The 49,137-nt window shown below is 69.5% G+C and carries 33 protein-coding genes and 1 pseudogene; 15 read left to right on the forward strand and 19 right to left on the reverse strand.

Annotation, left to right across the window (positions count from 1 at the left end; all coding sequences use genetic code 11):
* Nucleotides 1–149: 149 nt before the first annotated feature.
* Both ACFW9D_RS16040 and ACFW9D_RS16045 read right to left on the reverse strand, forming a co-directional pair.
* Nucleotides 150–965: a PaaX family transcriptional regulator C-terminal domain-containing protein gene (locus tag ACFW9D_RS16040; RefSeq protein ID WP_384622393.1), complete on the reverse strand. Its 816-nt coding sequence runs from the start codon at nucleotides 963–965 to the stop codon at nucleotides 150–152.
* Nucleotides 966–1,005: 40 nt separating this feature from the next.
* On the reverse strand, nucleotides 1,006–2,694 hold the full coding sequence (locus ACFW9D_RS16045; protein WP_384622396.1) for an AMP-binding protein: 1,689 nt from the start codon (nucleotides 2,692–2,694) through the stop codon (nucleotides 1,006–1,008).
* A gap of 191 nt (nucleotides 2,695–2,885) precedes the next feature.
* On the opposite strand from ACFW9D_RS16045, the gene ACFW9D_RS16050 reads away from it, so the two are divergent.
* Entirely contained in the window at nucleotides 2,886–4,019 is a 1,134-nt protein-coding gene (locus ACFW9D_RS16050; RefSeq protein ID WP_188336360.1) for an acyl-CoA dehydrogenase family protein, read from the forward strand.
* Nucleotides 4,016–4,429 carry a RidA family protein gene (locus ACFW9D_RS16055; RefSeq protein WP_384622398.1) on the forward strand — a complete coding sequence of 138 codons (414 nt, stop codon included), beginning with the start codon at nucleotides 4,016–4,018 and terminating at the stop codon, nucleotides 4,427–4,429. The genes ACFW9D_RS16050 and ACFW9D_RS16055 overlap by 4 nt, the downstream gene beginning before the upstream one ends.
* A 5-nt stretch (nucleotides 4,430–4,434) precedes the next feature.
* On the opposite strand, the gene ACFW9D_RS16060 is transcribed toward ACFW9D_RS16055, so the two are convergent.
* Nucleotides 4,435–5,079 (reverse strand): hypothetical protein, encoded by a 645-nt coding sequence (locus ACFW9D_RS16060; RefSeq protein WP_384622401.1) that lies wholly within the window; start codon nucleotides 5,077–5,079, stop codon nucleotides 4,435–4,437.
* 127 nt (nucleotides 5,080–5,206) lie between these two features.
* Here ACFW9D_RS16060 and ACFW9D_RS16065 point away from each other — a divergent pair, with 127 nt between their 5' ends.
* Nucleotides 5,207–6,172, forward strand: coding sequence for a hypothetical protein (locus ACFW9D_RS16065; RefSeq protein ID WP_384622403.1), 966 nt, complete (start codon nucleotides 5,207–5,209; stop codon nucleotides 6,170–6,172).
* 119 nt (nucleotides 6,173–6,291) lie between these two features.
* Nucleotides 6,292–7,842 carry an MFS transporter gene (locus tag ACFW9D_RS16070; protein ID WP_188336358.1) on the forward strand — a complete coding sequence of 517 codons (1,551 nt, stop codon included), beginning with the start codon at nucleotides 6,292–6,294 and terminating at the stop codon, nucleotides 7,840–7,842.
* Here ACFW9D_RS16070 and ACFW9D_RS16075 read toward each other — a convergent pair.
* The 3 genes from ACFW9D_RS16075 to ACFW9D_RS16085 form a co-directional block, all read right to left on the reverse strand.
* Nucleotides 7,808–8,179, reverse strand: coding sequence for a hypothetical protein (locus tag ACFW9D_RS16075; protein WP_384622407.1), 372 nt, complete (start codon nucleotides 8,177–8,179; stop codon nucleotides 7,808–7,810). The two genes, ACFW9D_RS16070 and ACFW9D_RS16075, sit on opposite strands and share 35 nt — an antisense overlap.
* Nucleotides 8,180–8,699: 520 nt before the next feature.
* Nucleotides 8,700–10,850, reverse strand: coding sequence for a UvrD-helicase domain-containing protein (locus ACFW9D_RS16080; protein WP_384622409.1), 2,151 nt, complete (start codon nucleotides 10,848–10,850; stop codon nucleotides 8,700–8,702).
* 39 nt (nucleotides 10,851–10,889) lie between these two features.
* The gene (locus ACFW9D_RS16085) at nucleotides 10,890–12,425 is read right to left on the reverse strand and encodes a protein kinase (protein ID WP_384622459.1); all 1,536 of its coding nucleotides are present in this window, start codon (nucleotides 12,423–12,425) and stop codon (nucleotides 10,890–10,892) included.
* A gap of 364 nt (nucleotides 12,426–12,789) precedes the next feature.
* Here ACFW9D_RS16085 and ACFW9D_RS16090 point away from each other — a divergent pair.
* The 3 genes and pseudogenes from ACFW9D_RS16090 to ACFW9D_RS16100 all read left to right on the forward strand — a co-directional run.
* Nucleotides 12,790–12,969 (forward strand): annotated as a pseudogene (locus ACFW9D_RS16090) (RHS repeat-associated core domain-containing protein); the annotation flags it as partial.
* A gap of 1,198 nt (nucleotides 12,970–14,167) precedes the next feature.
* A complete protein-coding gene (locus ACFW9D_RS16095; protein WP_384622412.1) occupies nucleotides 14,168–14,701 on the forward strand; it encodes a hypothetical protein in 534 nt (177 codons plus the stop codon).
* Between the two features lie 90 nt (nucleotides 14,702–14,791).
* A complete protein-coding gene (locus tag ACFW9D_RS16100; RefSeq protein WP_384622414.1) occupies nucleotides 14,792–15,226 on the forward strand; it encodes a hypothetical protein in 435 nt (144 codons plus the stop codon).
* 39 nt (nucleotides 15,227–15,265) lie between these two features.
* Here the strand turns inward: ACFW9D_RS16100 and ACFW9D_RS16105 are convergent, their stop codons facing one another.
* Nucleotides 15,266–15,739 carry an ATP-binding protein gene (locus ACFW9D_RS16105; RefSeq protein ID WP_384622415.1) on the reverse strand — a complete coding sequence of 158 codons (474 nt, stop codon included), beginning with the start codon at nucleotides 15,737–15,739 and terminating at the stop codon, nucleotides 15,266–15,268.
* 114 nt (nucleotides 15,740–15,853) lie between these two features.
* Between ACFW9D_RS16105 and ACFW9D_RS16110 the strand changes: the two genes are divergently transcribed.
* The gene (locus tag ACFW9D_RS16110) at nucleotides 15,854–16,696 is read left to right on the forward strand and encodes a helix-turn-helix domain-containing protein (protein ID WP_384622417.1); all 843 of its coding nucleotides are present in this window, start codon (nucleotides 15,854–15,856) and stop codon (nucleotides 16,694–16,696) included.
* Nucleotides 16,693–16,899, forward strand: a complete 207-nt coding sequence (locus ACFW9D_RS16115) for a DUF397 domain-containing protein (RefSeq protein ID WP_384622420.1) — start codon at nucleotides 16,693–16,695, stop codon at nucleotides 16,897–16,899. Before ACFW9D_RS16110 ends, ACFW9D_RS16115 begins: the two co-directional genes overlap by 4 nt.
* 71 nt (nucleotides 16,900–16,970) lie before the next feature.
* On the opposite strand, the gene ACFW9D_RS16120 is transcribed toward ACFW9D_RS16115, so the two are convergent.
* The 4 genes from ACFW9D_RS16120 to ACFW9D_RS16135 all read right to left on the reverse strand — a co-directional run bounded on the left by ACFW9D_RS16120 (nucleotide 16,971) and on the right by ACFW9D_RS16135 (nucleotide 25,728).
* Entirely contained in the window at nucleotides 16,971–20,147 is a 3,177-nt protein-coding gene (locus ACFW9D_RS16120; RefSeq protein WP_384622422.1) for a type I restriction endonuclease subunit R, read from the reverse strand.
* A gap of 2 nt (nucleotides 20,148–20,149) precedes the next feature.
* Nucleotides 20,150–21,427, reverse strand: coding sequence for a restriction endonuclease subunit S (locus tag ACFW9D_RS16125; protein ID WP_384622425.1), 1,278 nt, complete (start codon nucleotides 21,425–21,427; stop codon nucleotides 20,150–20,152).
* Nucleotides 21,424–23,415, reverse strand: coding sequence for an N-6 DNA methylase (locus ACFW9D_RS16130; protein WP_384622427.1), 1,992 nt, complete (start codon nucleotides 23,413–23,415; stop codon nucleotides 21,424–21,426). The genes ACFW9D_RS16125 and ACFW9D_RS16130 overlap by 4 nt, the downstream gene beginning before the upstream one ends.
* Nucleotides 23,416–23,562: 147 nt before the next feature.
* A complete protein-coding gene (locus ACFW9D_RS16135; protein WP_384622430.1) occupies nucleotides 23,563–25,728 on the reverse strand; it encodes an N-6 DNA methylase in 2,166 nt (721 codons plus the stop codon).
* Nucleotides 25,729–25,884: 156 nt separating this feature from the next.
* Here ACFW9D_RS16135 and ACFW9D_RS16140 point away from each other — a divergent pair, with 156 nt between their 5' ends.
* Together ACFW9D_RS16140 and ACFW9D_RS16145 are read left to right on the forward strand one after the other, a co-directional pair.
* Nucleotides 25,885–26,496 carry a hypothetical protein gene (locus ACFW9D_RS16140; RefSeq protein ID WP_384622432.1) on the forward strand — a complete coding sequence of 204 codons (612 nt, stop codon included), beginning with the start codon at nucleotides 25,885–25,887 and terminating at the stop codon, nucleotides 26,494–26,496.
* Between the two features lie 167 nt (nucleotides 26,497–26,663).
* The gene (locus ACFW9D_RS16145; RefSeq protein ID WP_384622434.1) at nucleotides 26,664–30,023 is read left to right on the forward strand and encodes a HelD family protein; all 3,360 of its coding nucleotides are present in this window, start codon (nucleotides 26,664–26,666) and stop codon (nucleotides 30,021–30,023) included.
* A gap of 21 nt (nucleotides 30,024–30,044) precedes the next feature.
* Here ACFW9D_RS16145 and ACFW9D_RS16150 read toward each other — a convergent pair whose 3' ends face one another.
* The 5 genes from ACFW9D_RS16150 to ACFW9D_RS16170 all read right to left on the reverse strand — a co-directional run bounded on the left by ACFW9D_RS16150 (nucleotide 30,045) and on the right by ACFW9D_RS16170 (nucleotide 36,655).
* A complete protein-coding gene (locus tag ACFW9D_RS16150; protein WP_384622436.1) occupies nucleotides 30,045–32,111 on the reverse strand; it encodes an Hsp70 family protein in 2,067 nt (688 codons plus the stop codon).
* Nucleotides 32,108–32,530: a hypothetical protein gene (locus tag ACFW9D_RS16155; RefSeq protein ID WP_384622438.1), complete on the reverse strand. Its 423-nt coding sequence runs from the start codon at nucleotides 32,528–32,530 to the stop codon at nucleotides 32,108–32,110. The genes ACFW9D_RS16150 and ACFW9D_RS16155 overlap by 4 nt, the downstream gene beginning before the upstream one ends.
* 264 nt (nucleotides 32,531–32,794) lie before the next feature.
* Entirely contained in the window at nucleotides 32,795–34,483 is a 1,689-nt protein-coding gene (locus ACFW9D_RS16160) for a hypothetical protein (RefSeq protein WP_384622462.1), read from the reverse strand.
* A gap of 108 nt (nucleotides 34,484–34,591) precedes the next feature.
* Complete coding sequence (locus ACFW9D_RS16165) at nucleotides 34,592–36,121, reverse strand: helix-turn-helix domain-containing protein (RefSeq protein ID WP_384622442.1); 1,530 nt, start codon at nucleotides 36,119–36,121, stop codon at nucleotides 34,592–34,594.
* A 186-nt stretch (nucleotides 36,122–36,307) separates the two neighbouring features.
* Entirely contained in the window at nucleotides 36,308–36,655 is a 348-nt protein-coding gene (locus ACFW9D_RS16170; protein ID WP_384622445.1) for a hypothetical protein, read from the reverse strand.
* Nucleotides 36,656–36,966: 311 nt separating this feature from the next.
* On the opposite strand from ACFW9D_RS16170, the gene acnA reads away from it, so the two are divergent.
* Nucleotides 36,967–39,696 carry an aconitate hydratase AcnA gene (gene acnA, locus ACFW9D_RS16175; RefSeq protein WP_384622447.1) on the forward strand — a complete coding sequence of 910 codons (2,730 nt, stop codon included), beginning with the start codon at nucleotides 36,967–36,969 and terminating at the stop codon, nucleotides 39,694–39,696.
* Nucleotides 39,697–39,771: 75 nt separating this feature from the next.
* Here the strand turns inward: acnA and infA are convergent, their stop codons facing one another.
* The 3 genes from infA to ACFW9D_RS16190 form a co-directional block, all read right to left on the reverse strand.
* Nucleotides 39,772–39,993 carry a translation initiation factor IF-1 gene (infA, locus tag ACFW9D_RS16180; protein ID WP_188336352.1) on the reverse strand — a complete coding sequence of 74 codons (222 nt, stop codon included), beginning with the start codon at nucleotides 39,991–39,993 and terminating at the stop codon, nucleotides 39,772–39,774.
* Nucleotides 39,993–40,775 carry a GNAT family N-acetyltransferase gene (locus ACFW9D_RS16185; protein ID WP_384622450.1) on the reverse strand — a complete coding sequence of 261 codons (783 nt, stop codon included), beginning with the start codon at nucleotides 40,773–40,775 and terminating at the stop codon, nucleotides 39,993–39,995. Before ACFW9D_RS16185 ends, infA begins: the two co-directional genes overlap by 1 nt.
* 195 nt (nucleotides 40,776–40,970) lie before the next feature.
* Nucleotides 40,971–44,852, reverse strand: a complete 3,882-nt coding sequence (locus tag ACFW9D_RS16190) for a GH92 family glycosyl hydrolase (protein ID WP_384622453.1) — start codon at nucleotides 44,850–44,852, stop codon at nucleotides 40,971–40,973.
* A gap of 847 nt (nucleotides 44,853–45,699) precedes the next feature.
* On the opposite strand from ACFW9D_RS16190, the gene ngcE reads away from it, so the two are divergent.
* Genes ngcE through ACFW9D_RS16205 form a run of 3 tightly spaced genes read left to right on the forward strand, consistent with a single transcriptional unit; the run spans nucleotide 45,700 to nucleotide 49,077 of the window.
* Nucleotides 45,700–47,106 (forward strand): N-acetylglucosamine/diacetylchitobiose ABC transporter substrate-binding protein, encoded by a 1,407-nt coding sequence (gene ngcE, locus ACFW9D_RS16195; RefSeq protein ID WP_188336349.1) that lies wholly within the window; start codon nucleotides 45,700–45,702, stop codon nucleotides 47,104–47,106.
* A 7-nt stretch (nucleotides 47,107–47,113) separates the two neighbouring features.
* Nucleotides 47,114–48,172, forward strand: coding sequence for a carbohydrate ABC transporter permease (locus tag ACFW9D_RS16200; protein WP_384622456.1), 1,059 nt, complete (start codon nucleotides 47,114–47,116; stop codon nucleotides 48,170–48,172).
* A complete protein-coding gene (locus tag ACFW9D_RS16205; protein WP_188336347.1) occupies nucleotides 48,169–49,077 on the forward strand; it encodes a carbohydrate ABC transporter permease in 909 nt (302 codons plus the stop codon). The genes ACFW9D_RS16200 and ACFW9D_RS16205 overlap by 4 nt, the downstream gene beginning before the upstream one ends.
* Nucleotides 49,078–49,137 lie beyond the last annotated feature (60 nt).

Below are 49,137 nucleotides of genomic sequence, written 5' to 3' on the forward strand. Positions count from 1 at the left end.
CCCCTATGGAGATCGCGCACGCAGTGCGCATCTCCAGGGGCGCGGGGAACTGCGCGAGAAGCCCCACCGGCCGGTGGGCCGCGACGAGACGCAGATCGCCACGGCGCGTTCGGGCCCCGGCCGCACCGGCCCGCGGCCCGCGACGAGACCTAGGAACCGGCGGCGCGCACGTATCCCGCCGCCGCACCCCGCAGGAGCCCATCGAGTGCCCGGAAGACCTCGAACGCCCGGACCCCGGGCCAGTCCACCGGCAACAGTTCCCGCGGCAGCCCGGGATCCGCGTAGGGAAGATGCCGCCAGGAGTCCACGGCCAGCAGATGATCCCGGTAGGCGAGGCGCGGGTCGGCGACGGGCCGCCCCTCCCAGGCCCGCAGCACCCCTTCGTGCTCGTCCAGGAACGCCTCGTACAGCTTCGCGAGGGCCGGCAGGTCCCACCAGCGGGCCACCGCCTCGGCCGTCGCCGCGAACCCCAGATGCTCGCCCCGGAACAGGTCGACGTACCCGGCGCAGCCGATCCGTTCGAGCGTGTGCCGGGTCTCCTCGTACAGCCCGGCGGGGGCCAGCCACACGCCGGGCGCCGCCGTGCCGAACCCCAGCCCGCTGAGCGTCGACCGCAGCACGTGCCGCCGCGCCCGCTCGGACTCCGGCACGGAGAACACCGCCAGGACCCAGCCCTCGCCCGCGGCCGGCGCCCCGTAGACCCGCCGGTCGCCGTCGTCGAGGAGCTGGCGGGCGTCGCTGGACAGGGCGTACGCGGCGGCGCCCGCCTCGGTGCGGGCGGGCACGAGGAGCCCGCGCCGCTTGAGCCGGGAGACCGCCGAGCGGACCGACGGCGCGTCGACCCCGGCCGCGCCGAGCAGCCGGATCAGTTCGGCGACGGGCACGGGCCCGGGAAAGTCCCGCCCGTGCGCTCCGTAGAGCGTGACGATGAGGGACCGGGGGGTGTGGATGGGCTGCTCGGACACGTGATCACTGTACGGTCCGCCCTGCGCGCGCACCCCGGGATCACCCCGCGGCCGGGGCCGCCCCGCCGCCCGGCTCCCGCAGCCGGAACCGCTGCAGCTTCCCCGTCGCCGTACGCGGCAGCGCGTCCAGGAACTCGATGACGCGCGGGCACTTGTACGGCACCAGTTCCGCCTTCACGAACTCCCGCAGCGCCTCCGGATCCTGGCGCGCGCCCGGTCGCAGCACGACGTGCGCGACGGCGATCTGTCCGCGCGCCTCGTCGGGCCGCGCCACGACCGCCACCTCCGTGACGTCGGGATGCTTGAGCAGCGCGTCCTCGACCTCGGGGCCCGGGATGTTGTACCCCGCGGAGATGATCATGTCGTCGGCGCGGGCGAGATAGCGGAAGTAGCCGTCGGGTTCGCGGACATAGGTGTCCCCGGTGACGTTCCAGCCGTGCCGTACGTACGTGGTCTGCCGTTCGTCGGCGAGATAGCGGCAGCCGACCGGACCGCGCACGGCGAGCAACCCGGGCTCGCCGTCCGGGAGTTCGGCACCCGACTCGTCGACGATCCGGGCCTGCCAGCCAGGCACGGGCAGGCCCGTGGTGCCGGGCCGGATCGCCTCGTCGGCCGCCGAGATGAAGATGTGCAGGAGTTCGGTGGCGCCGATCCCGTTGATGATCCGCAGCCCGGTCGCCTCGTGCCAGGCCTCCCACGTGGCCGCCGGGAGGTTCTCCCCGGCGGAGACGCAGCGCCGCAGCGAGGACACGTCAAAGGCGCCGTCGGACATCTCGGCGAGCATCGCGCGGTACGCGGTCGGGGCGGTGAACAGCACGGACACCCGGTGCTCGGCGATCGCGGGCAACAGCTGGCGCGGGCCCGCCTGTTCGAGCAGCAGCGCGCTCGCGCCCGCCCGCAGCGGGAAGATCACGAGGCCGCCGAGTCCGAAGGTGAAGCCGAGCGGCGGGCTTCCCACGAACACGTCGTCGGGCGTCGGCCGCAGCACGTGCCGCGAGAACGTGTCCGCGATCGCGAGGACGTCCCGGTGGAAGTGCATGCAGCCCTTGGGCCGGCCAGTCGTCCCGGACGTGAACGCGATGAGCGCGACGTCGTCCGCCGCCGTCTCCACCGCCTCGTACGCGTCGGGCTTCCCGGCGGCCAGGCTCAGCAGGTCGTCGGGGCCGTCCCCGCCGAACGTCGCGATCCGCAGCCCCGGCACCCCGGCCTTGAGCAGGTCGTCCACCACGCGGGCGTCGCACAGCGCGTGGCCGACCCGCGCGATCTCGCACATCGTGGCCAGCTCGGCGGACCGCTGCTGCGCCAGCACCGTGACGGCCACCCCGCCCGCCTTCATCACGGCGAGCCAACAGGCCGCCAGATGACGGGTGGTGGGGCCGCGCAGCAGCACCCGGTTGCCCGGGACGACACCGAGGTCGTCGGTCAAGACGTGGGCGATCCGGTCGACGGTCGCCTTCAACTCCCCGTACGTCCACGGCGGTTCGCCGGGGGAGTGGAAGGCCGGCCGGTCCGCCCCGAACCGCTCCACCGTCGCGTCGAGCAGTTCGGCCCCGCAGTTCACGCGCTGCGGGTACCGGAGCTCGGGCAGTTCGAAGACGAGCCCCGGCCACAGCTCGGCCGCCGGCAGGTGGTCGCGGGCGAACGTGTCCGTGTGCGCCGAGGGCGACAGCGGGGGCGGAGCGGTGGACGGGCCGGACTGCGGATCGTGCGGTGCGGACGGTGAGGTCATCGCCGGGCGCCCCCTTGCCGTATGGGCCCGAGCGCCGGATGGGCGCGCCGGGCCGTCGCGTTCACGCGACTGCTGATGGCCGGATGTCGGTTGGTCGCACATCGAGCGTATCGTGATGGTGACGACAGTCAACGGGGCGCGATACGGTTCCCGGGAAGCCGAGGGTGCTCGACCGGGAGGAGCAAGGCCGTATGGGGTCATTCTCACTCGAACCGTCACAGGTCGCCTGGTGCGCCGAGATCCGCGAGCTGGCCGCGCGGCATCTCGTCCCGCTCGCGGAGAAGGCCGAACCGGGCCGCATCAACCGCCCGCTCGTCGCTGAACTGGGCCGCCTGGGTCTGCTGGACCGCCTCTTCACCTCCGGCGCGCTCGACCTGTGCCTGATGCGCGAGTCCCTGGCCCGGGTCTGTACGGAGGCCGAGACCGCCCTCGCCCTGCAGGGACTCGGCGCCCACCCCGTGCACGCCCACGGCAGCGCGGAGCTGCGCGAGCGGTGGCTGCCCGAGGTGACGGCGGGCCGCGCCGTCGCCGCCTTCGCGCTGAGCGAGCCCGGCGCCGGGTCGGACGCGGCCGCGCTCTCCCTCACCGCCGAACCGGACGGCCCGGACTCCTGGCGCCTGACCGGCGAGAAGTGCTGGATCTCGAACGCCCCGGAGGCCGACCTCTACACCGTCTTCGCCCGCACCACCCAGGGCGCCGGCGCCCGGGGCGTCACCGCGTTCCTCGTCCCCGCCGACCGCCCCGGCCTGACCGGCGAACCCCTCGACATGCTCTCCCCGCACCCGATCGGCGCCCTCGCCTTCGACGGCGTCCCCGTCACCCGCGCCGACCTGCTCGGCGAGGTCGACGCCGGATTCCGCGTCGCGATGGGCACCCTGAACCTCTTCCGCCCCAGCGTCGGCGCCTTCGCCGTCGGCATGGCCCAGGCCGCCCTGGACGCGACGCTTGCCCACACGGCCTCCCGCCAGGCCTTCGGCGGTACCCTCTCCGACCTCCAGACCGTCGCCCACCAGGTCGCCGACATGGCGCTGCGCGTCGAATCGGCCCGCCTGATGGTCTACGCGGCCGCTGCCTCCTACGACGAGGGCTCGCCCGACGTCCCCCGCACCGCCGCCATGGCCAAGCTCCTCGCCACGGACACGGCTCAGCACGTCGTCGACACGGCCGTCCAGCTCCACGGCGCCCGCGCCCTGCGCCGCGGCCACCTCCTCGAACACCTCTACCGCGAGGTCCGCGCCCCCCGCATCTACGAGGGTGCCTCCGAGGTCCAACGCGCCATCATCGCCAAGGAGTTGTACGCCCCTCTCCGAAAGGCCCGCCCATGACGGACGCCCGGCCGCACGTCGACCGCGTCAACCCGCCCACCCTCTCCCCGCCCACCGGCTTCTCCCACGCGGTCGTCGCCACCGGCACCCGCCTGGTCCTCCTCGCCGGCCAGACCGCCCTGGACACGGACGGCAAGATCGTCGGCGAAACCCTCCCCGCCCAGTTCACCCAGGCCCTCACCAACCTCCTCACCGCCCTCCACACCACCGGCGGCACCCCCGCCGACCTGGCCCGCGTCACCGTCTACACGACCGACGTAGCCGCCTACCGCACCCACGCCCGCGAACTGGGCCACATCTGGCGCGACCTGGCCGGCCGCGACTACCCGGCGATGGCCGTCATCGGCGTCGTCCGCCTCTGGGACGAGGAGGCACTGGTCGAGATCGACGGGATGGCGATGCTGCCCTGACGACGTCACCCCGGAACGCGGCCGTCCCCACCCAGGGCGACGAGGACGACCCCACGCCCCAAACCGCGGCGCGGCCCTCCGACCAAGATGACCCGCGCTCCGTGCGGCGGATCGAACATCTCGACGGGCCGTCCGTACCGGTCGATCCGCGACACGGCCCAACGGGCCTCACCGACCACCCCGTCGACCGCGAAGACGTCCCCGACCCGCACGACGCCCCCGACGCACCAGACGACACACACGACCTCGTCCTCATCCCCCTCTGCCTCCGACTCCGACTCCGCCTCGGCCTCGACGGAGACCAACTGAAGCCGAGGCGTCTCCACGCCGTCGTCCTCCAGAAGGTCGTGCAGGTATCCGAGCAGTTCCTCGGGCAGCTCGCGCGACCGAAGCCCTCCCAGCCGGGCGAGATGCCGCTGCCGCACGTACCCGGTCGACGTCAGCTCGAGGATCGCGTGCAGTTGGGACTCGAGCGCCGTGAGGTCCTCCTCCTCGGCCGCGCACGCGGCGAGTGCCGTGGCCAATGTCGCTGCCTCCTCCGGTGTGCAGGCGCTGATCCGATCGGTGACCCGATCAGCGCTCAGGGCCCGTTCCTCAGGGCGGGCCGACGTGATGTCCCGGAGCAGTGCGGCCAGGTGCGGTGACTCCATGAAACCCGATTGTCCGGCAGTAGGTGCGGTGCGACGATGCTGGGGTCTTCGGGGAGGAGCGGGAGGGGTATTGGCGCTGTTCGTCTGCGCGCGGTGCGGTGCCGAGCTCACCGTCGAGCTTTCTCGCGTGGCGCTGCCACCGCACGCACGGCAGAGCTTCGGGAACGCGGCGCAGTTGCCCGTGCTGATGGAGTCGGGCACGTACGCCGTGGACCCGGACCCGCGGTGGGCCGGCGGGATCGCCGGGGAGATCGTGATCGCGCCCGGTGACGTCCGCGGCACGCGCCTCGGCTCCGGCCCGGACGACGGCTATTGCTGCGGTCTCGACGGGCGCGACGGGCCCAACATGACGTGCGCGGCCTGCGGGTTGCCGGTGGCGACCCGGATCGACGACTGCACGCTCTGGCAGGCGGTCTGGCTCGTGCCGGACGCCGTGCGCCGCGTGCCCACACCCGTGGACGACGCCGAGCCGCTGACCTGGGAACAGGCCATGGCGGCAAGCTCGCCGGTACCTCCTTGCGAGCCGGTCACCGACTGGGGCGGGAAGTACGGCAACAGTTACTCCTGGACCTGGAGCCCGCGGTGGGAGGCGGCGGCGGGGCAGGCGCTCGCGCATCTGCTGGCCGCGTCCGAGGGGCGGCCGGTGACGGTCCCCGAGGGCCTGGCCGCCGAGGTCCTGCAACGGGACCTGGACGCCTTGCTGCCCGTCGGCCCCACCGCGCGCCGGGCCGCGCCGGCCGGACCGGGACGGCCCGTTCCGGACGCGGACATCCTCCTGGTCCCGGCGCACCCGCAGACCGGGGAGCCCTGGTCCCCGCGCCAGCCGGGCCCGCAGTATCGGGTACCGCTGCCCGTCGGCGTCTGGCTCTCTCTGGTCTCGCCCTCGCCGCAGGACGTCCCCGACCCCGTATCGGGGACCCTGCCCCCACTCGTCCGCTGCGACTACCCACTGCTCCCGTCCCCGTGCGGGCTGTTCCTCGTGGACTGGCGGGCGTTCCAGCGCACGGCGGCGCGACTGCCCGCGGCCGCCACGCCCTGGTTCCGCGAGAACCTCGCGCAGCGTGCCCCACACCTGTCTCTCGGCCCCGTATGACCGCCTGCCGAGTCCGCCCGCTCTCTTCTTGATCGACTGGTGACCCTCGGGCGGCGGGCATATTTTCGAGATGTGGACTGACCGGCCCACGGGATCCTCACCTGAGGGCGCGATGCGCGATGACACATCCCGAGCCCGCGACACCAGCAGCGACCGCCGCCCCACCGAAGGGCGACGGCAAGGCCATCACCCTGTTCGTGATCGCCTCCTGTCAGCTCATGGTCGTGCTCGACATCACGATCGTGAACATCGCGCTCCCGCACATCCAGGACGCGCTCGACTTCTCGACCACGAACCTGTCCTGGGTGGTCAACGCGTACACGCTGACCTTCGGCGGACTGCTGCTGCTCGGCGGCCGCACCGGTGACATCCTCGGGCGGCGCCGCGTCTTCATCTTCGGTGTTCTGCTGTTCGGGCTCGCCTCGCTGCTCTGCGGCGTCGCGCAGGCCGAGTGGCAACTGCTCGCCGCCCGCGCCTTGCAGGGGGTCGGCGGCGCCATCGCCTCGCCGACCTCGCTGTCGCTGATCACCACGAACTTCGACGAAGGGCCCGAACGCAACCGGGCCTTCGGTGTGTTCGCGGGTGTCTCGGCCGCCGGCGGGGCGATCGGCCTCCTCGCCGGCGGCATCCTCGTCGAATGGCTCGACTGGCGCTGGATCTTCTTCGTCAACGTGCCGATCGCCCTGCTCATCGCCTTCCTCACCCCGCGGCACGTCAAGGAGTCCGAGCGGCATCCCGGCCACTTCGACTTCCTGGGCGCGCTCACGTCCACCCTCGGCATGGTGGCACTGGTCTACGGCTTCATCCGTGCCGCGCAGGAGGGCTGGCGGGACGCGCTGACCCTCACGTCGTTCGGCGTCGCGGTGGTCCTGCTGATCGTGTTCATCCTGGTCGAGCGCAGATCGCGGCAGCCCATCACCCCGCTGCACATGTTCGCCGACCGCAACCGCGCGGGCACGTACGGCATCATGCTCTGCCTCGCCGCGGCGCTCTTCGGGATGTTCTTCTTCCTGACCCTGTTCGTGCAGAGCGTCCTCGACTTCAGTCCGCTCCAGGCCGGCCTGGCGTTCCTGCCGGTCAGCGCGGTGGTCGCGGTGGCGGCCGGGTTCACCTCGCAGGGGCTGCCCAAGTACGGGCCGAAACCGTTCATGGCGTTCGGCTCGCTGTTCCTGGCGGCCGGGCTGTCCTGGCTGACGTTCACCGACGTGCATTCGACGTACGCCGGCTCCATCCTCGGCCCGATGCTGGTGTTCAGCCTCGGCATGGGCCTGCTCTTCGTGTCGCTGACCCTGATGGCGCTGTCGAACGTCGCGCCGCAGGAGGTGGGCGCCGCGTCCGGACTCCTCAACGCGACCCAGCAGGTGGGCGGTTCGCTCGGCCTGTCCATCCTCGTCACGGTCTTCGGCACGGCGAGCAACAACGAGGCCCACACCCAGGTCCCCGCGTTCCTCGCGCAGGCGACCCCGCTGGAGAAGGCCCAGTTCGCCCGTACCGGCCGCCTGCCCTCACCCTGGGGCGACGAGGTCCTCACCGCGGGTGTTTCCGCCGGCTTCATCGTGGCCGCCGCGTTCGCCGTCGTGGCGCTGATCATCTCCCTCACGGCCATCCAGGTCCGGCCGTCCGACATCGAACGCCTCAAGGGAGGCGCGGGACCACCGGGGGCGGGCTGACCGACCCCGCACCCCAGTCGAACACCGGGGCGCCGCCGCCCTCCTTCGCGAACGACACCGAGGGCGCGGCGCCCCGGAGCCCGAGCGCCTCACGCAGAAAACCGCTCATCGCCAGGGCGGCGACCTCACACCGGTAGTCGGCCCCTGGGTACCGCAGTTCATGCACCTCCACGACCAGCCCGTCCGGGTGCAGCTCCACCATCTCGGAGGCGTGCAACGCCGCCCCGAAAGCCAGCCAGGCACAGTCCTCCCAGTACAGAGGCACGGCGGGCAGCGCGAGCGAGACCTTCCCGTACACGATCAGCCCGCCACCCTGCGCCGCCGCATCCCGAGGCACCACCTCACCCGTGAGATCAGCGGCAAACCCGAACCCACCCCGATGCGCCCGGAACCTGTACGTCCGCGCCATACGGCCTCGCCCCCCGCTAGCCTTCGCCCCTGCACAGTGGTCAACGAGCAAGCGAAGGAAGGCGGTTCCGGCCCATTTCGCTGTTCGCCCTCTTCGGCCCACCCGCCGTCACCCTCATTCTCCTGGTCATCGGCACGCTGCCGTACGCATGGTGGGTGACGAGGAAGAAGCCCTCGCAGCCGGCCCGCTGGGCCGTGCTCGGCGGCGTGGTCGCCCTCGCCGCCTACGGGGCCGGAACCGGCTACGGGCTGCGTTCTTCCGCCCGCTCGACCTCGGGAACTTCGACGCGTCCGCGTAGACGTGCCGCGAGTACCTCTCGGTGCAGGGGCGCAGGCTGGTGGATCGGAGATGTCGTACATGCAGTTCAGAGCCTTCGACCGGACCGGCCGGGGCATCCTGAAGGTGAACGGACCGGGACAGGCCTACTGACCTGCCTCGGGTGCGACCGTCACGCCGAGGCCGTACCGCCGGCACCGGCCTCGACCAGGAACGTGCTCGGAGCTCCTCGCCAGGACACGTACAGACTGTCCCGGGCGCGGGTGCAGGCGACGAAGAGGAGACAGCGTTCGGCCATGAGGTCGGCCTCGTGCTGTTTCCGGTCGACCGCCTCGTCGGTGACGGCACCGGCGTTCGGGACCATGCCGGCAGACACGTCGAGTACAGCTACGGCACGGAACTCCAGCCCCTTGAAGGCGTGCATGGTGCCGACGTTCACCGCTGCGTCGTCCACCGCGACATCGCCGCGCAGCCGTACCGCCGGTACACCGGCCTCCCGCAGACGAGCGACAACCTGGTCGCAGACCCGGTTGACTCGGGCTGTGGCGCCGATGTCGCCGGGCTGCATCCCCGCTTCCAGCCAGCCCTTCACCCGCGCGACCAGCGAGTCCAGCTCCGCGTCGCCGCTGTCCGACGGCTGGGCCTCGGGCCCGGAGCCGTGCAGCGCGGACCGGTAGCCGAGCAGGGTGTCCGGGCGGTCGGAGTCGGCCAGGGACTCGATGCGGCGGCCGATGAGCAGCCCGGTCGCCCAGGTGAGGATCTCGTGTGTGGAACGGTAGTTCTTCCGCATCTTCGTGGTCCGGCCGACGACATTGATGCCCACGGACCTCAGCGACACCCGTGAGTCGTAGATGCGCTGGTGAGGGTCGCCCGCGATGAAGAGGTCGTCCGGCCGCACCGGTGCTGCCGCGCGCAGCAGTCGCCACTGCGCCGGATGCAGGTCCTGGGCCTCGTCGACGACGATGTGCCGGTATCTCGGACCTTCCCCGGTCAGTCGGTCCGCCGCCTCGGCACAGGTGCCGATGTGCGTGCGCAGTCCGTCCCGCAGCAGTGCGGCTCCGAACTCCTCGATGGTCTGCCACACCTGGGGGCGAGCCGCGGCCGGCAGCCCGGTGCCGCGCCCGGGCCGGTCGCAGTCGACGTATGCCTGCTGCGTCCGCAGGTCCTGGGCGAGGACCACGTGCCGGTACTCCTGGGCCAGGAACTGCGGGCTGCCCGCGAACCCTGTGACGCGCGCCGCGTCCTCCCAACGTGTGGCCTCCTCCGCCCCGGACACCGGCCGGCGGGAGGTCGACAGGACCCGGGCGGCGAGCGCGTCGACGGTCATGATGTCGACACGCTCGAGGGCGGCCTCGTCGTCCACGAGCCGGACCAGTCCCGATCGGAGGGCGGCGACGAGCGTGTTGGTGTACGTGGTGAGCAGGATCCGGTCCCCGTCGCGCAGGAACCGCAGCAGGTGACGTACCCGGTGCAGTGCGACAACCGATTTTCCGGTGCCCGGACCGCCGGTGACCTGGGCGGGTCCGGCGTACGAGGGGCGGTAGGCGACCTTGCGCTGGGTCGGGTGGAGGAAGATCCGCCAGGCCGCGAACGGCTTGTCGAGGATGTCGCGCAGCTCGTCCGTGTCGGCGACCACCGCGATACGGCTGGACGTGGCCCGGATCGCCGTCGCGAAGTCCGTCGTGTCGACGCCTTCGGAGCTCGAAGTGTCGGCGAGTGCCAGGGACACCACGTCTCGCCACACTTCCTCCGGGGTGAAGCCCGCCGCCAGGTACTCGAGCACCTCACGCTGGTCCTGCGGGAAATACGGCGCGAACACCTCCAGCTGCTCAACGCTGGTCAGCGCCCGTGCCTGGCGCAGCGTGGTCGCGTCGATACCGAGAGCCGTGAGGTCACCGTCGGAGAACTTGGCGAAGAGCCGGTCCGGCGCATGGGTCGCGATCCGCTCGTACGCCGGGGTGAGCTCCTCCAGAGTCGCGATGTCCCGGATCTCGACGGACCGTGTGGCCGTGTTGATGCTGGCCTTCTGCTTGACCGCCCAGTCGATCGCCTTGTCGTGCGGCATGACGCGCAGCAGAACGAACGTGTCGCCGGTCTCGGGCGCGAGTACGACGCCACGGGTCGACTTGTCGATGCGGATGGTCCGGATGTGCGGATCGCGCGCCTGCTTGAGCCCCTCCAGGTTCAGCCCAGGGTCCGAGAACAGCTGCTTCAGCGAAAGCCGCTCGAACTTCTCCCAGGCGGCGAACACGCCTTCCCGCACGGACCCTTGGAGCTTGGGCAGCTGGGCGCAGAAGGCGATGTCGAAGGCGAGGTGGGGCATGAGTGCATTCCTGTTTCTCGGGGTGTGGGCGGAGCAGCGTCAGGTGGAGGCCGGTCCGTCGAGGTCGAGCCTGATGAGGGCCAGCGCCTCGGCTGTCTCGACGGCCGTCTCGTCCTCCGGACCGAACACCATGCACAGGTCCTGATACAGCGGCTCCAGCACCTCGCGGGCCTCTACCGTCCGCGCCTGGGCGAGCAGCAGCATGCCGATGTTGTGCCGGAGTTCGACTGCTTCCTCGCTGACGTCGCTGTCCACATTCCGCACCACGTTCAGTACGCCCTGTAGCTCGGCGAGCGCGTCCGTCACCTGGCCGAGCTCGGCCCGGCACCGGGCCGCCTGCGCCCGGCAGGCACGGGCCGGCTCGCTGGTGGGCCCGGAGATCCGGGCGTACGCGTCGGCCAGCGTCTCGAACTCTGGGAGTGCGGCCCGGTAGTCCCCGCCCAGGAGCTGGACGGCGGCACGGTTCCTGCGCAGCCCGAGGACCTTCCGGCTCTCGGAGCCGAATGCACGGGCGGCCGGTTCGATGGCCTCGGCGAGCACCTCGGCGGCCTGCGCGAAGCGCTCCTCCTCCAGCAGGGCCTCGGAGTGCTCGTACGCCTCCTCGATCCCGGCGTTCACCTCGGCGAGGACGGGCGGGACGAGCGGCGGGGCAGGCGCGTCGGCGCCGCTGCCGATGGCCGGGCCGCCCGACTGCGCGGTACGCGCCCGGGGAGCGTACGGCCGACGGAACAGCGCGGTCGGATCCGGAGCCCCCGCCGGCACGGCCTCACCCGGTTCCGGCGCGTGCCCGGGCGGCGGCAGGAACGGCAGCAGCCGCGCGTACACCTCCTGCGTGTCGGCGGGCCGCGACTCGGGAGCCTTGCGCAGCAGGTCGAGAACGAGTTCCTCAAGAGCGGCCGGCACATCCGCGCGCAGTTGCCGCAGGGGCGTCGGGGCGGCGTTGACGTGCTGGAACATGAGCAGGTACTCGCTCTCGGCCTCGAACAGCAGCTGCCCGCCGAGCAGTTCGTGCAGCACGCACCCGAGCGCGTACAGGTCGGCCTGCGGGGTGATCCGGCCGCCCCGCACCTGCTCCGGCGACATGTACTGGTAGGTGCCGATGGGGCTGCCGGTGGCGGTGAGCTTGGTGACGTCCGTCCGCAGGATCGCCGCGATCCCGAAGTCCAGGACCTTCACCGTCCCGTCGCGCGCCACGAGGATGTTGCTCGGCTTGAGGTCCCGGTGGATGACGGGGACGTCGTGCGCGTACGAGAGCACGGTCGCGACCTGCGCGGCGACGGCTGCGGCCCAGCTGACGGGGAGCGGCCGCTGCGGGGCGATGTACGAGGTGAGGGTGACACCGTCCACGAGCTCCATGACGAGGAACAGCCGCTCGTGGGAGTCCTCGTCGAGTACGGCGTCGTAGACCTGCGGCACACCTGGGTGCTGGATGCGTGCCGTGATGCGAGCCTCGCGCTGGAACCGCTTCGCGAACTCCTCGGCGAGAGCGGGGGAGGTGATGGCCTGCGGCCGGATCCGCTTCACGGCGACCGGCCGGTCGAGCACGGTGTCGTACGCCCGCCACACATCGCCCATGCCGCCGTGGCTGAGCTCCTCCAGGAGTTCGTACCGGCCGGCGATCACCTGCCGCGGCGACTTCTCCTCTGACACCTTGCCCCCGGTTCCGACCGATGGCCGTCTGGACGGCCCCTCGACGTGTCACTCCATGTGGTCAAGAGACAAGTCTGGCCTTGGGGTCGATCTTCCGTCCAGCGATGCGAGGGGCGGCCGGTTGCTATGGCCGGAAACCGGTGGTGTGTCGATGGCATATACCGCTCCCTGCCCTACCGGGGCCGCCGGTCGTGGGCGCCAGGTGACGCTCGGCGTCGGCGCTGCACGGGGGATGGGTTACACGATTCCGGGTTGGCTGGACGAGATCCTGGACTTCATCGGGATCAACTTCCCGAACCAGTACCTCGACCCCGAAACAGGTCTCCACTACAACTACTTTCGCCACTACGACCCGGAGACCGCCCGTTACGTCACGCCCGACCCTCTCGGGCTGGCCCCGGCACCCAACCCGGTCATCTATGTCGTCAACCCGAGCACCTGGACCGATGTGCTGGGGCTCACTCCGTGCCAGCCCGGGACCGAGGACGACGCTCGTCTCTCCCTCGACCGGGCCGAGGAGCTGCAGTCCCTGCGCAACGACTACTTCATGGCCGCCCGCAAGGGGACCACGGCCGTCATCGGGGTCTTCAATTCCGACACCAAGAAGTACGAGATCCGTATCGGCATCAACGGCGACGGAGACATGCCCGAGGACTGGACGCTGAGGCCCGGGGAGCGGTTCATCCAGGCACCCGGGCATGCCGAAGAGGGCATCCTGCGATCCCTGCGGCCGAACGAGCACGCGGTGTTCGGGGCGGCATCACGCAACTTCTGCCGCGACATATGCTTGCCCCTGCTCGATGCGCGAGGAAATGTCATCAGCGGTGAAGGTATACGCGGACATGCCTCGCAGAATTCTCGTTACGCATTGCGGAAGAAGATGTCAGGGAATCGTCGTCTCCCCGAACTGTTGGACGGTCTCTCTCCCGAAGCGCTGGGCGTGTTCTGCCTCACGTGCGCAGAACGCGGACGGCCGATGTACGCGTCCTTGGCCCCTGAGGAGGACGTGGCGTATCTCGACGAGCTGCTTGAGCTGGCATGGTCGTCGGCCACCGGCGCGTTGGACGAGGACGATGTCGTGAACGCGTTGGAGGAGGCCGAGGAGCGCCTTGTCTCCGATGACGACGACGAAGAGAGCACGGACGACGAGCGGTTCTACGTGGAGCAGTCCGGGTTGTTGGTCCTGAACGCCATCGCCACGCAGCTCAACCCCTCTGCACGGGCCGCGACGATGTCGTCGAACACCCTTGAGACTCTGACCGGCTCCCTGGACTACATCCTCGCGGGTTCCCCGGTACGCATCCGTGAGGCGGGTCAGCCCGACCCGCCTCTGGGGCCGGTGCAGCGTGCGGAGCGGGATGCACAGGAAGACGTGCTGGCCCGCTTGCGCAGCGAGGACGCGGTCGACCTGAGCGCGCTGAGGGACGCGTCCGGGGTGGCCGGCCGCCGCATCGCCGACGCGGTGGCCGCAGCGGCCGACCAGCAGGGGTGGGAAGCAGGTCCTTCCTCTGGTGATGTGGCTCTGAGGTAGATCGTGGGGCGCGCTGACGAGGGCGGAGTGCTGCGGGCTACGCTCGCCGTTTGCCGAGGGTGTAGGTGGACGCGGAGGAATGATGGGTGTGTGGGGCGGCGGTCGGTGGTTGGTGAGAACGCTCACGTTGATCGTCGTGGGGGCTCTGGTGGGGGCCGGGTTCGTGGCGTGGAGCACGGGCACGTTGCCGTTCTTCGGTGCGAAGCCTTGTTGGGACGCGGTGGCGGATCGGGACGTGGAAGCTCTCTTCGACGGCAAGGACGTCGAGGATAGTGAGATGCGCCCGGAGTGGGTGGACGGCGGGGAGCTGCAGGGAACCTGTCGTCTGCTGGCCGGCGACGGGCATGCCCGCTCGCAGCCGGTTCAGATCCGTGTCCATGACCTGAAGGGTGTGACGCGGGACAATCTTCCGTGGGCGGACGAGTTCCTGTCGACACGGATGACACCCCTGGGCGGTGGTCTGTTGGGGATGAGTTCCGACACTCGGGCGTGGGTGGCGCTCCCCGACGAGTGCCACGAGCCGGGTGATTTCAGTGGGCCTGCCGTCGTGGACGCGGCTGTGGGCGACGACGAGTTCAGCCGCAACCTCACGGACGCGGGAGTCCGCGCTCGCGACCGGCAGGCCCTCGCCCGTGTGGTCGTCGACGTCGCGAACCGCACGATGGAGTAACTCGACTGCCAGGGGGCGGACAGGCTTGCCGCACCCCGTCTACTCACCTCGGCGCCCGCGGAGTTCCAGCCCATGGGGAAGGACCGGGACATGTGCGGGTTGAGGAAGGTGACGCTGCGCGAGCCGTATCCGGACTCCCGTCCCAAGATGCGTGGCACCGTGACGGGTGGCGCGGACGCACCCGTGCGGGCCTGCGATGTCCGCTTCGGCTCCGCCGACCGTCCCCAGTTCCGCCTCAAGACCATCCAGGAGTCCGCGCTCGCCGGAGCGTTCGGTCAGACGGTCCTGAAGCAGGGAATCGAGATCAGGGACGGGCAAGGCCGCCCCATGGACGGTTCCTCGTCGCCGACCGTTGCGGCCCTGCGCGCCAAGTGCGCCGACGGGCCGGCCGTCTTCATCGCCGAGGACCGCGACCCCAACAGCAAGCACACTTTCGTCCGCCAGATCTTTGCGTCCTACGTGGAGGCGGAAGCCGAACGCCTGGACTGCGAACCCCTGCACTTCCGTATGGCCACCCGAATGTGACCGTCTCGAGCCCTCCCGGGCGGGCGGGTGCAGGGCAGATCAGCCCTCGTCGGACGTCCGGCCTAGGGCGTACACCGCCCACACGGTCTTGCCGGGGCCGCCGGTCCGCGGTCGCCAGCCCCAGGCGGACGCGAGCGCGGCGACGAGGATCAGACCGCGTCCGCCGTCCGTGAACGCTGAGCGGCGTGCGTCGGGCCGTCGTGGGATCCGCTCGCTGCGGGTGTCGGTCACCTCGGCCCGGACGACGGTCGGGGCGGCGGTCAGGTGGAGGTGGAAGTCCCGGCCCGGAACGCGCCCGTGCCGGATCGCGTTCGCGGCGAGCTCGCTGACGATGAGCGTGACGGCGTCGTGGTCGTCGCTGCCGTACGGGATGCCCCAAGCGGCCAGCCGTTCCGCGGAGAGCCGGCGGGCGAGGCGGGCACCGCGGGGCGTGGAGCTGAACTGCATCGTGAAGTGATGGGTGGGGGAGGGGAGTTGGGTGCGGTCGGTGGGGGTGGAGTTCGTGCTCGTCATGACCACAAGGTGGCCTTTGGTGGCGTAGCGTGACCAGTGGTGACGCGCCGTCGCGTCCGGTCTGTACGTGGCGGCGCCTGGGACGTACGCGGGGTGCGGAAGGTGGTGGGCCCGTTGCGCGACGAGGACGCGGACGCGGGGGCGAGGCCGGAGGACGAGCCGGGGAAAGGGGTCGTCGCGGCGTTCGGACGGCAGCTGAAGCTGCTGCGCATCCGGGCGGGCCTTGAGCGCGCGGAGTTCGGGAAGCGGGTGGGGTACGCGGCGGATTCCGTGGCCTCGTTCGAACAGGGCAGACGCATTCCGCCACCGCGGTTCATCGACCAGGCGGATGAGGCGCTGGGGGCGGAGGGGTTGCTGAAGGCGCTGAAGGAGGAGGTTGCACGGGCGCAGTATCCGGCGTTCTTTCGGGACATGGCGAGGCTGGAGGCTGAGGCGGTCGAGCTGTGCGTGTACGACACAGTGGTGGTGAATGGCCTCTTGCAGACGGAGGAGTACATGCGGGCGCTCCTCGCCATGCGGAGGCCGCTGCTGAACGAGGAGACGATCGAGCAGCGAGTCGCGGCCCGGCTGGCCAGGCAGGAGATCTTCGGCCGTTGGCCTGCGCCGTTGCTGAGCTTCGTCATGGACGAGTCGGTGCTGCGCAAGCCCTTCGGCGGGAAGGCAGTATTGCGGGGGCAGCTTGAGCAGCTCCTGCTCACGGGGCACAAGCGCAACGTGGAGATCCAGGTGATGCCGTTGGACCGGGAGGACAACGCGGGCCTCGATGGACCATTCACTGTCATCACGCGCAAGGGCGGCGAGCAGCTCGAGTACATGGAGGTGCAGGGGCGCAGCAGCCTGCTGACGGACCGAGAAGAGGTCCAACTGGCCGCGGCGCGCTATGGGATCATCCGTTCGCAGGCTCTCACGCCGCGAGAGACCCTGGGATTCGTTGAGAAGGTACTGGGAGAGCTATGAACGCCGCAGAGACCTCGGTAGCTGGACCGGAACTCGCCTGGCGCAAGAGCAGTTACAGCGGGGCTGAGGGCGGACAGTGCGTGGAGGTTGCCGCAGGTCCCGGAACCGTCCACATCCGGGACTCGAAGGTGACCGCCGGTCCCACCTTGGCCGTGTCGCCAGACGCCTGGGCCGGGTTCGTCGAGCTGGCCTCGGGGCGCTGAGCTTCAGGAATGCTCGGGGCCCGGGGCGTACAAGCGCAAGCTGTACACCCGGGCCCCGAAACCCGAACCCCCTACTCGTCCACGCCCTCCTCGCGGCGGATCATCCGCCACGCGGCCTTGCGCGCACTGCGGTCCAGGCTGGACTTGAAGCTCTTGTCCGGGCCGAAGTACTGGCGGCCGAGGCCGGTGATGGTGTCGATGTGGTCGGCCATCTTGTCCTCGAAGACGTCGTCGAAGACGATCCCGAAGTTGTTCTCGTCGTTGATGACGGCGGCCGCCCGCACCTTCGGATCGGCCTTGGCCTCTTCGAAGGGCTGGATGACGTCGAGCTCGGTGAATTCGGTGCCGAACTTCTCGTTGAACTTCTCGATCAGCTCGGAGAGCAGCGACTTCTCCTGCTCCTTCGCGCCGCCCGAGCCGTCGCCGAAGCCCTCCATGAGGGTCGGTCCCTCGGTGGTGAGGGAGATGTCGTGCTCGCCGGTCTGCTCGACGCGCATGTGGCTGAGGTCGATCTCGCCCACGTCGACGCCACCGTCCGCGCGGCGCGGGAGCCGGTTGAGGAGGTAGCGGCCGTAGAGGTGCAGGCGTTCGAGGTCGGCATCCCGGTACGGGACGATCTGGGCGAGGAAGCCGTACTTGCGGACGTAGTCGTTGAGGTCGGCGCGGAAGTCCTCCGCGGTCTCCACGTCGTCCTCGTCCTCGCTGTCGAGCAGGTCGGTGAAGCGGGCGACGGCGGGGGAGAGGAGCCGGTACAGCTCGGCGTGCAGCCGCTCCCACTTGGTCTGCGAGCCGCCGGCCTTCTCCTTGGCGGCGAAGTACGCGGTGGCGAACTCGTCCATCTCCTGCTCGGCCAGGATCGGCGCCCGCATGACCCGGCTCTGCGCGGTGTAGAGCAGGTTCGGGTCGGTGGGGAGGGTCATCGCCTCTTCGAAGTACGGGCGGAACGACTCCTGGATGTCCTCGGCCTCGTTGACGAAGTCCAGGACGGCGAGGTCGGCCTGGGTCTTGCGGTCGGCGGTGCGGTTGAGGCGGGAGAGGGTCTGGACGGCGGAGATGCCGGTCAGGGTCTTGTTGACGTACATCGTGGTGAGGAGCGGCTGGTCGAAGCCGGTCTGGTACTTCTCCGCGACGACCAGGATCTTGTACTCCTGCTGGCCCCGGCCGCCGCTGCGGGCGGCCTTGTCGTCGGCGCGGGTGTACGCGAACGCCTTCGGCAGCGCGCTCTCGGGCAGGCCGCCGTTCTCCTTGGACTCGGTGGTCTCCTCACCATCCACCGTGAGCGAACCGGAGAAGGCGACGAGCACGCCGAGGTCGGGGTACTTGGTGTCGTACGACCGGTCCTTGATGTAGCTCTTGATCGCGCGGGCCATGTCGACGGCGGATTGCCGGGACGCGGTGACGACCATGGACTTGGCCCGGCCGCCGAGACGGCCGCGGGTGTGCGAGACGAAGTGTTCGACGATCACCTGGGCGTGCTGGGCGACGGTCGACTCGTGGGTGAGGGCGTACCGGGCGAGCAGGCCGTTGGCCTTGGAGGGGTCGACCTCGCGCTCGTCCGGGTTCTGGTTCACCAGCTTCCAGTACGTGTTGTACGTGACGTAGTTGCGCAGCGGATCGAGGATGAAGCCTTCCTCGATGGCCTGGCGCATGGAGTACGTGTGGAAGGGGCGGTACGTCGCCTCGCCGTCGACCTCTTCGAGCGTGCCGAAGAGTTCGAGGGTCTTCGCCTTCGGGGTTGCGGTGAAGGAGAAGTAGGAGAGGTTCGAGGCGCGGGAGCGGTCCTCGGCCTTCTTCTTGAGCTGGGCGTCGAGGGTGACGGAGGTCGCGCCGGCGTCGTTCGAGTCGGAGTCGAGGCCGAGGTCGCGGAGCGCGGCGCGTACGGCGGTGGCCGCGTCGCCGGACTGCGAGGAGTGGGCCTCGTCGACGATGATGGCGAAGGTCGTGCCCTGGATCTCGGTGGGGTTGCGCTCGATGTAGTTGAGCAGCGCCGGGAACGAGTGCAGCGTGACGGTGACGATCTTCCCGGTGTCGCGGGAGAGGGCGCGGGCAAGCTGTTCGCCCTTGGCGCCGTGCTTCTCGTCGATCTTCACGACGAGTCCGGCGGTCTGCTCGAAACTGCCGATGGTTTCCCGGAGTTGGGCGTCCAGGTTCCGGCGGTCGGTGATGACGATGACCTTGTCGAAGACCGGGGCGCCGGTCTTCACACCCTTGGCGATGGCCTCCGAGGAGAGTTCGCGGGGGTCGGTGGAGGTGTGCAGGTCGGAGAGGCGGTGGGCGAGCCAGCCGATGGTGTTCGACTTGCCGGAGCCGGCGGAGGCCATGACCAGGTAGTTCTGGCCCGCGCCGTGGGTGGCGGCGTGGGCGGTGAGCTTCTTGACCGCGTCCCACTGGTGGAAGCGCGGGAAGATCATGGTCTTCGTCGTGCCGCCGCCGGGCGTCTTGCTCTTGTGCAGGTGGACGAAGCGCTGGAGTAGGTCCAGCCAGTTGTCCGGCTGCCAGACGTGTTCCCAGAGGTAGGAGGTGGCGTACGTGCCGAAGGCGGTCGGGGCCGGGTTTCCCGCGCCGCCGGGGCGGCCGGGGCCGGCGGAGCCCGTGTTGAAGGGGAGGAAGCGGGTGTTCTTGCCTTTGAGTTGCGTTGCGACGAAGACGAGGTCCGGGTCGATGGCGAAGTTCGCGACGACGCGGCGCGTGAAGATCAGCTCGGTCGGGTCGCGGTCGGTCCGGTACTGCTCCTTGGCCTGCTCCACGCCCTGGCCGGTGAGCGGGTTCTTCAACTCGGCGGTGGCGACGGGGATTCCGTTGAGGAAGAGGGTGAGGTCGAGGGCGTTGCCCCAGTCGGCCTGCTTCGTGGCGTAGCGGAGTTCGCGGACGACGGTGAGGCGGTTGGCGCGGTAGCCGTCGAGCACGGAGTCGTGGGCGACGAGGTTCGGCTTGAAGTAGGCGACGCGGAGGCGGACTCCGCGGTCCTTGACGCCGTTCCGGAGCACGTCGAGGAGGCCGTCGGTGGCGATGGCCTGGTCGAGGCGCCGCGCGAATCCGCGCTGGGCCTCTTCCTGGTCGTTGCCGTAGAGAGTGACGAGCTCGTACCACTCGTCGGGCTGCGTGGCGCCGATGAAGGTGTACAGCTCGTTGGTGTCCAGGCCGAGGTCGGCCCGGTAGTCGGTCGGCTGGGCTTCGCGCCAGCCGCGCTCGATCATCGCGGCGACTATGGCGTCACCGAAGGCGGACTCGGTGTGGATGGGGCTCATGGCTAGACGTTCACTCCGTCCGTTACGTTGCGTCCGCTGGCGGTGGATACGTCGAATTGGCCGGTTACGGCGGCTGTGATTAGGGCTTGGCGGCGCTCAGCGAGGAGGGCAACCTGGGTGTCGATGCCTCGCCGCAATTCGGCGATTGATCCCAAAACCTGCTCTAGCTTGGAAACGCGCTGCCGCTGTTCCGGCAGGTCGGGAACCGGGACTTCGAAGGACAGCGTTTGCGCCGCGCTGATCACTTCCTGTGCTGCGCCGTACTGAGCGATCTTCACCTGGCCCTGTCCAGCCGGTGAATTGATGAAGGCAGACAGGAACTCGGGGAGCAGTAGTTTGCCTTTGCGCAGAATGAGGACTGACGCGCAATTCGCGCCGTCGAACTCCTCCGTCACGACGGCTGATCGACCGGGGGCGCCCACACGTACGACCAGCACGTCGCCGGCTTCCACGCGGGATCGGCTCAGTTGTTCGTTGCTGGCTGCTGACATGAACTTCATCCCGGTTGGGTCAATCCATCCTGACCTGACGTTGAATCCATGGATGAAGGGGACCCCGCTGTCGGTGAAGTAGGTGGAGGGATTGATGACCACACCCACGTTGACAGCTGGCACCGCTCGTCGAAGGGGCACGACCTGCCAGCGATCCGAGACCGGGCCTGCCAGCGGATGCAGGTGGTGGCCAGGCTCACGTGACGACACGCACTCGGCCAGGGCCACGGTGTGGCGTTCTTCGAGGAGACGCCGTTGCTGGGCACGCCTGTCCCGCAGAGCGTCGATGCGAGTGGTCTCTCCGTCGAGGAAGTCGGCGAGGCGACGCTGCTCCTCTAGACGCGGCAGTTCTACTTGGAGGTCCCGCAAGAAGCTGTCAGGTACCCGCTGTTGTCCCGCCACGCCGTACATCTCGGCCTTTCCAAGCCTCAGAAATCCGTGCGTGTTGACGGTGTACAGAAGGAATCTGGGATCGATGCGTGGCCCCGGGCGCACGACGTGGAGCTCGGTCGTGCCTACGCCGACACCGCCGAGCAGTCCGGCGATGAGCACCGCGCGGCCCGCTTCGAATGTCGGCGTGATTTTCGGAACCAACACGTCACCGTCCTGGAACCGTGTGTACCCGGTGGCGACAGAAGCTTTGACCCGGCGTCGCGTAATGTCCAGGCGGCTTCCGGGCCAGACTGCTTCCATCGGCAGGAACGTCAGCTCGTCCTCATCGGCGAGACGGTCAAACGCAGGGGTGAGGGGGTTGACCTGTGCCAAATGGCGAAGCCTTACGACCGTCATGCCGTTACCTCGCCCAACAGCCCCTGAATTTCCGCCTCCAGAGCCTTAAGCTCCGCGTCGATCTCCGCCAGCGGCCGCGGCGGCTCGTACACATAGAAGTGCCGCGTGAACGGAATTTCGTACCCCACCTTCGTCTTCGAGTGGTCGATCCACGCGTCCGGGACGTGCGGCAGCACCTCCCGCGTCAGGTACTCCTCAACATCCTCACCCAGCGGCACGTTCTCGAAGTCCCTCAGATCCGCATCCGGCTCGGGCGCACCCTTAACCGTCTGCACCTCACCCTCCGGATCCCGAACCCCAACCGCCTCCCGCACCGCCTTCGCGAACGGCGCTCCCTTCGGCCACGTCAAGCCGGCCGCGACCACCGCATCGGTCATCGCAACGAACGCCTCCTGCTTCGCCAGCCACGACGAACCCAGCAGCGGACGGAGCGCCGCAACGAACTCCTCCGCCCCCTCCAGCTTCGCGACCACCTTTGACTCCGCCAGTGCCGCCAGCGTCTCCTCGGTCACCTCGAAGCGGAGCTTCAACGGTCGCTCCACCGTGATGCGCTGATAGCCGAAGTCCTCGTTCGCGAAGACCTTCACCTTGCCGTGCAACGGGTGCTCCGCGTCCCCCGCGACCTGCACCGCCTCGCCGTACAACTCCGTGATCTCACGGATGTGCTGCGCACTCAGCTCCTTGCGCTTGTCGCCCAGCGACTTGCGCATCTTCACCCAGTAGTCGCGCGCGTCAAGGAGCACGACCTTGCCCTTGTGGTCCGGAGCCTTCCGGTTGGTCAGGATCCAGAAGTAAGTAGAGATACCCGTGTTGTAGAAGAGCTGGTCCGGGAGGGCGACGATGGCCTCCAGCCAGTCGTTCTCCAGGATCCAGCGGCGGATGTTGGACTCACCCGACTCCGCCGCGCCCGTGAACAGCGGCGAGCCATTGAAGACGATGGCGATGCGCGAACCGCCACCACCGTTCATATCCACCGGCTTCATCTTCGACAGCATGTGCTGGAGGAAGAGCAGCGAGCCGTCGTTGATCCTGGGCAGCCCCGCGCCGAAGCGGCCGGCGTCGCCCAGCGTCTTGTGCTCAAGCTCGACCTCGTCCTTGACCTTCTTCCACTCCACGCCGAACGGCGGGTTGGCGAGGACGTAGTCGAACTTTCCGCGTGAATGCCCGTCATCCGAGAAGGAGTTACCGAAGGCGATGTTCTCCGGGTTCTGGCCCTTGATCATGAGGTCGGAACGGCAGATCGCCCACGACTCGGGGTTGAGCTCCTGCCCGTACACCTCGACCGTCGCGTCCGGGTTCAGCGACTCGATGTGGTCGTCCATCGCGCTGAGCATGCCGCCGGTACCGCACGCCGGGTCCAGCACGGTCCGGACGACACCCGGCAGGGTCAGGACGTCCGCGTCCGGGGCGACCAGCAGGTTCACCATCAGCTTGATGACCTCGCGCGGGGTGAAGTGCTCACCGGCCGTCTCGTTCGACTGCTCCGAGAACCGGCGGATCAACTCCTCGAAGATGTAACCCATGTTGTGATTGGGCACGGCCTCCGGGTGGAGGTCGAAGTCGGTGAACTTGCCCAGCACCTTGTACAGCAGGTTCGCTTCGTCCAGCTTCTTCACCTGCTGCTGGAAGTCGTACTTCTCCAGCACCTCCTGCGCGTTCGGGGAGAAGGCCCCGACGTAGACCTGGAGGTTCTTCGCCGCGGTCCCCGGGTCCGCCGCGATCTTCTTCAACGTGAGGTCGCTCGTGTTGTAGAAGGCGTGGCCCGAGGCCCGGCGCAGGAAGCGGTCCGTGTCGATGTCCTGGCCCTGGAACTTGGCCACCGTCTCGACGACGTTGTCCCGCGTCGGCTCCAGAACGCATTCCAGGCGGCGCAGCACGGTGAACGGAAGGATGACCTTTCCGTAGTCGGACTGCTTGTAGTCACCGCGCAGGAGGTCGGCGACGGACCACGCGTGGTTCGCCAACTCCGTGTGCTTGCTGCTGTTCAAGGCTGTTCCCCGAGTTCCTCTCCGTGGCTGTCCCGCCGCCCCTGGTGTCCTGCTTCGTTCATGACCGTCCCCGGGCGGGGGTGCCGTTCAGTTTCGTCGATGTCGTGCCGGTCCGCGCCCTCTTCGGCGCAGACCGTCATGCCCTGCTCACGCTTCGTCGTCTTCAGGTTCCGTTTTCGGTTCCGCTTGCGGGATGAGCTGCCCACCGGTCAGACCGGTCAGCAGCAGCTCCGAGGTGTCCTCGGCCAGCCGCGCCGCCCGAACCCCCGCGTCCCGCAGCGCGTGCGCCTGCCGGAACGCCTCCCCGTACCGCCGCTGCTCCTCGAGCGGCATCAACGGGATCCGCAGCCGGCCCGGACTGAGGTTGATCGACGACGTGCCCGTCGACGCACCCGCGATGTTGTACGGCGCCGCCACGAACCCGGCCAGGAACCACGGATCCAGGCGCGCCGGATCCGGGCGCAGCAGATGGACCTGCAGCCCGATGACGGCGCCCGCGTCCTCCTCCGTGGCCACCCGGACCACCGGACCCCCACCCGAGGTGATCCCACGGACGAGGACGTCCCCCACCTCGATCACCGGAGGCGAACCGGCAGGCAGCGGCTCCGACGTGTCGGCCGGGGCCCCGACGGCGATATGGCGTGCCGTGAGGACTCGCCGGCCGTTCCCCAGGGCGGGTTCCGTTTCCGCGGTGCGGGACTCCGGCGTCAGACGCAACACCGTGAGCGCCCCGCCCCGCGCCAGATCGGCGGCCGTCGCCGTACGCCACTCGCGGGGGAGCCCCGTAGCAGCCGCGACCCGGTCGACGGCGAGAGCGGCCACATTCCTCAACTCGTCGACGCAAGCGCCAAGTTGACGGGCCGACGTAACCGTCAGCTTCGCGAGTTCCGCCGGGTCGACGTCCGCCGGGGACACCCGCACCAGCCGCGCCGGAGTCAGATCGCACTGGTCGTCGAGCAGGTCCACCGTCTCGACCGCCCGTACGCGGTTCGGCTGCGCGGCGAGCCCGGCGGGATCCGTCCGGAACGCCTCCCACGCCGTCACCGCCTCCGCCGCCACCCGCGCCCAGTCCACGGACGCGGCCCGCAACGGGTTCCTGGCCCGCGCCGCGCCCGCCCGCTCCCCGGCATCACCGGCCTCGGAGTCCGGCGCCGCCGTGTCGACGAAGAGGACCGACCCCGGCACGGGCGCGGACGGATCCGGCGCCGCAAGAACCCACAGATGCAGGCCCACATGGAACGGCTGCGCCGCGCCCGCCGGAAGGGCGATCACCGCCCGCAGCGCACCCTGGCGCACCAGCTCACGACGCACCCGGCGCCCCGACGGCCGCGCCGCCGTGGCCGGAGGCATGACGAGGACCGCGTGCCCGCCGGGCAGCAGGTGGGCCAGCGCGTGCTGCACCCAGGCCAGCTCGGAATCCGTACGCGACGGCACCCCGAACGCCCACCGGGCGTCGTACGCCAGCTCGTCGTGCCCCCAGTCCCGGTCGCCGTAGGGCGGATTGCACAGGACGGCGTCCACGGTCAGGGCAGGGAAGGCGTCCGATCGGAGGCTGTCCCCGTGCCGGACGGTGATCTGCGCGTCCGGCGCCGCGAGTTCGAGCCGGACCGCGCCCCGGCGGGCCTGCACCTCGTGCACGTCCTGCCCGTACAACGCGCGGGCCCCGCGCGCGGCAGCCGCGCCGAGCAGCGAGCCGCTGCCGCAGGCCGGATCCAGTACGGACGCCGGGGACCCCGGCAGCAGACGTGCGGCGAGCTCGGCCAGCGGCTCGGGCGTCACGTACGTACCGCTCGCCGCCGACTCCTCCAGCTCCCGCTCGGCCAGCACCGCGAGCGCCGCCTGCGGGCCCTCCTCGCGTACGCACTCCAGCAGCGCCCTGATCGCGGGCGCGTCCGAGGCGGCGTACCCGGCGGGGTGGCCACCGGGGAGACGGTCCGCGGAGGCCGCCTCCAGGGCGATCGTGCGCGCGGCCAGCTCTGGGTCCGGAAGCCGCGCCAGGTCCTTCAGGTCGGCAGGCGTGCTGCGGGCGGCCGCGAGGACCAGGACCAGCAGGTCGGCGGAGCCGCTGCCGGACGCGGCGCGCAGGCGCAGCATCGTGCGCAGCTCCTCCGCCGGGTTCGGCGCCGCCGAGTGACCGCGGCCCGTGAGCCAGGCGCGGACCGCGCCCAGGTCGTACAGCGGACTGGACTCCGTACCGCCGGCCGGGGCCGGGAAGTCCTCGTGGCGGCGCCGCCAGTTGCTCACGGTCGCCCGCGTGACACCGGCGATCCGGGAGATCTCGGCGGCCGTGACCAGGGGGACGGGCTGGGGCATCTGGGGACCCGCTCCTTCTTCCGTTCGCGTGCCGGGCGCGCTGACCGCTTCAACATACAGCACTGGACTTCCCTGTGAACAGGATTGACGATGCTTTCACTGCCGTGCTTATCTCGTAGTGCATTCGCATCGCGACTCTGAACACGGGGGAACCCCATGCCTGACTCCGACCCGGCCCCGTCGGTCCCGCCCGCACAGCCCGGATTCGGCCCGCCCGCGCCACCGCGGCGACCGTGGGGCGGCGCGCCCGCTCCCGTGCCCCCGGGACCGCCCGGAAAGCCGGGATCCGCACGCAAGCGCGCGCTCTACGGTGCCGTCACCGCGCTCGTCTTCTTCGCGGGCGTCGGGATCGGCGCCGCCGGAGGTGGCGAGGACGAAGGGGCGGACGGGAAGACGGCCGCCGACGCCGGGCCGCGCCCCACCGTCACCGTCACGGAGGCGGCAGGAGCCGAGCCCGCGCCCACGGTCACCGAGACCGTTCGGGCCACGGTCACCGCCAAACCCAAGGCCAAGCCCAAGCCCGCCGGACCGAAGGCGACGATTCCCGGTGACGGGGAGTTCCTCGTCGGCGAGGACATCCAGCCCGGCACTTACAAGACGTCCGGGCCGGACGGCTTCGGCTGCTACTGGGAACGGGCGAAGGACGCGAGCGGCGAACTCACCGCGATCATCGCGAACAACAACCTGGAAGGCCCCGGCCGGGTGACCGTCAACCAGGGCGAGTACTTCAAGTCGCGAGGCTGCGCCGACTGGCAGAAGACAGGCTGACCCGGAGCACGGCGCGACAGGGGACGCGCCGCATCGGCAGGTGGCCTGATCTCGTCGAACTCCCGATCAGAGCGCCTGCCACTCACTGATACTGCTTTCTCGACCCCGGCACCGCACAGCACGGACCACGCGGCACCGGGGTCACGCACGGGAGGGAAACAGGGGGCATGAGCACCATCAGCCGTGACGACGTCCTGGCCACCGAGCAGAGCTCGGTCGACCACGCCTACGACTGCTACGAAGCCCGCCTCGCCGAACTCGACGGCGACTCGGTCGCCCGGGCCTCCGCGAGCGGCAAGGACAGCGTCGCCGTCAAACAGGAGGCCGAGCAGCGGGCCGCCGCCTACGGCGGGCTCGGAGCCGAGTCGCTCGTCATCGGTCGGGTCGACGTCACCGAGCCGGACGAAGGAGCTCAGACCTGGTACATCGGCCGGCGCGGCGTCCGTGACGACCAGAACGACCCGGTCGTGCTCCTGTGGACGACCCCGCTCGCCAAGAAGTGGTACGAGGCCAAGCCCGAAGCGCCCGGCGACGTCCTGCTGCTGCGCCGGCTCCGGTGTGAGCAGCGGAAGGTGACGGGGTACAGCGACGACATCGCCGTGGCCGGGCATGTCCCCGCGGCACGGCCGCCCGCCGACGACCCGGCGGTGGACGCGGACGCGGCTGTCCCTGGTGCGCCGGTCGCGGACCCTCGACGGACCGGGCCCTCGCCGGGTGACGTGGCCCGTATCCAGCGGCGCAAACCGCGCCAGCCCGACGACTTCCTGCTCCGGGAACTGCAGCGGGCGCGCCGCGGCACCATGCGCGACATCGTCGAGACCATCCGCCGCGACCAGATGGCCCTGGTCACCGGTTCCCCCTCCGAGGTTCTGATCGTCCAGGGCGGACCCGGTACCGGCAAGACGGCTGTCGGCCTGCACCGCGTCACGTGGCTCGTCAACAACGACCACTTCAAGGCGTCCGACATCCTGGTGGTCGGCCCCCACCAGATGTTCCTCAACTACGTGGGGCAGGTACTGCCCACCCTCGGTACCCGCGACGTCAACGCCGTCCAGCTGAACCGCCTTTGGGACGACGAAGCACCCGGCGTGGACACCATGGCGGTAAGCCGAGTGAAGTCCGACGCGCGCATGGCGGAGGTACTGCGCCGCCGCGTCGAGCGGGACTGCAACCTCGACGCCGTGGACGCGCTGCTCACCGCACCGTCCCACGCCGACGACGAACCCACCTTCACCGTCAACCTCGGCAGCACCGTGCTGCGGCTTCCGCGCGAAGAACTCGTCGCGCTCGTCGTCGAAGCGCGGGACGCGGACGGGGCGTTCCGCGAACGCCGGGACCGATTCCGCACCCGGCTCGTCGACCGGCTGCTGCAGCGTCTGGTGGACATCGCGCCCCGCCGCGCCCGGGACAACTCCGTACGACGCAGCATGGAACGCAACCGTGTGGTCGAACGTCTCGTCGACCGGGTCTGGAACTCCCCGGGCCCGCGCGAAACCCTCCGCAGCCTGTACGACTCGCCCGAACTGCTCCGCGCCTGCGCCGAGGGTCTCCTCGACGAGGACGAGCAGGCCGCGCTCCACCGGCCCCGCGCGGCCCGTGCCGACGACGAGCTCTGGACCCTGGACGACCAGGTGTGCCTGGAGGAACTCGGCCACCTCATCACCGGGGACACGCCCCGACGGTACGGCCACATCGTCATCGACGAGGCTCAGGACCTCACCCCCATGCAGGCGCGCTCGCTGCGCCGGCGCGTAGCGGCCCGGGGATCCATGACGGTCCTCGGCGACCTCGCCCAGGCGACCGGACCCCATCACCACCCGGCCTGGGACCTGCTCGGCGGCCTGCTCTCCGATCACGGTGACTGGAACGTGGCCCGGCTGAACACCAGTTACCGCGTTCCCGCCGAAATCATGCGCTTCGCCGCCCCTCTGGCCCGAGCCGTCGCACCCGACCTGCCCTACCCGCAGGCGGTCCGAGAAGCAGGCGCCGACGCGGTCCGAGTGGTACCGACCGACACAGAGAACCTGCTTGCCGAGGTCCTCACCCGCGTCGGCGCCCTCGCGGACACCACGGACGGGCACGGCGCCCCGCGCTCCGTCGCCGTCATCGTGCCCGACGCCTCCGACTGGCAGGAGCGGATCACCCGCGCACTGGAGAACGACGCCAGTACCGCCACGCTGCCGGACCCCTCCGCCGTCAGCGTGATCGGCGCCGGCCAGGCCAAGGGAATGGAGTACGACCACGTCATCGTCGTCGAACCCACGGCCATCGCCGAGCACGAGGACGCGGGACTGCGCCGCCTGTACATCGCACTGACCCGCAGCACCCAGACCCTCACGGTCCTGCACACGACCAAGCTCCCCGCGGCCCTCACCGAGACACCGGTCGACGCGGCGGGAGACGAATCGATCCCATCGCCGGAGGAAGAGAGCGCGGGAGCGGAGTTGCTGGAGATCGGTTCGACACTGAGGGTCCGCGTCGAGGGGCACCGCGGAGGCCACTGCACCGTCACCGCCCTGAACCTGTCCACCGGGCGTCCCCTGCGCCTCGCGTCGCGTGGGCACTCCACACCGCCCGCCACCGGCACCGAGCTGGAGGTCTGGGTCCTGCGCCACGCGGCCGGAGCGACGTTCGTCACCGCCGACACCCATGGCCGCAAGCCGATCTCCCCGACGATGGCCCGCCGGTACATCGCCGCACTCACCGCGGTGGAGGAGATCGTCGAGGGCACCATCCCGCCGAACGGGCGCGAACGGCTCTCCGAGCTGAAGGGAATGGCCAACCGCTGTCTGCGCCGTGACCAGCACGACTGGCTGGACGTCTGGCGCATCCTCGGCAAGCCGGACACTCCCCGCCTCGAAGCACTCCGCGACCTCGCTCACGGAGTCGGCCGGCAGCTTGCCCCGAGCGCGCACGCAGACGCCGAGTCGCTGCGCGCGATCGTGCGACAGAGCGACTGGACCCCGGTGTTGGCGGCAGCGCGGACGGCGCTCGAAGCCAGAAACCCCACGGTGGACCCGTTGACGGAGCCCGAACCGCAAGAGCAGGCGAAGCCCGCCGCGCAGCCCACACCCGAGGAGCCCGCCCCCGTGGCCACCACCGAAGCCGCACCCGAGACCGCCGCCGCCCTCCGTGACTCGCTCGCGACAGCGGCGCGGACCGACCGCACCTGCAAGACCCACGAAGCCGTCCGCCACGAACTCATGGCTGCCCTCCTGCGCGCCGACCTGCAGCCGACGACCACCGACCTGGCCGACGTCACCTGCACGACCCCGGACGGTGAGGTGCTCTACGAGGTGCTCGGCTCCGGCCGCACCACCTATCAGGACCTTCGGGAGGGCGCGGTACGCATCCTCGAACTCCATTACGTTCTCGCAGGACGGTTCGACGCACGATGCCTGGTGCTCAGCGAACCGCCGACGGAGCCATGGGCGGCTGAGGCGGTGTCCTCCACCTTTGGGGTCGGTCTTCTGTGGCGGACGACCGATGGATGGGGCGGCACGGCCTCGACGGCGTTCCAGCACTGACGCCGTGCCGCCCCGCCGTCATCATCGCTGTGCGGCTGCTGCGAGGTTGGGGACCCGCGGGTTGAAGACCCACACGCCCTGGGAGTGGGTTGCCCCCATGACCCTGCCCGCAGACCGCAACCACGGGTTGGCCTTCTGGAACGGCGCGAAGTTGTCGTTGGACACGATGATCCCAGCGACCTCCTCGGCGATGCTGATCACCAAGGCGTCGCCCCGGCCCTCCGTCCCGGCCGGCGGTTGCACCACAGTGCCGTCGGCGATCGCCTGTTCCACGAGGGGGCGCTCACCAACGAGCACGTCGTGGCGCAAGGTGGCGTCGACCACCACGTGCAGGTCCCGGTCGGGGTGCTTGAAGCGCAGGGACCGAACCGCTGCCTGCAACGCCGCGAAGCTCGGCCTTCCGCCCGCGCTGCGCGGCGGACGGCCGTTCCAAGCGAGGTTGGACCCGTCGATGACAAGTGGCGACGTTTCCGTGATCACCCCCGCCGCGGAAGGAGCGGAAAGCGGTGGGGCAGGCTTGGGTCCGCGGCCCTTCTCGTTCTGCGGTCGCGTCCGCTGGGGGTGGGTCGGAGCACTGGCCGAGCGTGCAGCCGGGGTGAGGGCGAGGAGCCGGTCGAGCTCCTTCTGTACCTCCGGGAGAACACCGCCGTCCCCGAACACCTTCACTTCTCCGTCGAGAACCACCTCTCCAGTTCTCTGCAGCGTCGCCCTGACCGTCAACAGACCCTCTTTGCTGTAGGTGTACTCGAGGTCGAAGACGCCGTCCTCGGCCTTGCACGGCCGCGGGTAGGTCAGGACCAGGTCAGTGAGTTTGACGTTGTCCGGGTGATCGACCTCGCGGTCGGCATCGCCCTCCCAGACCTCGACCGTCAACCGGGAGACGTGGTCCTTCGTCGGCTCGTACGACTTCACGCGGTGCTGAGGCAGACGCTGATTGCGGTCGATGAGGGAGCTGAAACTCCGCTTCCCCTCGCGGTTCTTGGTGATCGTGCCCAGGGCGTGGGTGTTGACCACGCGGATGATGCTCTTGAGCTCACCGTCCATGGCCGCCCCACAGATGGCCGCTCCCTCGGCCACCGCGGTCATCGGGTCGCACAACGCACTGTCGACGAGCTCGCAGTCGAGTGCCTCCGCGACAGCCGCTCGCACGGCCGGGATCTGGCTGCTGCCGCCGATCATCAGCACCGCGGTGAGATCCTGTGGGTCGATGCGCGCCTGCGCCAGGCATTCCTCCACCGGATCGAGTGCACGCGTGATCAGATCCTGGATCGCCTCCGAGAACTCGTCCTGACCGATCTCCACGGCGACGCCGTCGGGTGTGCTGACACGGACCGACTCCTGCTGGGAGAGCAGGATCTTGGCCCGCTCGATCTCGAGGGCGAACATCCGCTTCTCGGAGGGGCTCCAACCTCCCCGGGCCGGCGCCCGGTCGAGCACCATGCGGCGCAGGCGTGAATCGATCTCCAAGCCACCCAGGCGGTTCACTCCCCGGCTGGCCTTCTCGTCGAAGAACCCGCCGTCGTGCAGGAGCAGCGTGGCGTCCATGGTCCCGCCACCCCAGTCGAAGACCAGGAACTCGCCGTCCACTTCCATCTCGTGTGCGTACGCGATCGCTGCGGCTGTCGGCTCGTTCAGAAGCGTGCGCACCGAGATCCCGGCGGCACGAGCCGCCTCACGTGTACGGAAGCGCGCTGCGCCCGTGGCATTCGCGGGGACGGTGATGACGGCCTCGCGGATTTCGGTGGCGGCCTCTTCCTCCGCGGCCCCGGCGATGGAGCGGAAGACACCAGCGGCAGCGGTCGTGGCCGCGAAGCGTTCACCGCCCAGCGTGACGAACGGCTCCTCGCGCAGCATTCGCTTGCACGCCTCGACCGCCTCCTCCGAACGGAGTTTCGCCTCCCAGCCGAACAACGTGCCAGAACGCAGGGAACTCGTACCCACGACCGACGGAAAGAGTCGCTCGAAGCCTCTGTGGCCCCAGTTCGCGTCCAGCCCGTGACCGCCGATGTCCAGGACCTCGACGTACTCACCGTTCCACTGGGCAGCGACCGAGTTGGTGGTCCCGAAGTCGATACCTGCTGCCGTCATGATTCCTCCCCCGACTGCAGACCCGCGGACTTGGAGACGCGCCGCAGCCGCCCCGCGAGAATGACCTTCCCTGTCAGCTCGTCCACGTACGCCGGGCTCAGGAGCTCGAAGGCGTCTCCCTCGCCCTCGACCACCACGAACCGGTCGCTCTCCTCTGGCTGGGTCACCCGCAGCAGGCGTAGTTCCCGCAAGTGAGCCGTCATCGCGCCTTCGACGCTGTCGCGACCGTCCGCCGCCCGGGACCACAGAAGCGCGTCGATCTCGGCCAGCCGCCCGGCGAACTGCGCACGGGTGCGGAACTCTTCCAGAACGGCCCGCCGTACTGCCGCGGTGAGCGCGCCGGCCGCGTGTACCTCCTCGGCTCCGGCGGCCGCCAACACCTCGGGCACGCGCGCTGTCACCCCCTTGATCACCGTCATCGCGTCGATCGGCGCAGCGGGAGTCTCCGGGGCACCACTGTGATCTGGCTGGACGGGAGCGTTCAGCTGGCGTTGCAGGCGGCGCTTCCGCCCTCCGGGCTTGTGCGCCGGTGGAGTGGCCTTTCCACCGGGCTGAGTCTGTCCGCAGGCGGGGCACCTGCGGTGCGGGCGCTCCTTCTTGGGAACGCTCTTCTTGGGAGGCATAAGGTCTGCTCTGCTTCGTTCTGTTCGGGCTGGCGGATCGAGCCAAGGACGGTGAAACGGTCACTGCACCTGGCGGTGGCGGTCGAGCCGCGGTGCGGTGGTTCGGAAGTCGTCAAGCAGTTCGACGGCGGCGCGGGCGCGAATGCCCTCCAACTCGCCTCCACTTGTCACCGGAGTCCGACGCGGCAGCGCATCCACCGGAGGCACCAGATGCTGGGGAACCCGGGTGGGTAGGTCAAACCGGGACCAGTCGAGTGGCAGTCGGTAGAAGACGTCCCATCCGGCCTCGGTGTGCAGAGCTGCACGAATGCGCTCCTCGGCTCTGTTCAATTCCGATTGCGCCCGCGCATCCCCCTCATGCCGACGGAAGAGTTCCCGGCAGTGCGTCTCCCAGTTGCCCGAGCCGTGGTCCAGGCCGATGTCGAGGAAAGGGTTGCTGAACGGGGCCCGGTCGTTTCTTTTCGTGGCTCTCCAGGAGCGGAGGATGCGGAGATTGCGCTCGGCAACGGGACCGCCTAGCGCTGCTGCCAGCTCGGCGTGCTCCATCGCGGCGTCGAGCTGCCTGTCCCGCGCGGCGGGCGAATCGAGCTGCTCGCTCAACGCCACGGCTGTGTAGGCCCCGAGCGCGTGGGCCTCTTGCACCATGGCAGGGGGGACCTTACGGCTCTGTGCGCCCCCGACCAATGAGCGGACCTGCTGGGAAGCCGCTTCAGGTTCGCCGGCCTTCACGAGGTCGTAGGCTCGGTTGAGGGCGACAAGCGCGTAGAACGGGCTTCGTCTGGCATCGACCGTCTCCCGGGGGGACCACAAGGTGGTCATCAGCCGCCAGAGCCCCTGGTCCTCGGTCATGCTCGGCGGCCATTGCCCGGACAGCGCACCTGACTTGAGGTCACGCAGTTCGATCTGCTGAGGCCGGGGCAGGGCCACGTCGAGCGCGTGCAGCATCGTCGTATCGCCGTCGATGACGACGTCGTACAGCAGATCCCAGACGTCATCCGGTTCCTGACGCGGGAGTGTCTCACCCAGCAGGAAGGAACGGCGGCGCAGGTATTCCTGCCAGCCGAGGCGTTCAGCCTGCTCGCCGGTGATGGCGGCCGGTTCGAGGCGGGCGCGCAGATAGGCGCTCTCCTGCTCGCCCCGGCTCGCCCACGGCGCGTCCTCGGTCATGAGGCCGCCATGCTCGATCAAGTCGTCGATGACGGACAGGGGTGCCCACGAGAGAACCTGGTCAAGATAGCGATTCGGCACAGGAATCGCACCGCGGGTGGCGGCAGTTGCGAAAAGGCTGAAAGCCGGGCCGCCGGAAACTGCGCGGGCGCGCTTGCTGACGAGATCGAGCGCCGGTGCCGTTGAGCACAACACTCGGCACCGCTCGAGTCCCGGCTCGTTGAGCCATCGCACTCCGGTCGCCCAGAGGCTCCGCAGGTGGCCAAGCACGGCTTGCGCCGGAAGAAGGCTCAGGCCCGACCGGATGGCAGACAACAGGTGCTCGCGATCCGGATCCCCGGCCGCTGCCTGCGCAAGGACCGAACGCTCCGCTTCGGGCAGATCCGTATCCAACGCATCGGTGAGCACGCTCAGTACCGCTTCGACAGCATCGGTGCCACCGACACCGAGCCAGCGCCACTTGCGCTGGGCGAAACCACTCACGCCAGAGGAGCGCTTGCTGTCCCGCCGCTCGCGCGCACGCTTCAGACGCTCATTCTCAGCGTCCTTCGCCGCCTGCCGAACGGCGGCCGGGTCCGTCATGTCGTACACCCGGACAGATTATCCGGGTGATCCGACAATCCATACAGCCTGGTATACATCGTGACCTCACGTGCAGCGTGGTCACGATGTATACCGCCGACGGCGGCCTCAGATGTCCCGGAAGATCTCGATCTGCGCGCCCACCGAGTTGAGCCGCTCCGCCAGATCCTCGTAACCCCGGTTGATGACATACACGTTGCGCAGCACCGACGTGCCGTCCGCCGCCATCATCGCGAGCAGGACGACCACGGCCGGACGCAGGGCCGGCGGGCACATCATCTCGGCGGCGCGCCAGCGGGTCGGGCCCTCGACCAGGACGCGGTGGGGGTCGAGGAGCTGGAGGCGGCCGCCGAGGCGGTTGAGGTCGGTGAGGTAGATCGCGCGGTTGTCGTAGACCCAGTCGTGGATGAGGGTCTGGCCCTGGGCGGCGGCCGCGATCGCCGCGAAGAACGGGACGTTGTCGATGTTCAGGCCCGGGAACGGCATCGGGTGGATCTTGTCGATCGGCGCCTCCAGCTTGGAGGGGCGGACCGTCAGGTCGACCAGGCGGGTGCGGCCGTTGTCGGCGACGTACTCCGTGGAGCGGTCGTGGTCGAGGCCCATCTCCTCCAGGACGGCCAGCTCGATCTCCAGGAACTCGATCGGCACGCGGCGCACGGTGAGTTCGGACTCGGTGACGACGGCCGCGGCCAGCAGGCTCATCGCCTCGACCGGGTCCTCGGAGGGGGAGTAGTCCACGTCGACGTCGATGTGCGGGACGCCGTGCACGGTCAGCGTCGTCGTGCCGATCCCGTCGACGCGGACGCCGAGCGCCTCCAGGAAGAAGCAGAGGTCCTGGACCATGTAGTTGGACGAGGCGTTGCGGATGACGGTCGTGCCGTCGTGGCGGGCCGCGGCGAGCAGCGCGTTCTCCGTCACGGTGTCGCCGCGCTCGGTCAGCACGATCGGGCGGTCCGGGGCCACGTCCGGCTGGACCTCGGCGTGGTAGAGCCCCTCGGTCGCCGTGATGTCGAGGCCGAAGCGGCGCAGCGCGATCATGTGCGGCTCGATCGTGCGGGTGCCGAGGTCACAGCCGCCCGCGTACGGCAGCTTGAAGTGGTCCAGGCGGTGCAGCAGCGGGCCGAGGAACATGATGATCGAGCGGGTGCGGCGGGCCGCCTCCGCGTCGATCGACCCCATGTCGATCGTGGCCGGCGGCACGATCTCCAGGTCGATGCCGTCGTTGATCCAGCGGGTGCGGACACCGATGGAGTTGAGGACCTCGAGCAGGCGGTAGACCTCCTCGATGCGGGCGACGCGGCGCAGCACCGTGCGGCCCTTGTTCAGGAGGGAGGCGCAGAGCAGCGCCACGCACGCATTCTTGCTCGTCTTGACGTCGATGGCGCCGGACAGGCGGCGGCCGCCGACGACCCGCAGGTGCATCGGACCGGAGTAGCCGAGCGACACGATCTCGCTGTCGAGTGCCTCGCCGATGCGGGCGATCATCTCAAGGCTGATGTTCTGGTTGCCGCGTTCGATGCGGTTGACTGCGCTCTGGCTGGTTCCGAGTGCCTCGGCCAACTGTGCCTGCGTCCAGCCCCGGTGCTGCCGGGCGTCACGGATGAGCTTGCCGATGCGTACGAGGTAGTCGTCTGCCATAGCGGCAGGTTATCTCAGATATGAGATGACGCATTCCGTGGGGCCCGTTCGGGTGAAGGGGCTTGACGGAGGCTCAGCGACCGCACTCGTGACCGGTGTGACCTTAGTGGCGGAAGTGGTTGATTCCGGTCATATGCGGATCTGACGGAGTGTCGCGCCCGCCATCGCCGGTCGGAGGGGGTGGCGTCAGGCGTCCGTCACGCAGTCCACCGCGCACCCTCGCTCCCGGAACCGTCTGTGCAGCGCCGCCGCCGCATCCTCCCGCCGCGCGTACGGAAACCCGAAGTGCCCCCGCATCAGCTCCAGCACCGCGTCCGTCCGCACGATCGCCAGCTCCCCGGCTCCCGCCCGCCGCCGCGCCTCGGCGATCGCCATGTCGCAGGCCCGCCTCAGTGCCACCGGATACCGTCGCCGCTCGGCCGCGTGCGCGCGCCGCGCATGGAAGGGCCGCCTCACTCGCCCGCCGGCCAGAAGCCCGAGCGCGACGAGCGCGATCCCCGCGGCGGCCACGAGTGCGCCGAGCGTCACATTCACGGTCCACCCCCTGCGGGGGAGGGTAGCCCTGAATGATGCCTCGCCCCGGGACGTAGCACTGGTGGAGTGCGAGGTGCCGTACGACGATGGGAAGGCTGGGCGGGTGGGCGCGCGGTGAAGGGCCGGGTGGCGCCGCTTGATGGCACCGCTCGGTGATGTACTAGAGTTATCTCGACATCGAGATATCTGCCGAGGCGTGCCGCAGTCGCGCGACCTCGCCGCCTCGACGGTAAGGGTTACCTAACTAAGCCTTACCTTAGCGGATCGGCGAGCAGGTCGTGTCGGCAGGATGTGGTGGAACGCGCACATATATGAAGGAGACTGTCGTGTCGGCGAACAGCTTCGACGCCCGCAGCACGCTGCGCGTGGGCGACGAGTCGTACGAGATCTTCAAGCTGGACAAGGTCGAGGGCTCCGCGCGCCTCCCTTACAGCCTGAAGGTCCTCCTGGAGAACCTGCTCCGCACCGAGGACGGCGCGAACATCACCGCCGACCACATCCGTGCCCTCGGCAGCTGGGACTCGCAGGCCCAGCCCTCCCAGGAGATCCAGTTCACGCCGGCCCGCGTGATCATGCAGGACTTCACCGGCGTGCCCTGCGTCGTCGACCTCGCCACCATGCGTGAGGCCGTCAAGGAGCTCGGCGGCGACCCGGCGAAGATCAACCCGCTGGCCCCGGCCGAGCTGGTCATCGACCACTCCGTCATCGCCGACAAGTTCGGCACGAACGACGCCTTCAAGCAGAACGTCGAGCTGGAGTACGGCCGCAACAAGGAGCGCTACCAGTTCCTGCGCTGGGGCCAGACCGCGTTCGACGAGTTCAAGGTCGTCCCGCCGGGCACCGGCATCGTGCACCAGGTCAACATCGAGAAGCTGGCCCGCACGGTCATGGTCCGGGGCGGCCAGGCCTACCCGGACACGCTGGTCGGCACCGACTCGCACACCACGATGGTCAACGGCCTGGGCGTCCTGGGCTGGGGCGTCGGCGGCATCGAGGCCGAGGCCGCCATGCTCGGCCAGCCGGTCTCCATGCTGATCCCGCGCGTCGTCGGCTTCAAGCTGACCGGCGAGCTCCCGGCCGGCACCACCGCCACCGACCTCGTCCTCACGATCACCGAGATGCTGCGCAAGCACGGCGTCGTCGGCAAGTTCGTCGAGTTCTACGGCGAGGGCGTCGCCGCCACCTCGCTGGCCAACCGCGCCACCATCGGCAACATGTCGCCGGAGTTCGGCTCCACCGCCGCGATCTTCCCGATCGACGACGAGACGCTGAAGTACCTGCGTCTGACCGGCCGTGACGAGCAGCAGGTCGCGCTCGTCGAGGCGTACGCCAAGGAGCAGGGCCTCTGGCTGGACCCGGCCGCCGAGCCGGACTTCTCCGAGAAGCTCGAGCTGGACCTCTCCACGGTCGTCCCGTCGATCGCCGGCCCGAAGCGCCCGCAGGACCGCATCGTCCTCGCGAACGCCGCCGAGCAGTTCAAGCACGACGTGCTGAACTACGTCTCCACCGCCGACGAGGCGGGCGAGGAGTCCTTCCCGGCCTCCGACGCCCCGGCCGCCACCAACGGCACCCCGTCGAACCCGGTCACCGTGACCGCCCCCGACGGCTCGACGTACACGATCGACCACGGTGCCGTCACCGTCGCCGCGATCACCTCCTGCACCAACACGTCGAACCCGTACGTGATGGTCGCCGCCGCGCTCGTCGCGAAGAAGGCCGTCGAGAAGGGCCTGACCCGCAAGCCGTGGGTCAAGACCACCCTCGCCCCGGGCTCGAAGGTCGTCACCGACTACTTCGACAAGGCCGGTCTGACCCCGTACCTCGACAAGGTCGGCTTCAACCTGGTCGGCTACGGCTGCACCACCTGCATCGGCAACTCGGGCCCGCTGCCCGAGGAGGTCTCGAAGGCCGTCAACGACCACGACCTCGCCGTCACCTCGGTCCTCTCCGGCAACCGGAACTTCGAGGGCCGCATCAACCCCGACGTCAAGATGAACTACCTGGCGTCCCCGCCGCTGGTCGTCGCGTACGCCATCGCGGGCTCGATGAAGGTCGACATCACCAAGGACGTCCTCGGCACCGACCAGGACGGCAAGCCGGTCTACCTGGCCGACCTGTGGCCCTCCGAGGCCGAGGTCAACGACGTCGTGGCCAACGCCATCGGCGAGGACATGTTCGACAAGTCCTACGAGGACGTCTTCGCGGGCGACGCCCAGTGGCAGGCCCTGCCGATCCCGACCGGCAACACCTTCGAGTGGGACGCCGAGTCCACCTACGTCCGCAAGCCCCCGTACTTCGAGGGCATGGGCATGGAGCCGGCCCCGGTCGGCGACATCACCGGCGCCCGCGTCCTGGCCAAGCTGGGCGACTCGGTCACCACCGACCACATCTCGCCCGCCGGCGCCATCAAGGCCGACACCCCGGCCGGCCAGTACCTCACCGAGCACGGTGTGGAGCGTCGTGACTTCAACTCCTACGGCTCGCGCCGAGGCAACCACGAGGTCATGATCCGCGGCACGTTCGCCAACATCCGCCTGCGCAACCAGATCGCGCCGGGCACCGAGGGCGGCTACACCCGCGACTTCACGAAGGACGGCGCCCCCGTCTCCTTCATCTACGACGCCTCGCAGAACTACCAGGCCGCCGGCACCCCGCTGGTCATCCTGGGCGGCAAGGAGTACGGCTCCGGCTCGTCCCGCGACTGGGCCGCCAAGGGCACCGCGCTCCTCGGCGTCAAGGCCGTCATCACCGAGTCGTACGAGCGCATCCACCGCTCGAACCTCATCGGCATGGGCGTCCTGCCGCTCCAGTTCCCGGCCGGCCAGAACGCCGACTCGCTCGGCCTGACCGGCGAGGAGACCTTCTCCATCACCGGTGTCACCGAGCTCAACAACGGCACCACGCCGAGCACGGTCAAGGTCACCACCGACACGGGCGTCGAGTTCGACGCGGTCGTCCGCATCGACACCCCCGGTGAGGCCGACTACTACCGCAACGGCGGCATCATGCAGTACGTGCTGCGCAACCTGATCCGCAAGTAAGGGATCGAGCAAGCGGTACAGCAGGGCAGGTGAGGGCCGCATCCCCGGTGACGGGGGTGCGGCCCTCCGCCTTGGTCAGCGGTACCGGTAGACGATCCGGCCCCGCGTCAGGTCGTACGGGCTGACCTCCACGAGCACCCGGTCGAACGGCACGATCTTGATGTAGTTCTTCCGGATCTTGCCGCTGATGTGCGCCAGCACCTTGTGCCCGCTCTTCAGCTCCACCTGGAACCTGGCGTCACGCAGGCACTCCACGACGGTGCCCTCCATCTCGATACCGCGGTTCGTCTTCGGCATCAGAGGATCACCAGCTCCGCGTTGCCGCCGGCGCGCTCGGCGCCGACGGTCTCGAACAGGGCCAGGGCCGCCTCGTTGCGCTCGCCGACCTCGGCGGACACCGCCCTGGTCCCGGAGGTGTGGAGGGAGCCGAGCACATCGGCGAGCAGCGCCCGCGCGACGCCCCCGCGCTGCCGGTCGGACCGGACCGCGAGGAGCCCGATGCGCGGCTGCCGCGGCACGGGCGCGAGCCGGAGCAGTCCGACGTAGCGCCCGGACGCCTCCGCCACCGTGTACTTCGTCGGATCCGTCACGACGGCGTCGTCGAGGCGGGGCAGCACCTCGGCCGGCATCTCCCGCCAGCCGAGCGAGGCCTCCACCTCGGCGCGGACCGCGCGGTCCAGATCGCGCAGGGGGTCCCGCTCCGGCGCGCCGAACGGGAGGATCGTCACGCCCGACGGCGGACGGACCGGGCCGAGGCCCGTGACCCGCGGGTCGGTCGGAACGAGGTACACGCCCTCGCGGCGCGCGACGGTGAAACCGGCGTGCTCCCAGCGGGACATGAGCGCGGAGTCGGCCTCGTCGACCACCGTGTACAGGGGGCGGGGGAGTGCCGCGAGCAGGGCCGCGACCAGGGGGTCGAAGAGCGCGTCCTGCCAGACGTCGATGCTGAGGAAGAGCCGCCCGTCGTGCCGCCGCCAGGCCTCACCGCGGCCGACCACCAGGTCGTCCACCAGCGCGTGCCACTCGTGATCGGCGACGCGCGTGATCACCGCTGAACCGGTCAGTTCTGTTGATTCCATAGGTCTTCACCTTTTCGGGATCGCCATGTCGAAAGCGCTCCCGGGCGACCTACGTCAATCGCCTGACCGTGGGGAAAGGAGGAGCACCCACTTGCCTTCTCTGTACATGGGTCTCACCTCCAAGGGCCGCGTCACGGTTCGTCCACGAAGGTACGCACCGTGTCGCGGCCCTGTCCAACGAATTGATTCAGGGAACTAGCCGAGCAGTTCCACCTCCGCCACCGTCGCCGCGCCACCCGCGAACACCAGCCGGTAGTGCCGGTGTTCGCCCGGGTCGCTCACGCCGAACACGCGCGTCTGCCGGTCCCAGGCGAAGGACTCACCGGAGCGCGAGTCGAGCGTCTTCCAGGACGTCCCGTCGTCCGACGCCTCCAGCTTCCAGCCCGCCGGGGCCTTCGCCCGGTCCTCGGAGGTCAGCGTGTACTGCACCGCCTTCGCTCCGTCCGCGCCGACCGGCAGCTCCACCGACTCCGCACGCGCCGAGGTGGCCGAGGAGTTGTCGAACAGCGGGCCCGAGCCCGTCGTGACGTCGTGGCGCGGGGCCGGCACCTTGTCGTCCTGCGTGATCGAGGTCGGCGCCGCGTCCTTGCCCGTCCCCCACGCCGACGGCTTGTCGCCCATCGCGAACTCGATGACACCGCCCTTCGACACGAGCGAGTGAGGCAGCGAAGTCTTCGACCAGGTCCGGCCGTTGACCTTCACACCCTGCACGTACACGTTCTTCGCGCTGTTCTTCGGCGCCTTCACGACGAGGTCCTCGCCGTTCTCCAGGTGCAGCGTCATCTTCGTGAACTGCGGGGAACCGATGGCGTACTCGCCGCTTCCCATGACGAGCGGGTAGAAGCCGAGCGAGGAGAAGAGGTACCAGGCGGACTGCTCGCCGTTGTCCTCGTCACCGTGGTAGCCCTGGCCGATCTCGCTGCCCGTGTAGAGGCGCGAGAGCACCTCGCGGACCTTCTCCTGCGTCTTCCAGGGCTGCCCGGCCGCGTCGTACATGTACGTGACGTGGTGCGCGACCTGGTTGGAGTGCCCGTACATGCCCATCCGCACGTCCCGGGCCTCCGTCATCTCGTGGATGACCCCGCCGTACGAGCCGGCGACCTCCGCCGAACCCGTCTCCGGCGTCGCGAAGTACGTGTCGAGCTTCTTCGCGAGACCGTCGCGGCCGCCGTACAGATTGGCGAGGCCCCGGCTGTCCTGGACCGCCGTGAACGCGTAGCCCCAGGCGTTGGTCTCCGTGTAGTCGTGACCCCAGATGCGCGGGTCGAAGTCCTCCGACTTCACGCGCCAGTCGCCCTGGGCGTCCTTGCCCTGGAAGAAGCCGGTGCCGGCCGCCTTGCCGTCGAACATGTTCACGTAGTCGCGGGCGCGGTTCAGGAAGTACTCCGACTCCTCCTTGTACTTCTTCTCGCCCGTCTTCTTGTAGAGCGCCTGGCCCATCCGCGCGATGCCGTAGTCGTTGAGGTAGCCCTCCAGCGCCCACGACAGGCCCTCGTGCGTGTCCGTCGACGTGTAGCCGAGGAACGGAGAGGTCTCCATGCCCTTGCGGCCGACGCCCGACGACGGCGGCACCACGGTCGCGTTCTTGACCGCCGCCTTGTACGCCGCCTCGGCGTCGAAGCCCTTGACGCCCTTCACGTACGCGTCGGCGAACGCCACGTCCGACGACGTGCCCGTCATCAGGTCCGCGTACCCGGGCGAGGACCACCGAGAGATCCAGCCGCCGTCCCGGTACTGCTGGACGAATCCGTCGACCAGCTCACCCGCCTTCCCCGGAGTGAGCAGCGTGTACGCGGGCCAGGTCGTCCGGTAGGTGTCCCAGAAGCCGTTGTTGACGTACGGCTTCCCCTCCACGATCTTCGCGCCGGTGTGCGTCGGGGTGTCCGGACCCGGCATCGGGGAGAACGGCGAGGCGTACTTGTACGTGCCCTTGCCGCCCGCCGAACGGACCTTCTCGAAGCCCGAGTTGGGGTACAGGTACAGCCGGTACAGCGAGGAGTAGAGCGAGGTGAGCTGGTCCTGCGTCGCGCCCTCGACCTCCACCTTCCGCATCAGCGTGTCCCACTGGGCCCGCGCCGCGTCCCGCACCTGCGTGAACGACCGCCGCTCCGGCACCTCCTGCGCCAGGTTGTCGGCCGCCTGGTCGATGCTGATGAGCGAGGTCGCCAGGCGCAGCGTCACCGTGCGGTCCTTGCCGGCGTCGAACGTGAAGTGCCCCTTCACGCCCGCCGACGCGGCCTCCTTCACAGGCCTGTCGAAGACGCCGTACACGAACAGCCGCGTCGCGCCCGTCGACAGCCCCGACTTCACGTCCGAGTAGCCGGTGACGACCCCCTTGTCCCGGTCGAGGGTGAGGCCGCCCTGCTCGGAGACGTTGTCGAAGATCACGCTCGCGTCGTCGCCCGGATAGGTGAAGCGCAGCGCCGCCGCGTGGTCGGTGGGGGCCATCTCGGCCTTCACACCGTTCTCGAACGTCACCCCGTAGTAGTAGGGGCGGGCCGTCTCGTTCTCGTGCCGGAAGGGCAGCGCGCGCCCCGCGCGGGACGTGTCGACCGTCTTCGCCGCCGACGGCATCATCTGGAACGTCTGGCGGTCACCCATCCACGGACTCGGCTCGTGGCTCGCCGCCAGCGCCTCCATCGTGGGCAGGTTGTCCTTGTCGTTGTCCCGGGCGTAGTCGTAGAGCCAGCTCAGCGAGCCCGCGTTGGTGACCGGCGTCCAGAAGTTGAAGCCGTGCGGGACGGCCGTCGCCGGGAAGGTGTTGCCGCGCGAGAAGCCGCCGCTGGAGTTCGTGCCGCGGGTCGTCGACGCGTAGTCGCTCAGGTGCGCCTTCGGCTCCGCGGGCTTCGCCCGCTCGATGCCGAGGTCGTCGATCCAGCCGCGGAACTTCGCCGGACCCTTGGGGGAGTCGTAGGCGACGAGGATCCGGTCGACGGTCTTCCCGGCGGCGACCGAGCCGATCCCGGAGCGCACCGCGTTCCACTGGTTCACATAGAGCCGCTTCGCCGCGCCCTGCCCCTGCGGCGTGAGGAGCCCGCCGTGGGAGTCGACGGCCTTGAGGTCGCTCAGGTACGTGCCGTCGGTGAAGGCCAGGTCGACGGAGACGTTCGTGGCGTCGTAGTCGAGATCCTTGTCGGCCATCTGCGGGAAGATCTTGTAGGACAGCTCGGTGTCCTTCTCCACCGCCACGTCGACGTCGAACACCTTGTTGTACGAGTACGCGCGCCCGTCCGTCTTGTGGGTGCCGGCGTAGCGCAGCGCGCGCACCCCCGTGAAGCCCGCGCCCGCCTTCGCCGTCGGCGAGCCGCCCGGACCCTTGTCGACCAGGGAGAGCATGTCCTCGGGGGCCGGCGCCTGCTCGTCGCCCGTGGACAGCTGCAGGTCGGCGAGCTGGGTGATGTCCGGGGCGCCGTTGTTCTTCGTGAACTCGATCCGGATGTGCGCGTACGCGGCCGGCTTCTCGATCGCGTACGTCTTCGTCTCGAACCGCGCCCCGAAGCTTTCCCCGGTACGGCTGTCCAGCGTGGTCCAGGTCGTGCCGTCCGCCGAGCCCTTGAGGACCCAGTCCTTCGGGTCCCGCTCGTCGTGGTCGTTCGCCGAGGTCAGCGCGTACTTGCGGACCTCGACGGGGGAGTCGAGGTCGTACTCGACCCAGGCCGTCGGCGCGAAGGCCAGCCACTTCGTGCCGGCCTCCCCGTCGACCAGGTTCTCCTTGGTCTCCCCGCCGCCCGCGTTCTCGGCGCTGGCCCGGACCTCGGTGACGTGCCCGTTCACATTGCCGGGGATGCCCGCGACGTAGCCGCCGTCGACCCCGCTCGCGCGCTTCTTCCCGTCCGCGTCCGTGTCGACCGTGTTCAGCCAGTCCGGCGCGGGCTGGCCCGCCTCGAAGGAGGAGCTGAACCCCTGCGCCGCGTCCTCTTCCCGGTCGGGCCGCGGGGCCGCCGCGCCCTGCCCCGCAGTGGTCAGGACCAGGGCGGCCGCCCCCAGTACCGCCGTGACGCCGAGCCGTCGCCGGCTCCGGCCGGTTCTGTACCGGCCCGTTCTGTGACCCGTGCTTCCCCTGCTTCCGCCCTGCATCCCTGCACCCTCCCGGCGCGCTCGGACAACGTTGTCAGCTTGGTGCGCAGGGTCCAGTAGTGCGGCAAGTGGTCAAGGGTGTCAAGGGTGTTGGGCCGTACGGGCACCCGCACCGGGTGTCGACTCGCTCGGGTGTACGGGGCACGGAAACCCGCCCCGCGTTCGACCTCCGAACGCGGGAATGCCGGCGGCGCGGGGGAATGCCGGCCGGGGCGATGCCGTGGCTGGTTTCCGTGAGGTCTCAACTCGGAAAAGACCGACGTCCAAACCTGCATTCGATCTTGCCCACCCCGCGGGAAGTGGACTATACCTGTCGGCGTCTGGCCCGGCCGGTGCGAACCGGCCGCGGACGGACCCGGGGAACGGGGGGAGAGCGGCGGGGGCGCGAGCGCGCGGCCCGTCGGATTCCCCCTTGCCGCCGGTTCTCATCGCAGCACCCAGCTCCACCTGCGTTCCCCCTCGGTGAGGGGACGACACAGCACATCACCGCGGTGCCGGGGAGGATCCGGTTCACCGCCTGAGTCCTGGAGAAGGCGAGGACTTGAGCATGGGATCCACCCCCGGCGTACGCCATCGCGATCTGATCGAGCGGGGCGCGACCGTCGCTCCGGCCGCGGCCCCGGTGACCGCTTTTCCGGCATCGCTCAGCTGATCACCCTCGGTGCCGCCGCGCGGCACCGGGACGACGGCGAAACGCCCCGGCACGCAGCTCCGCGGACCCCTCTGGCGGAGACCCGCACCCGGGGCGCGCTCCAAGAGAAGTGCGGCAAGGGCCGGGCCGACCCGGCCCGCCGGCCGCACACGCAGCACATCCGTACAGCTCCAACCGATCAGTGAGGATGCAGAGATGACCATTCGTGCCGGCTCTCTTGACAGGCGGACGCTCCTGCGCGGAGCGATCGCAACCGCGGCGATGGGTTCGTTCGCGGTGGCGTGTGGCTCTCCCTCGGGCAAGGGCGACGGAGGTGGCGGTCCGAAGGGCGAGAAGAGCGCCACGAACCCGTTCGGCGTCGCCAAGAACTCCAAGGTCGACGCGGCCATCTTCGACGGCGGCTACGGCACCGACTACGTCGACTACACCAACCAGGTCGTCGGCAGCCAGGTCAAGGGCCTCAAGGTCCAGGTCAAGCCGGTCGTCGACATCGCCCCGGAGCTCCAGCCCCGCTTCGTCGGCGGCAACCCGCCGGACCTCATCGACAACTCCGGTGAGGACCAGATCGGCTTCCTCGGCATCCTCGACCAGCTCGAGGAGCTCGACGACGTCTTCGAGGCCAACACCTACGAGGGCAAGAAGATCGCCGACATCGTCTACCCCGGCGTGAAGGACCCCGGCACGTTCAAGGACAAGTTCGTCGCGCTCAACTACGTGATGACGGTCTACGGCGTCTGGTACTCGAAGACGCTGTTCGAGGCGAACGGCTGGACCCCGCCGAAGACGTGGGACGAGGCGCTCGACCTCGGCCAGAAGGCGAAGAAGAAGGGCAAGTACCTCTTCGTCCACGGCAAGGAGGCGGCGACCTACTACCGCACGCTCCTGATCGACTCGGCGATCAAGGAGGGCGGCGACGAGGTCCGGCTCGCACTGGAGAACCTGGAGAAGGGCTGCTGGTCGCACCCGGCCGTCCAGGGCGTGATCAAGGTCATGGAGACCATGGTCAAGCAGAAGATGTTCGTCCCCGGCGGCTCCGGCACCCAGTTCCAGAAGGCGCAGGCGATCTGGAGCAACGACCAGAAGGCGCTGCTCTACCCCTCCGGCGGCTGGATCGAGAACGAGATGAAGAAGGCCACCAAGGCCGACTTCCAGATGACCGGCTTCCCGTCGATGACGCTCACCGACAAGCCGAAGCTGCCCTACGAGGCGATCCGCGCGGCCGCGGGCGAGCCGTACATCGTGCCCAAGCAGGGCAAGAACCCGGCCGGCGGCAAGGAGGTCCTGCGGGCGATGCTGTCCGAGAAGGCGGCCGCCAACTTCTCGAAGACGAAGCTGGCCCCGACGATCGTCAAGGGCACCGTGCCCGCCGACGGTTACGGCTCGTCGGCTCTCGTCTCGCAGACGAAGATGCTGGAGGCCGCCGGCACCAACATCTTCACCTACAACTTCGTCGAGGCCTACGGGATGAACACGGACCAGCTGGTGCCGTTCAACTCGTTCCTCTCCGGCGACATCGACGGCAAGGGGCTGACCTCGGCGCTGCAGAAGATCTCCGACAAGATCCGGGAAGACGACTCCGTCGACAAGATCAAGGTCAGCTAGCACCGCGATGAAAGAAACGACCATCTCCGACACCGCGAGCCGCCGGCCCGGGGCGGCCGCCGGCGGTGGGCGGCCCCGGCGCCGCAAGCTCACCTTCGACCGGGTGACGTTCTTCCTCGCGTTCCTCGGCGTCCCGCTGGCCATCTTCGTGCTCTTCGTCCTGTACCCGTTCGTCCAGGCGATCTTCTGGGCGATGACCGACTGGCGCGGCTTCAGCCCGGACTACGAGTTCGTCGGCCTGGACAACTTCACCAAGATGTTCCAGGACGACGTCTTCATGAAGGCGTTGCGCAACATCGCGATCCTCGCGGTCTGCGTGCCGCTGGTGACGTTGACGCTCGCCCTGGGGGTCGCGGTGGCCGTCACCCTGGGCGGTCCCAGCAGGGGCCCCGTCCGGGGCATCAAGGGAGCGTCGTTCTACCGGATCGTCTCGTTCTTCCCCTACGTCGTGCCGGCGATCATCGTCGGCCTGGTGTGGGCGCAGATGTACGACCCGAACGCAGGCCTGGTCAACGGCATCCTCACGGGCCTCGGCCTCGACGGGTTCGACAAGTTCGCCTGGCTGGGCGAGACGGCGAGCGCGATGCCGTCCCTGATGTTCGTCATCGTCTGGGGGCTCGTCGGCTTCTACGCGGTGCTCTTCATCGCCGCGATCAAGGGCGTCCCCGCGGAGCTGTACGAGGCGGCGAGGATCGACGGGGCCGGCCGGCTGCGGATGACCCTCTCGGTCACCCTGCCGTCGATCCGGGACACCGTACAGACGGGCTACATCTACCTGGGCATCGCCGCGCTCGACTCGTTCGTCTACGTCCAGGCGATGCTGCCGGGCGGTGGCCCGAACAACTCGACCCTGACGATCAGCCAGCGGCTGTTCAACGTCGCTTTCGCGAAGCAGCAGTTCGGACTCGCCACCGCCATGGGTGTCGTGCTCGCCGTCGTGACCCTCGTGTTCGCGGCACTGGTGTTCCTCGTCAACCGCCTGACGGGCGGCGGCGAGGGCGAGGGCAGAAAGAAAGCGCCCGGGGCCAAGGCCCGTCGTGGCGCGGTCAAGGGAGGTGCTCGGTGAGCGCCATTGTTGCCGACCGGGAACAGACGACGGACCGCAAGCCGGCGCGTGACCGGAAGCTGACGAGAGCCGCCGCGAGCAGCGACCGCCGGTTCGCGGTGATCTCGCACACGCTGCTGATCCTGTGGTCCGTGATCGTGATCGTGCCCATGCTGTGGGTGCTGGTGTCCTCGTTCAAGTCCACCAGCGAGATCCTGTCGTCGCCGTTCAAGCTGCCGAAGCGCTGGCGGTTCGAGAACTACGCGCACGCGTGGACCGACGCGAACATCGGGAAGTACTTCCTCAACTCGGTGATCATCGTCGTCTCCGCGCTGGTCCTGGTCATGCTGCTGGGCGCGATGTGCGCCTACGTCCTGGCCAGGTTCGAGTTCCCCGGCCGCCGGCTGATCTACTACGTGATGCTCGCCGGGCTGACCTTCCCGGTCTTCCTGGCGATCGTGCCGCTCTTCTTCCAGCTGCAGAACTTCGGTCTGCTGAACACGCGGCCCGGTCTCGTCCTCACGTACGTCGCGTTCGCGCTGCCGTTCACGATGTTCTTCCTGTACTCGTTCTTCCGGTCGCTGCCGCACGACGTCTACGAGGCCGCGCTGATCGACGGCGCCGGTGACTGGCGGGCGTTCTTCCAGGTGATGCTGCCGATGGCCAAGCCGGGCATGGCCGCGGTGGCGATCTTCAACTTCCTGGGCCTGTGGAACCAGTTCCTCCTGCCGGTGGCACTCAACACCGACCAGGACAAATGGGTGCTGACCCAGGGGATGTCCGCCTACGCGTCCTCGCAGGTCTACGACATCGACTACGGCGGCCTGTTCGCGGCCATCGTGGTCACGGTCGTGCCCGTGCTGATCGTGTACATCATCTTCCAGCGGCGGATCGCCGGTTCGGTGTCGCAGGGCACCTTCCGCTGACGCACACCGTCGCGCCGCACCCGCGTCGCACAGGGGCCGGGCCCCGGAGTGACCGCTCTC

Source organism: Streptomyces sp. NPDC059524, from assembly GCF_042749255.1.
Lineage (GTDB): Bacteria > Actinomycetota > Actinomycetes > Streptomycetales > Streptomycetaceae > Streptomyces > Streptomyces xanthii.

Excerpts from the sequence above, each read along its gene's own strand:
- ACFW9D_RS16100 (WP_384622414.1), top strand. The coding sequence starts at position 14,792 with ATGTGCGGGTTGAGGAAGGTGACGCTGCGCGAGCCGTATCCGGACTCC.
- ACFW9D_RS16200 (WP_384622456.1), top strand. The coding sequence starts at position 47,114 with ATGAAAGAAACGACCATCTCCGACACCGCGAGCCGCCGGCCCGGGGCG.
- ACFW9D_RS16145 (WP_384622434.1), top strand. The coding sequence starts at position 26,664 with ATGAGCACCATCAGCCGTGACGACGTCCTGGCCACCGAGCAGAGCTCG.
- ACFW9D_RS16105 (WP_384622415.1), bottom strand. The coding sequence starts at position 15,739 with ATGACGAGCACGAACTCCACCCCCACCGACCGCACCCAACTCCCCTCC.
- ngcE (WP_188336349.1), top strand. The coding sequence starts at position 45,700 with ATGACCATTCGTGCCGGCTCTCTTGACAGGCGGACGCTCCTGCGCGGA.
- ACFW9D_RS16050 (WP_188336360.1), top strand. The coding sequence starts at position 2,886 with ATGGGGTCATTCTCACTCGAACCGTCACAGGTCGCCTGGTGCGCCGAG.
- infA (WP_188336352.1), bottom strand. The coding sequence starts at position 39,993 with ATGCCGAAGACGAACCGCGGTATCGAGATGGAGGGCACCGTCGTGGAG.
- ACFW9D_RS16160 (WP_384622462.1), bottom strand. The coding sequence starts at position 34,483 with ATGACGGACCCGGCCGCCGTTCGGCAGGCGGCGAAGGACGCTGAGAAT.
- ACFW9D_RS16190 (WP_384622453.1), bottom strand. The coding sequence starts at position 44,852 with ATGCAGGGCGGAAGCAGGGGAAGCACGGGTCACAGAACGGGCCGGTAC.
- ACFW9D_RS16135 (WP_384622430.1), bottom strand. The coding sequence starts at position 25,728 with ATGCCCCAGCCCGTCCCCCTGGTCACGGCCGCCGAGATCTCCCGGATC.
- ACFW9D_RS16165 (WP_384622442.1), bottom strand. The coding sequence starts at position 36,121 with ATGGCAGACGACTACCTCGTACGCATCGGCAAGCTCATCCGTGACGCC.
- ACFW9D_RS16060 (WP_384622401.1), bottom strand. The coding sequence starts at position 5,079 with ATGGAGTCACCGCACCTGGCCGCACTGCTCCGGGACATCACGTCGGCC.
- ACFW9D_RS16140 (WP_384622432.1), top strand. The coding sequence starts at position 25,885 with ATGCCTGACTCCGACCCGGCCCCGTCGGTCCCGCCCGCACAGCCCGGA.
- ACFW9D_RS16115 (WP_384622420.1), top strand. The coding sequence starts at position 16,693 with ATGAACGCCGCAGAGACCTCGGTAGCTGGACCGGAACTCGCCTGGCGC.
- acnA (WP_384622447.1), top strand. The coding sequence starts at position 36,967 with ATGAAGGAGACTGTCGTGTCGGCGAACAGCTTCGACGCCCGCAGCACG.
- ACFW9D_RS16045 (WP_384622396.1), bottom strand. The coding sequence starts at position 2,694 with ATGACCTCACCGTCCGCACCGCACGATCCGCAGTCCGGCCCGTCCACC.
- ACFW9D_RS16055 (WP_384622398.1), top strand. The coding sequence starts at position 4,016 with ATGACGGACGCCCGGCCGCACGTCGACCGCGTCAACCCGCCCACCCTC.
- ACFW9D_RS16150 (WP_384622436.1), bottom strand. The coding sequence starts at position 32,111 with ATGACGGCAGCAGGTATCGACTTCGGGACCACCAACTCGGTCGCTGCC.
- ACFW9D_RS16155 (WP_384622438.1), bottom strand. The coding sequence starts at position 32,530 with ATGACGGTGATCAAGGGGGTGACAGCGCGCGTGCCCGAGGTGTTGGCG.
- ACFW9D_RS16125 (WP_384622425.1), bottom strand. The coding sequence starts at position 21,427 with ATGACGGTCGTAAGGCTTCGCCATTTGGCACAGGTCAACCCCCTCACC.
- ACFW9D_RS16085 (WP_384622459.1), bottom strand. The coding sequence starts at position 12,425 with ATGGGCGATGTGTGGCGGGCGTACGACACCGTGCTCGACCGGCCGGTC.
- ACFW9D_RS16120 (WP_384622422.1), bottom strand. The coding sequence starts at position 20,147 with ATGAGCCCCATCCACACCGAGTCCGCCTTCGGTGACGCCATAGTCGCC.
- ACFW9D_RS16070 (WP_188336358.1), top strand. The coding sequence starts at position 6,292 with ATGACACATCCCGAGCCCGCGACACCAGCAGCGACCGCCGCCCCACCG.
- ACFW9D_RS16080 (WP_384622409.1), bottom strand. The coding sequence starts at position 10,850 with ATGCCCCACCTCGCCTTCGACATCGCCTTCTGCGCCCAGCTGCCCAAG.
- ACFW9D_RS16185 (WP_384622450.1), bottom strand. The coding sequence starts at position 40,775 with ATGGAATCAACAGAACTGACCGGTTCAGCGGTGATCACGCGCGTCGCC.